The following is a 49444-nucleotide window of genomic DNA, read 5'->3' as shown; positions in this document are numbered from 1 at the left end:
ATCGGCGTTAGCCACGTCGGCCAGGCGCACACCGCGCAGCGCGCCCGCGTTGGGTTTTAACACTTCCACTTCGGTGATCGACGTCTCGCCGCGTTTAATGGGGGTGTCCAGTTTGACCAGGTTATTCATGATATTTATTTCCTATTTGAAGTGGGAATGCATGTCGTTTTATCGTTATTTGTCCGCGATAAACCGGGGAAAATTACAGGCCGATGGCTTGGCGATGTTCGGCCAGTCGATCGACACCGTTAACGATCTCCACCAGGTTCACGGTGTCGATTTCAATCAGCACCTTGCCGCCGATAGTGAGCTTGTAATAGGTGCATTGGGTGGAGACTTTGGTTTCAGTGTCTTCGCCCTGTTTGTAGTCGCCGGAATCAATTTCCTTATGGCGACCGCGTAAGACCACCTCGACGGCGGTCACCTCGCCGGTATCGTCGCGCTGGAACGAACCGACAAAACGCAGTGGCACAGCGTTAACCCCCGCCGCGCCCCATTGAGTCAGCACCAGGTCGTCAATGCCACCCATGGCCCATTCCAGCGACAGCGCATCATCATCCAAGCCCAAATCCACCGGGGCGACGCCGTTCATGCCGCCGCCGCGATAGTTCTCCAGCTTGCGGGTCAGCTTCGGCAGAGTCATGGACGACACCACGCCCATATAACTGATACCGTCATTAAACAGATTGAGTAATTTCAATTTGCGGGGCAAAGCCATAAAAATTCCTTAACTGTTGATGGCAGAAGCAAAGCTCGCCAGGTACTGGTCAGTGATGCGTTGGCGGAAGGTCAAATCTTCCAAAGGAGGCACCGGCGTGTAGTCGTAATCGATCAGCAGTTTGCCCGCTTTGAGGGTGTCTTTATCGTTGGCGGTAGCGTCGTACCAGCAGGAACCATCAATAATGTATCCGGCGGTTTTCAGCTCGCGGAACTTGGCATTCACGCCTTCGATCATGTCGCGAACCAGCGTTGGCGTCATGGGTTTGTCCATCGCCCACAGGTGCGCCTCGGCCATGGTGTCCGCCAATATCTGCGCGGTGCGGGTGTAGTTCTCAAAGGCAAACAACGGGTCGTCGCTACAGGTACGCGAACCCCAGAATTTAAAGCCGTCCTTACGGATCAGCGTGGTAACGCATGCCTGGTTTAACAGGTCGGCATCGGTGCCGGTGGTCTGCAAATCCCAATACACATGGGCAGAAATGCCGGTGACGCCGTTCACGCCGACGTTGGACAGGGTTTTATGCCAGCCGGTATCGGTGTCAATCTTGGCGCGCAGCCCCAGGGCGTAAGCAGTGGCATAGGCGGTATCGCTGGCCGAGGTGGTGGTGTTCCAGGCCAGGAAGTCAGGCCAAATCAGCATCAGTTCGCGCTGGCTAAAGTTCTCGCGGTACTTGATGGCCTCGGACACGGTTTTGCAACCCCAGGCGCTGATATAACCCACCGCCCGCAATTGCTGGCAGACCGACGCCAGCGCGGTGGCCACTTCCAGATTATCCAGCCCCGGCACGCCAAGAATGCGTGGTTTTACGCCAGTCTCGCTTTGCGCCGCCAGTAGCGCGTTAAGGCCGGTATAACGGCCATCGGCATCAACACCGCCGATAATATGAGAGGTGCTCTCGGCTTCGTCCTTGCCTGCGGCCACGCGCACCACCACCGTGACCGGTTTAACTTGGCTGGTAATGGCCATCAGCGAAGAATACAGCGTGCCTTGTTTACCGGCTTTCCCGGCAGCGGTCAGTACATCGGTAATTAATACCGGGGTATTCAGGGGAAAGGTAATAGCGTCGGCATCTTCGGCGGTACATACCAGCCCGACAATAGCCGTGGAAACAGTGGAAATGGTGCGCGTGCCGTCGTTGATTTCCAAGACACGCACGCCATGATGATAATCGCCCATACAGGCTGCTCCTTATTATGACTGGATAAGAGAAGGATGCCGGAGAGTGGAAAAAGAAGCTCGTTATCAGGGATGTATGTTATATAGAACAACAAATACACATAACGCGTGGTAATTCTTCGGCAAACATCAGGGTAAATAAGGAGCCATTAAATGACGGTCACACTGCATTATGACGTTCCCAGCGCGGATGAATACAATGATCTACGCATCGCGGTAGGGTGGGATCTTTCAACACCTGAAATAATCACCTTAGCGTTACAGAACTCCCTATTTACCGTCACCCTGCGCCAGGCCGGCCAACTGGTCGGTATGGCCAGGGTGGTGGGCGATGGTGGTTTAGCGTTTTACGTACAGGATGTGATCGTCCTTGAACATTTGCGTGGCCAAGGCTATGGAAAGTTATTAATGGATGAAGTCATGAAATATTTACATGCCACCGCCAAGCCGGGGTCCGGCATAGGGTTAATGGCGGCTCTCGGTAAAGAAGCGTTTTATGAACCTTTTGGTTTTCACCGCCGCCCAAACACATTAAGGGGTAGCGGTATGTCACAACACCCCAGTAAATGGTGATTGCCAGCGTTGCTATTATCGATATTAAACCCACACCTCAATTATAAAGGGGACAGCGGCCAGGTAATATTGGGAGCGGATGCGGTATTTAGCGTTTGCAACGCTTGGATATATCGCATCCACTCAGTCAGCAATGTCTTATCGGATTCACTAATCATATTCAGCATCAGTTGCGTTTGCCACAGCTGCGTCCGGGCGCTGGCCTCGGTGATAAGGGCGGCGCGCTTGTTGTTAGCCTGGGCGATAGCTGCCGATTGTTCCGCTAGCTTATCGGTTACCCAGGCTTTGCCGTCCCACTTATCGTAATCGGTCGCGGGTGCGATTAAGGTTAACCCGGTATCCAGTTTTCCGGGGGCACTTACCGTCACCGCTTTACCGGTTTTGATGCGGTAGGCGGTTTTACCGCGATGGTCTTCCAGCGCTTCCCAGCCGGTGAAATCCGTCGAGCGGCAAATGGCAACGCCATCCTGTTTACCCGGTGGCGCATCGATACAAGAATTGGCGGGCAGGCCGACGCCGACGGCTAAATATTCGCTGCTGCTGTATATATACTCCCTGGTTGACTCATGATAATTAAATACGTTAAGCGTGCCCGCGTTTAGCGCTATGTTGTGTTCGTCTAATAAGGCAATATCCATTATGCCGCCCTCACAATATAATTGAATGCCACATTGCGTGGCCGAGTTTCAGCACCGGTACGCGGTGAGCTGCCGTTGTATGCCGTGTTTGATACTGCCCCAACCAGATTACCGTCGCCCGATAATGACGATCCCCCATCAGGAACTGCCAGATTGCCGCCGCCCGATCCTATACCGCTTAATCGAATAGGGCCATGTCCGTGCTGCTGTAACACGTCGAGTTGCAGAGAAAGCAGACTTCGGCCAGCATCCACCCCCCTAGCGTCATCAAAACCCCGAATAAATTCACCACGTAGATCCGGTAATATGCCGGTGGGATAAATGGCGGCAAGTAGCGGATAAGTCGTTTTGTTAAATACTGCCCCATTACATTTTAACCAGCCACTTGGCGGCGTTGCCGTCGGCCAGGGTAAGGGGATGCCCACCGGAATAAGATTGTGACTAATACCGATATTTTGCAGAAATAACGCCTTGTCGGGAATATCCGCGCCGTTTTGCTCTTTCGCCAGTTTGCCCGCAATGGCATCCAATACCGTGGTGGAGAAGGTAGGATCATCCCCCAGCGCTGCCGCCAGCTCGTTAAGCGTATCCAACGCGCCAGGCGCGCCATCGAGCAATGCCGTCAATGCCGCCTGCACAAAGGCCGTGGTGGCAATCTGTGTAGTGTTATCGCCCTTGGTGGCCGTCGGGGCTTTCGGTGTGCCGGTGAGGGTCGGGCTGGCCTTCTGGGCATATTGCGGATGGGGATCGGCGGCGGCCAGATGGCGGGCCATCAGCTCATCGGCGTAGGCCTTAACCTCGATCACTTTGTCATCAACGTATTTGCGCGTGGCCAGTACCACCGACGGGTCAATTTTCAGCGTCACCGCCTCGGTATTACTGACAATTAAAATCAAACGCACGGTCTGGGTGCGTCCGCTGCCTTCCTGCAATAGCGGCTTATAGGTGTCCGGGCAGTTTGCGATGGCAATCAGTATGCCGTCGTTATCAAACAGGCCTATTTCCCTTATCCAGAATCCGCCCTCATTTTCGGGAATAATTTGCTCGGCAATGATCTGATTGGTGTTGGCCGCGTCCACCGACAGGGAATTTAACGGGGAGCGACGCTGCTCGCCGATCAGTTGGGTTTGCGCCGGGTCAGGCGTAGGCAAAGTACCGCCGCCATCACCTACCGCCAGATGGGTTAATTTTAATTGGGTGCCTAACGCGGTGGCATTAGCCAGCTTGGCCGCACCTAAATTGGTTAGCAGGGCATAATATTTTGTGGTCATAAACTTACTCGCAGCGTGTCGATAAGATGCACCGCGCCGCCGGTAAACTGCTGGCCGGCCACGGTAAGGGTTTCAGGGAAATAGGGGTACACGGTCAGCTCGTCGCCGTCATAGCTGGCCGCGCTGATTGAGGTGGTGCCAGACACATCCAGGTTGATAGACAGGCCTATTAGATGACGGCTTAACGGTTTGGCATCGTCTATCAGGCGCTCCAGCTCGATATACATCTCATCGGTGATGCCGGTCTCCAGCACGCCGACGTCCAGGCGAAAGGTGCCGGGCGTTTCGTGGGTATGCCACCACTCCACCACCTTAATCAGGTAGCCGAGCGGCTCGACCACACGCCTCAAAGCACCAATGGTGCCTTTGTGTTTATGGACATAAAACGAGGCGGACACCACGGCGCGTTTGGTTGCCTCGCTCCAGCTCTCATCCCAGCGGTCAACCGAATAGGCCCAGGCCAGATACGGCAACAACGCCAGTGGGCAGGTGTTGGGGTTCCATAATTCACGCAACGGCACAGTGAGGTCGCCCAGCCGTGCACAGGCTTCGGCGGCGGCCACTTCCAGGGCGCTAGAGCCGACCGGTAACAGACGGCTACTCATCGGAGCCACCCACCGTTAACCGGTAACCTGTGCAATAAGCGGCTTGGGTTTTGTCCAGCACCACGTCCAGCAACGGGGCGGCCAGCTCTACCCGTTGTACCCCTTCCACATGCAGCGCGGCGTACAATGCCGACAGGCGGATATCCCGGCCTAACCGACGTTGTTCGGTGATAAACGCGGTTAACCGGGCCTCGGCCGCTGCGCGTACCGGCTCAGCTTCCGGGCCGGGGTACAGGTACAGCGTGGCGTCGAGGGTATATGGCACGATGGTGGCGGACTGCACCGTCACCCGATCGGCCACCGGGCGCACATCCTCATCGTTAAGTGCGGTCTCCACCACGGCTAGCAGGTCGGCGGGTGCGCTACCGTCGCCCTCGCGTGACAGCACGGTGATAGTGACGCAGGCCGGGGAGGGACTTAACGCCGACGCATCGGCCACCCGACCGTCGGCGCTTAAGGCGTGATATTCATAAGCGCCGGTCGGCCCGGCCACGCTTAGCCCCTCAAAGGCTTGCGGCGCACGCAGGCGTAAATCGATATCCGCCTCATACACGGCGGCCAGGGGCGGCACCACTGAATCATCGGCGGCCTGTACCGTCAGGCGCGAGACGTTAAAATTGGCCACCACCTGGTCGAGATCGGCCCCGTTGGCATACGCCACCATTACTGCCTGCGCCGCTTCGTTGATCCGTTGGCGCAATAACAGCTCACGGTAGGCGTTCTCTTCCAGCAGTTTAACGATGGGTTCAGATTCCAGCGTTAGGGTGCGGGTAATGGCCGCCTGTTGCTCTTCCGGGTACAGGGAAACCAGGGTGGCCTTGCGCTCGGTGAGTAGGCTTTCGTAGTCCAGCGCCTCAACAACCAGGGGCGCGGGTAATTGGCTTAGGTCGATGGTTGCCATGGGATCAACTCACTGGAATGGATAAGGAAACATCGGCGGCCTGGCTAACCGTTTTACCGGTCAGCTCCACCACCATTTTGCCGTCATAGGTGGACGCAAAAGTGATACCGGTCAGGCTAATACGCGGCTCCCATTGCAGAATGGCGCTATAACACACCGCCATGATCTGCAAACGCAGTGCGGCATTTTGCGGCTGGTCAATCAGTTCGGACAGCAACGAACCATAGGCCCGGCGCATCGGCCGGGAGCCGATAGGCGTTATCAGGATATCGGCCACGCTTTGTTGAATATGCGCCAGGTCGGCCAGGGCGCGACCGCTGTCGCGGTTCATGCCGAGGTAGGTCGTGCTACTCATACCGGGCCACCCGTTTGACTGGAGCCGGACTGCACATCCTTATGTTTATGGGTATGCACCACCACGCCATTGGACGACAGGAAACCGCCGCTATGGGTTAGGTTGCCGGTCATCGTGCCGCCTTGCTTAACGTCGATGGTTTGGGTAATGAGTTTATTAGTGCAGACCACCTCCGGCGTATCCAGGGTAATGCGCGTTGAGGCAGTGCAGGTAATAAGCGGCGAGGTCACCGCCACACTATCGGCAGCGTTAACCGTGGCAGTTTTAATGCCGGTGGCCAGCAGCGCGCCGGTCAGCGGTTCGTACTCGATCACTGCGCCATCGGGGAACGATAGATGCACAGCATCGGCCGAGGCCGACGGCGCCGGAAAGTCATCAGAAAATACGCCGGGCAAAACAAAAGCGGTATCCAGCTCACCGCCCAGCGCCAGCAGGATCACCTGCTCGCCAACCGATGGCGCCCACCAGGTGCGGGTGCGTCCGGCACGGGCGGTCAGCCAGTGCAGCCAGTTAGTGGTGTTGTCGCCGGTATCCACGCGGCACAGACCGTTGTCCAGATCGACAGCGGCGACGGTGCCGATGCGGATTAGGTTGCGAAGGAGGCGTAGCGCATCATTTGATTGAGGGGATCGGTTCATGAATAAATCATGAAGTCTAAAGAGGATTTAGACAAAGCATCGGTGACGTATCGAGCTTGACACAACAATAAAAAAATAAGAAATATCTTATTACATACCCTAGTGTTTTACATTCAAAGTTGTATTATTCCGTTACACAACCAAATCTTTGGATCGTAAATGGAAGAGAAAGCGGAAGAAAAAGAATTTTACACAAATGGCAACGTTAGCATTACTAATGCCAGGTTTCGTGTAGGTTCTACTACATATGCCATGCAAGGCGTAACATCAGTAAAAAAACATAGAATTGCAGCGAACAAAATATGGGCGATATTAATGGTTTTAGCTGGGTTGGGCATGATGTTTTGGGCCGAGCTGAGCGGTAAAGTCGTTGGTTTTGTTATACTTATTTTGGGTGTGATAATATTTAAGATGCTGAAAGATACTTACATTGTCATTCTTAATAGTTCATCAGGCGAAAGCCAAGCGCTCAACAGTAAAGATGAAAAGTATATTGATGACGTAATAAATTCATTGAACGATGCAATTGTGCATCGGGGTTGAAACACAATGAGGTGGTAATATGCCACCTCTTTTTTTTATTTGCTTAATGTTTCCACAATCACTTTATCGATTATTGCGATATCTTGAACGCTTAATCCTAATAACGGACGCTCGTCATAGCGTATATTTTGGTTATGGCGAGATATATTATCCCTCAACCCATAATGATGCACCCGCGCCATCCTTTGTACCCGCCCGGTAAACTCCACCACCGCGCTGTTACTATCGCCTTTGGCTTTCATATAACGATTGGTGCGCAGCTTGCTAAACATCTCCCGTTTTACCCGGCCCTGTTTTTTTCGTAGCGGTTGCACCTTGCGCGGTACGTAGGGCGTGCCATCCGGCGCTTGCTGGCGTTTGATGCGCTGTTGCTGGCTGGTACGCAGCTTTTTAGCGATGGTGACCGCCATGGCCTTGCGGGCCTGCGGACTAAGTGCGGCAATCAGTCCTTCCAGCCGTTGGTCAAACTGTTCTAACTCATTCATATCAGCCGCTTATCCGCTCGTTATTAACATACAGCGCCGCCGGTCGGGTAATGGCCTCGGGTATCGGCGGCTCCGCCACATGGTCAACGTGCAGCGCGCCGTTAAGCTCTTTCACTATTACCCGTTCGGTCAATTGCAGATCAATACTGATATCGCTTAAGGTGTCGCTTAATACATCCACCTTAAAGGTAAAGCCGGTTTGTCGTTTATGTTCGGTGGCCATGATGTCGGGCTGGTTTTCCCTTAGCCAAGCCAGCACTGGCACCATGATCAGGTCGGCGTCCCCGGCGTAGTCGGTGATCACCAGGTTAAGCTGGTACTGATATTCAAACGACAGCGACGGGGCCAGGGTCGAGACTACACGCCCGTTATCGATAAACAGGTGCAGATTATCAGGGTTGTTTTGCAGTAGCGGCACGCTGGCCGTTAATGCCTGGCGCAGTTGCGCGGGTTTGAGCATCATGGTGTTCCTGGCACTGTTTAACTGCGTCCACCTGGAGGCCACAGGTGGCCAAGGCGGATTCGAGTTGGCGGATATCGGCGCTTAAATCGCCGTTAGTTTTCGGCTGACTGCCCGGCATCGGGCAACGGCTCACTCTCGGACAGCCAACGTAAATAATCTGCGGCGCTGGCGAACGTGGGGCGGAGGTGCAGCCGCACAGCAGCGTCAGGCAAAGCAGTGTCATACCAGTCGCGCAGGGTTTGATTTTCATTAAGCAGTCCTTGGATCCGTTGTTCGCGGTTTTGGGCCAGGCGTCCGGCAGCGGTCAGAGATTGGCGCAGGGACAGTTCGGCTTTGGCCAGGTCTAACGCCTCGTGTTGCAGGCGGGCGATCGCCGTATCGCGGCTTTCAATACCCACCGACAGTGTGCCGTTTATACGGGTTTGCTGTTCGAGGTTGTCATTGAGCGTGGCCGTGTACCACAGCAGCCCGGCGATGGCGACCGCCGCCGCCAGAAGTAAAACCATCATCAGGCGCATATCAGGCTCCGCTTAGGCATAAGGCCATTTCCGCTTTGCGGCGGCGTTCGACGCCCGCCGACCGTACCCCGTTAACAAATACCCAGCGGCTTAACTGGTGACAGGCATCAGACCAGCGGGTTTTATTGATAAAAAACGCTAGCGTCGAGCCACAGGCGGCGCGCACGCCGACGTTAAACGCAAATGCCACCACCGCGTCATAGACCGCCTGCGGCATCAGGTTGACCGTCATACAGCGGGTTATGCCGGTTTCCACCCGCTGCACATCAGCCACCAGATTCACCGCTGCCTGGCGTTCGGTGATCGGGCGGGCGGCGTTTACCCCGGCGGTATGACCTACGCCATTAGTCCACACTCCGGCGCTGCACTGGTAGGGTGATAACTGACAGCCTTCAAAATCCGCGATCAGCCTTAACCCGGCCTGGGAGGTATGCAGGGTTTTGGACTGCGGCAGCAGCGCGGCCAGCGTCAGAATAGCGGCGGCCGCGCAACGTTTAACGGTTGAGTTCGTCATACACCTCCCGGCGCAGCCCGTTGCGGGCCAATAGCTGATAACTTTTGCGCCGGTAATACCAGTTGACTAAAAAGGTGCCGACGCCCACCGCTGCGCCGACCATAAACGCCACGTCCTGCGGTGACATGCGCCCCAGCCAGGCCAGGAACACGGCAACGCAATAGGCAAACGCCGAGGTGATCCGCTCCATATTTCAGTCCCATAATTGAAGGCTTTCGATAACCGCCGCGTCGGGGATGTCAGGCAGCTCCAGGGTGGTGCCGTGGGGCAGCATGGCCCCTAGGTCGGCCAGCCGGGGATTGACAGCCAATACCTGCTCGACCACGCCCTGGGTGCGCCCGTAATAACGCCAGCAAATGGCGTCTACCGTATCCCCTTGCAGCGCGTAGATTTGCATTACAGCAGCCCGATAATGCAATGCCGCGTGCCCGCCACGTTGCTGATACTGATACGCGCATCACGCCACAGCTCATCAATGCGGCTTTCCACTTCGTCGGCCTTTTTGCCGCCGTTGGCGCTGGCGTCATAACCGCGATAACGCTCGGCCAGACCGGCGGCGGTGATGGCACTGACCGCGCGGCGGTACTCGGACAGCTTGAGGCTTTCCCCGTCAATCTGGTCGGCGGGGACCTCGGCCAGGGTGGCAAAGCCCAGGGCCATTTGTGCTTTGCGGTACTCCCACAGTTCGGTGTTGACCTCGGCGATAGCGCTTTTGATGGCATGACGCAGGCGCAACGGGGTGATGGTGCCTTCAAAACGCAGAATGTCGCGCATCACCACCGGGTCAACGGCAGGCCAAAAAAAGGTGTTTTGAATTAACGGCTCGGCCTCAATGTTCGGGCGCGGCGCGGGTATCACCAGTGACGACATAAATCCCTCTAAATAGGTGGGCGGTGGACGGCAGGCGTTGAACAGTCCCGAAGGACGTCGCGGCCTGTCGTGCCGCCCGGCGCGGGGCGCGTTCGTTAAGCCGACGGGACGGCAGCATTACGTAATTGCCTGTCCAGTCGCTCGATATCCTTGATAACGCCGCAGCGGCTATGCAGCTGTAACGCCCGTTTTAAATGGTCTAACGCCCGTTCAGCCTTGCCCATATCACGCAACACGTAGCCGATGATTTTGTGCAGCTTGGCGCGCACCTGGTCAGGCATATCCTCGCTGTCGGTTAACTCCAGGGTCGCCAGTAGGTTGTCCACATTCACCGGTTCGCCCGCCGTGTGGGCGCGGATCGCCGCCTCGGCGACGTCCTCGGCCAGCAGGTAAGGCGTGGGCCGGGTGAAGGTATCCGGCGTGGCCAGCTTGTAACGCAGGGCGTAGCGCGCAATCTCCAGCGCGCCGGGGATATCCCCTGCATCCAGTCGCCAAATCATCACGGTCATCAGGATAGTGTCCTGGGCACCGCGTCCCTCGGCCAATACCCCGGCTACCCAGGGCGCATAGTCCGGCAGCATCTGGCGTTTTAGCTCGGCCTTGCGCTCCTGGGAGCGCACCTGTTTGAGTTTGCGTTTGTCCTCGTTAAGCTTGAGCAACATCAGCTCGTAGCCGGTGGCATGACGCAGCGGGTTATCTCCCCGTTGCGCGGCCTCGATGGCGTGCTGGCGCAGTACATGACGGCGGGCAGGGCTTAGCATGGCTTAGGCTCCAGTGCCGGTGGTAGCAGTGGCCGCGGCCAGATCCGCCGCTCTAACCGCTGCCACGGTGGCGGTGGCCAGGGCGTTGTAGTCAAGCACCGTGGCGACCTTGGCCGGTTCCGGCTCCTTTTCTTTTTCCTTCGGGTCGAGCATTTCGATATTTTCAATCAGCCCACCACAGGCGTAATCCTCGATCACAAAGTCCTCGTTAATGGACTCGTAGTTTTCGATGCGATCGCGCTTGGCCACCTCGTCAATCAGGCGGCGGTGGGTATCTTCCTGCCAGTAAATGGACAGGTTATCCAGGCGGGTGATCATCAGCGCGTTAGGCGGGAAGTAGGGCACCCGCACCGCAGGCAGGTTGCCGATGCGTTTCTGGCTCACAATCAGGTCGGCAGCCAGGGTTTCGGTGTTGGGTTGGGTTTGGTTAACCAGGGGGAAGTATTTATCGGCCAGCAGTTGGCGACCACAGATCACCACCAGTTCCGGGTCTTCCTGATACCAGGGGGCGATCAGCTGCGTGGTGTTATCCATCACCAAGGCGTCGAGGTTGGCGTAATCCCAGCCCTCGCCGACGCGGATAGTCGGCGAAATCACCGTACCATCATTCGCGGTCACGGCACTCATCACCCGGGCCGGGGCGTTGTCGCGGTACTTCTGCAGCCAGCCCACCGCCACGTCTTGCAGCAACGGATTGGCCAGGCGGTTGGAGGTTTTGGCGCGGGTCACTCCGTTAAAACCGACCATGATCCGGTCAAGCGCCTGGCGCTTAATAATGGCGTCACGCAGCCGGGCCTGAAAGTCCTGATAACGCGCCCACAGGTCGAGGGTGTTATAACGAATATGGAAATCGTAGTTCACCTGCTGGCAGAAATACCCCTCCGAATCCAGCGTGGCAAAGTCCGCCGTTTCGCGTTCGTCACCGGCGGTGGTGTCGGTGGTGCTGGCAATGGAGCCGGACACGCCGATACCGATTTTTTCGCCCTTCATTTCCGCCACCGGCACGATGTTAATGCGGGTCAGGAATTCCGAGGACTCCTGGGTGCGGGTCATCAGGGTTTGCGTCACTGTGGGTTCGACGCTGAATTTTTTATTCAGGTCGCTGGCCCCGACGCCGTTCAGCTCGGCGACGCGGGTCAAAAAGGTATTAAATTTAAAACGGGTATTGGTTTTCATCGGGTTTCCTAAACAGGGAATACGGGTTAACGATGGTGGTCACATGGCCGGGTTTAGCAGTCGGTCAATACCTCGTCGGGCGCTTCACGACCGCCGGTGGCCAGCGGGCGGCGGGTCTGATACTGGCTATCGGTTGCGGTCAGTTTGTTGGTCAGGGCGGTGACCTGGTTATGGTCGGTGACCATGGCTTGCTCCAGCACAGCGAGACGTTCGGTTAACGTGGTTTCCAAGGTAGAAAGCTTGGTGTCCTGCTCGGCGGCGGTGAGCTGCACATGCTCGGCCACCGCTTCAACTGCCTTAAACACGTCCGCCAGGCGAGCGTCGTCGGTGGTCTGCTTGCCTGTCAGCAGGGTTTTCACGCGGGTAAATAACGACAGGCCCGGCTCGGTGACGTCTTCGAATTCCAGTGATACCTCGACCGCCGCCGTAAACAGGTTGTCCGGTGCGGTTTTGCGTGCCGCCAGCGGGTTATTTTGGGCGCTGGCGCTAAAGGCCAGCATTTCAGTGCCCAGGCTGGCCGGGTCGTCGGTCACCGCCAGACCGACCAGGTAGGCTTTGCCGCTGTTGGCAAAGTTCGGCTGCACTTCCATGGAGGTATAGATTTTCTGGCGCAGTTGGTTAAGCAATACTAGGTCGTCGGTGGGGGAGATTTGGGCAAACAGCGCCCATTTGCCGTTCAGTACCGAATCATCGGCGATCTGTTCGGCCTTTAGCGCTAACACGTCGCCGTAACGGCGAAACGCACCGTCAGGCAACACGCCTTTAAGGTGTTCCAGGTTGAGGCGGCAACCGTAGACGCGGGTGTCAAAGGTCTCGGCCATCTGTTGGATATCGTCGGCGTTAATCATTCGCCCGTCGCAGGTGTCACCCTCGACGCCGATACGGAAAAATTTCGATACTTTTTTGGCCATCGGAAACGGCTTCCTTGGTGGGTTAATCAGGTCAGGGATAGTTTCCGGGGATAGCGGGAGCGCCACAACGCATCAGGGTTGTGGTCAGGCTGGCACAACAGGCAGCACAGGCGCGGGGGCGGGCGAGTCGCGTAGCCTTAGCGCCATGAATACGACACCCACCACTATCATCAGCGATCCGAGGCGCCAGGCGGCACTGCTTTACTGGCAGGGTTTTTCCGTGCGCCAGATTGCCGAAACCTTAAGCCTGAAAGCACCCACCGTGCAGAGCTGGAAACAGCGCGATCAGTGGGAAGCTGTGGCGCCTATTTCACGCATCGAAACCAGCCTGGAAGCGCGCTTAATCCAGCTGATAATGAAAACCCAGAAGGGCGGCAGTGACTATAAGGAGATTGACCTGTTGGGCCGTCAGATCGAGCGCCTGGCGCGGGTCAATCGCTATAGCCAGACCGGCAACGAGGCCGATCTCAATCCTAACGTGGCTAACCGTAATAAGGGCGAGCGTAAGACACCGGAAAAGAACGTATTTAGCGACGCGGCGGTGGAACAGCTGGAAGCGATATTCCATGAAACGTCGTTCGGGTATCAAAAAGGTTGGTATCAGGCAGGGCTACAGCACCGCATCCGCAATATCCTCAAATCCCGCCAGATTGGTGCGACGTTCTATTTTGCCCGCGAGGCGCTGCTCGATGCGCTGACCACCGGGCGCAATCAGATATTCCTGTCGGCCAGTAAAGCCCAGGCCCATGTATTTAAAAACTACATCATCGACTTTGCTCGCATGGTCGAGGTTGACTTGAAAGGCGATCCGATGGTGCTGGGCAACGGGGCACGGCTGTTTTTCCTCGGCACCAACGTGCGCACCGCCCAGAGCTACACCGGCAATCTGTACCTGGATGAATACTTCTGGATCCCCAAGTTTCAGGAACTGCGCAAAGTGGCGTCCGGCATGTCGCTGCATAAGAAGTGGCGCACTACCTATTTTTCCACCCCGTCGAGCCTGGCGCACAGCGCGTACCCGTTCTGGTCGGGCGAGCTGTTTAACAAAGGGCGTGGTAATAAGGCCGATCACGTTCACCTGGATTTAAGCCATAGCCATTTATCCCAGGGCGCTTTGTGCGGCGATGGTCAGTGGCGACAGATTGTCACGGTTGAGGATGCACTGACCGGCGGCTGTAACCTGTTCGACCTGGATCAGCTCTCCCTGGAGTACAGCCCGGCGGAATATCAAAACTTGCTGATGTGTGAGTTTGTGGATGATAAGGCGTCGGTGTTCCCGTTCGCCGAGCTGCAACGCTGCATGGTGGACAGTCTTGAGGAATGGGAGGATTACAACCCTTACGCTACCCGGCCATTTGCCTATCGGCCGGTGTGGATTGGTTATGACCCGTCGCACACTGGCGACAGCGCCGGCTGTGCAGTGATAGCACCGCCGATGGTGCCGGGCGGTCAGTTCCGGGTGCTGGAGCGCCACCAGTGGAAGGGCATGGACTTTGCCGCCCAGGCGCAATCTATCAAAGAGCTGACCGAAAGGTATGTGGTCGAGTATATCGGCATCGACGCCACGTCCATCGGCCAGGGGGTATTCCAACTGGTGCAACAGTTCTTCCCAGCCGCCCGGGAGATCCGCTACACGCCGGAAATCAAAACCGCCATGGTGCTGAAAGCCAAAGACACCATTACCAGCGGTAGGCTCGAATATGACGCCGGGCATACCGATATCACCCAATCTTTTATGGCCATTCGCAAAACCATGACCGCCAGCGGCAATCGTTCGACCTTTGAAGCCAGCCGCAGCGAAGAGGCCAGCCATGCCGATGTGGCCTGGGCCATCATGCATGCGCTGTTAAACGAACCGCTTACCGCCGCCAACGGCGGCCACAGCCCTAATATTCTGGAGTTTTATTAATGAGCCAACGCAAAGGCCGCCGGGCCATCAAGCAATCAACAGCGCAGACAACTACCGCCCCGACCGAGACACAGCAGGCCCAGGCGTTTAGTTTTGGTGAACCGATCCCGGTACTCGACCGGCGAGAAATCCTGGATTACATCGAATGCACCGGCAACGGCCAATGGTACGAGCCGCCGATAAGTTTTGATGGCCTGGCCAGGAGCCTGCGCGCCGCCGTACACCACAGCTCACCGATCTACGTTAAGCGTAATATTCTGGCGTCCACCTATATTCCGCACCCGCTGTTAAGCCAGCAGGAATTTAGCCGTTTTGTGCTGGATTACCTGGTGTTCGGCAATGCGTTTCTGGAGCTACGAAAAAATCAGCTTGGCGAGCCGCTTCGTCTGGAATGCATTCCGGCCAAATATACTCGCCGGGGCGTGGAGCCGGACACCTACTGGTTTGTGCAATACTGGAAAGAGCCGCACCGCTTTGAAACTGGCAGCGTATTTCACCTGATAGAGCCGGATATTAACCAGGAGCTGTATGGCCTTCCCGAGTACCTTAGCGCGTTAAATTCCGCCTGGTTGAATGAGGCAGCCACCTTATTTCGGCGCAAGTATTACCAGAATGGCGCACACGCCGGATATATCCTGTATATGACCGACGCGGCGCAAAGCAGCAGCGATATCGACCAAATGCGCAAAGCCATGAGGGACACCAAAGGATTGGGGAATTTTCGTAATCTGTTTATGTACGCGCCGAACGGCAAGAAAGACGGGATACAGATTTTGCCGCTTAGTGAAGTGGCGACCAAAGATGATTTTTTTAATATCAAGAAATCCAGCCGGGATGATTTACTCAGCGCGCACCGGGTGCCGCCGCAGATGATGGGGATTATTCCTGATAATGCGGGGGGATTTGGGGATGTGGAGAAGGCTGCGGGGGTTTTCGTTAGAAATGAGTTAACGCCATTACAAGAAAGGTTTAAAGAAATTAACACGGTATTTAATAAAATTGTGATAAATTTTAAAGAGTATTCTCTTTCACCACAGAAATGATAGAATGTATAGGGATTTTGGCGTGCGAAGGTGATAAGAATGAGTGATAATATCAAAGAGAGAATTTCTTTCTTTAAAGAAAACTACGAAATGATCTCTGGTGGGCCTCTGGGGCAAGGCAAAAAAATATACATCAAAGCCCGTATTGATGAAGATGGAAATAAAAAATGTAAGTTTTGTGGTAAATCAGAACCCGACATAACTTTTAGTAACGTCTCGCATGCGTTACCGATGTTTCTTGGCAATAGAATTCTTATAGCAGAAAATGAGTGTGATTCTTGTAATGAAATGTTTTCGAATGATCTTGAAAATAATTTTGATAAATATACTAAACCTTATAGAACATTAGCGAAAATTAAAGGCCGGAAAAAAGTTCCAACGTATAGATCCAAAAATAAAGAAACGCGCTTTGAAAATAATGAAAAGGATGGTTTTCATATTACAACTGATGAAGTTAATGAAGCTGTATTTTTAGATCTTAAAAATAAAACATTAACATATAGCTTCGATTTGGAACCATTTGTGCCTACTGCGGTTTATAAGTTTCTTATTAAGATCGCCTTATCAATAATGCCAGATGTTGAAATGAGAAATTTTGCTTCAAGCCTCTCTTGGATAATGGAAAAAAATCATGCAATAAAATTAATTAGCCCGCAAGTTTTGTTATCTATTTTTGTTCCAGGATTTAAACCTAACAATAATTTAGTAATGATGTTGTTAAGAAGAAAAAATAAAATAGAAAACATACCATATTGTTATCTCATTTTGGCTTTTGGTAATGTGGTTTATCAAATAATGGTGCCATCTCTCTTAGATATAAATCAGGGGAAGGAGTTAACTCTAATTTTTTCACGATGTCCTACACCGTTTGAAATTGAATGGCCACTTGGTGAAGTTGATTACAGACAAGAGGATTTGTCGAGTCATGAGGTTTGTTTAGACGGAAAATTATCCATAGCTTTTAAATTTGAAAATGTAAGCGAAATTCCTTTATGAACTATTAGGCATATTTTTAAATAAAAATATTTATTAAAATAAATATTTAAAGGAGATAATTTGCCAGATAATCTCCATAATCTAGATTTCATGAGTATTTTTGAGTCACCATATCCGCACCTTCATTCAACAGGTCATTAATCGAATGCCCTGTAGCCTGTGCCGTCATGGTCAAAGCCTGATGCCGAGCAGGTGTTAGCCGCGTTGTCACCTTACCGCTATAAGATTTGTACGGCGGTATGCCGTCTTTTCTACACTCATCAAGGAAGACAGACAGAGAGATCGATCCCTCTTTTTTCAGTTCTTCCACGCTGTAGGCGTAAAAGTCCGCGCCGCCGTTCAGGCCGATAAATTCACCGCGAAACATTTCGATGTCTGGGTCAAAGATGATAACAGCCGTGTGGCCGTCGATTTTAAGTACATTATTCATGGTTTAATTCCTAAGCTATCCAACCATATCCTGATGGAGTTAACCGCCCCCTTGTCAGTGGTGGGTCTCGGGTGTGGTCGATGAAAGATTTTCTTTTCCCCTTTCAACAACACCGCAATCCTTGAGCCTTCCCGTTCGTGAACTTCCGCGCCGAGGCCGATAAAAAGGGACTCAATATCAGCCCACTTTATCGAACCGTTGACCGGTCGGGCGAACACATCTGACAGCGTTTTCTGGTGTCGTTTGTTCATAAAGTTATAGTATCACAAAATGACACCATGACAAGCGGTTTTCAAGGTTAGTTCTAAGCTTTTGATGGGGCATATTGGTTTTATGCGAATGAAAAATAGGGCATTAAACCGGGCCTCTGTGAGGTGCCATTGCCAACATGCCAAACGGTCGAGGTGAGGGCCGTTAAGGCCATGGCGGGGCGGATATCTTGCTAAAATGGTGGTTCCAGATGCGTTAGCGCGCAAACTTTCCCCCTCCTCGCCTGCCCGCTTTGTAGGTCGTATTTCATGCGCTTGCCCGATCCAAATGGATCCAGACCAGGGCAGGGCTAAGGCACTATCACCGTACCCGCGATCAACATGCAAAATCATGCGCTCTATGCATGCACTGGCGCATATCTGGGATAATACTGGCTATTCGCATGCAATTGTCTACCTGTCCGCATTTTACTTGATTACCAGTTTGCAAATTTGTTGCTCGTTTCCAGCAAAAATCTGAAACAGTACTAGCTAAAGTTGAAGGCCAGTTATGAGCGAGAAGCGGAAGTTCAAAATTGCTCTCACCACTTGTTCGTGGCTTTACGAAGATCGTGCTGTATTAATCAATGGGGAGCAGGTCACCTGCTATTCCCATAGAAGCATGTCAGCTAAGCTGTTTTAAAAGCTGTAGACTGACAGCAAGTGTTTCATGATAATCTATCAGCGTTTTACGATGGATTCATAGGAAAAAGGCCCCATCAGGTTGAACATGAAAGACCTTCTCAAGCGGATAAAAATCAAAAGGATAAAGGTTTTGAAGAAAAAACCATCATGGCCTCGTCCGAAGCACTCTCGCGATGTAATGGCGCTTACTGTAAAGCTAGTTCTTATTCTTCTGAGTATGGTGGGATTGCTCGCCACACTTTACCCACTCATAGATACTAAGCAGATAACCCCCGGCACTGCTTCGATCATATCTATAGTAGGGGTCATCGTATTATTACTTTATGGTTTTTTGGTCTTCTTTGAGATTTACACTCTGGATGGAAAACGTGTCTTTAAGCAATCCGACCCCACATCAATACGAAATTACATGCTTCACTGGATAGCGTATGGCGGTCGAGTAGCAATCTGGACCCGCGACATGAGCTGGGCCAAAGATGACGAGTCCAAAAACCTTCTTTTAGAAAAATCAGAAAGCGGTGAGCTAATTATCTGTCTGCCGACTCATACCACTTTCTCTAAGGAGTTGGAAAAAAAAGGTGCGGAAATCTATGTGTACGGTACGGAATTGCTCAGTGATCCAAGCGCACGCTTTACCATTGCCTACTACGGCCGAGATGGGAGCAAAGTAGCTATTGGTCGAGCCAGAGCAGACAAGCATATAATCGAGGAGTTTGACTCTGGCTCCCATCCGGCTTTTAATTTGGCTTATGAACTTGTGCAAGTCGCTAAAAATGCCTCCCATAAAAAGAATGGAAACCAGATATGAATTCGAAGTTCTCTTACATTGAGAGTATCTCCTCTCAAGAGCTAGCTAGTGAGTGGGACGGCTTGGCTACTGAGAGGCATCGTCAAATATACGCGGGCTTAGATATTACATTCACCCATGTGATGGCGCCATTAGTTGAGTCGCTGGTTGGCCAAAATCTTGATGCAACTCTGATAGATATTGGCTCAGGTACAGGAGAGCTTACCGGGCGCCTTGCTATGCGCTTCAAGAGGGTTGTATGTATTGAGCCATCAGCCCGAAGTTTGGAAGTTGCAAAATCAATCCTATCAACTTTCTCAAATGTTTTTTTCATCAATTCAGACTTTGAAGATTGCGGGGGGCAGTTCTTTCACGATGCTGACGAGAAAAACATTTTCTTGGCAGCCATGATGCTGTCGGCAGATCCTCAACTTGATAAGTTTGCTCAAACATTATCCAGGGCCGCACGCAGAGGGGATGAGTTTGTTGCAACTATTCCTCATCCGTGCTTCTGGCCTAGATACTGGGGGTATGAAAAAGAATCTTGGTTCTCTTATAAAAAAGAACTAATGATTAAGGCTCCGTTCAAAATATCATTATCTGGCTCAGAGCTTAAAACCACACACATCCATCGGCCGATAGAGACATACATTTCGACCTTTTCTAAATATGGCTTCCAATTACTTAATATGTCGGAGCCTATACCCAATCAAAAAATTCAATCCTTATATCCCCAGAAATGGGATTTTCCTCGCTTCCTCGCTTTCAAGTGGGTTAAAGGCTGATCTATCCCATTCGAAAATGCCAGTCAGAGTGACCTGCTCCCCGCTGATTAACACAGACTGATGTTAGCAACGTCCGCTTTTGGCACAGGCTGTGTGAAAACGATTTTGAGCACAAAGATCGCCAATAAAATAGCTGGAAACTGCGCTTTTACGTAAAATTTGGCTCAGCGAAGCCATTGCTTTATTCTATATTTTGCGTAGATGCGCGTACTTCATTTTTTGGTCAGAGTTTTCACACAGCCTGGGCACATAGTTGACACACAAACCAGGTATCGTAAGGAACAGTAAAGACTTCAGGATATGGAAAAATTTTTTGTAGGCGACGATCGAGTAATTGGCAAACGCTGATCAACTAAAATGCGAAAGGGGTGTCAGTTAAGATGCCATTACGCAAATGCTAAAGCAATGTATGCCGTGAGTGATTAAAAACGGCCAGCGGGCGATTTAGGCGGGGGAGTAGGGGCCGATCAGTGCAGCCCCTAAGGATGCTAAAAAGTCAGTGTAGTTTTTGCCTGGCCTCCTGTTGGTTTCGCTCGATTTGCCGCTGCGCCAACTCGGCTATCAACCCTATCGCTAGCTGTATTTCGTCAGGATCGCAGCGCATAAGTAAGATAGCCTCCGCAAGAAACTGGATTCGCGAAAGAGCAATGTGTGTTCCCGGTATTGAATTCAAGTGTTCCCTCTTTTATGTGTTACTGTTTATATATACAGTAATGGAAAATACGACTTCGCGTCAACTAGTTAGCGCGCTAATTTGCCTGTTCGGTTACTTCTCGTTCGTCAAAAGCCCATTCGTTAGTCATTGGTAAATAATGAGTTACTCCGTCGATCGTTAATTTTGCCCCGCGCACCAGTGCTTCCAACTCCCATGGCATAAGGGTGATCCCCTGGTTAAGAAATTCAGCTTTAACCACCGGCAATCGCTGCCGTTGTTCGTCGGTCATACGCGCTGAGGGTGCTGGTTCCCTTATACGTTGCGGATCATAACCGCGCTGTGTTCGTTGCGGTTTCGGTTGGTCTTGTTTAAGGAACCGTGCCAGCGATCTGACTATCTCATCATCTTGGAAGTCGATAACCCCTAGGTGAGGTTCATCCGGCTGCGTTACGGCCTGTTTGGGTGGGTTAGCGGGCCTATTCGCGCCCGCGTTTCGAACACCCCACCCACAGTTATTGACAGGACTCCGAGGCGCGGCAGAGCCGCTTTTTAAGGTCAAAACATTAACGTCAACGGCGCGGGCGACAATGCGCCATTCGGTTAACCGGGTTTCATGGATATGAGTTTCCCCCAGATGCGGCGCAAAAATGCCGACCACCTTTTGCACCTCTTCGTCGTATTCGTTGAGTTCGTCGCCGGTCTTGCGCGCCACCCTCACGGTTTGTGAATCCCGTGCCACGTTGGCGCCGCCCTGTGCCTGCATATAGGCGGCAAAGTCTCCGACGTCAGCCGCCGCCCGTACCGCTTCCACCTGTTCATCAAAGCTGTCGGCCAGGCTGATATGCCGGATAAGACGACACTCACGGTAAGCGCCCATGGTGGGTATGCCGATCGGGTGAAACTGTGGGATACGCCAGGTGGAGGCCCAGGCGGTAACAGCGGCGGCAATACTCTGGAGCGGCTTGCCGGACTCATGATCGATATCGCCCTCAAGGGCGTAGCCGTCGATATTCTTGGCGATGTATTTTGCGATGTAACCGGCGGCACCGCCTTTGTTAAGGTGCTTGCAGTCAAAACGGTTCTTGGCCGCACCGCGCTCCTGGCCATCTTCTTTCATGGCATAACGACGCATGATCTCGATCACCGCCTGGCGCTGCGCCCGTTGGGTAAACAGCATCATATGCCAGTGCGGCGTGCCGTCGTGATGCGGCTCGACCACGCGCATGCCGTAGACCTTGATGTCCTGGTCTTTAAACGCGGTGCGGATTTTGCTCCACAGCCCCACCAGGTAGCGCTGGCCATCTTTAGGGGTGAAAGCCTGTATGTCCCATGAGCGGTTAAACTGCGCGGTTTTCTGGTCACCTTTACCCTTGGTGCGGGTGGGATGATATTTCGACGGCGTGGTGATGGTCAGGAACAAACCGACGTCACCCTGCTCGGCAGCGTAACGCTCGATTCCGGCGATGGTGCTCATCAGCTCCATGCGGCGTATTTCCGGGTTAGAAATGCTGGCCATTACCTTATCGATTAAGTCGAAACGCTCGCCGGTCTGGACGTTTTCCAGCTCACGGCTTTTGAGGTATTCCAGGTTAGCCAGGCGGCGGGCATGTACCTCGCGCACCGCCTGTTTGCTGGCATAGGGCGCTATGTTCAGATTCACCTGGCCAATGGCAATCAGTAGCGCTTCGCGCCAGCGGGTGCGCTGGGCTTTTAGCTGGCGCTCCCACCATTCATCGTTAACCAACCGGCTTACGCTGGAGAATGCTTTACGCAGGGTCAGTTTGCCCTTGCGGTAGGCTTGCCAGTGCAGCGGCGTGACGTTAAGCGCATGGGTCATACCGGCCACTTGGCCAAAGATCTGCGCCTGCACCTGGTCATCAAACAGCACGGTTTTATCGCCGTCATGTTCGGCGATCGCGGCATCGCTCAGTAGCTCGTAGGTTTCCCGTAATTGCCCGGCCAGACGCCCGGCAAACTTGCGCAGCGATTTATCGGTCATATCCGGCAGGTGGCGGTAACTGTCTGCCTCGTTGATTAAATGGGTGGAATAGGCTTCATTCATGCCGTTGCGACTCATCACCGCCTCGATACGCGGCAACAGCCGTTGATGCACAGTGAGCATCAGGAATTTATTGGCGGCAATCAGTCCCTGGTTTTTCAGCAGGTAGTCATAACGGCCTTCCAGATACGGCTGTAAAAAGCGCGGAGTCCTACGGATGCGAAATAAAACCGCTTGCCCCTGAATATGCTGTTCACGGGTAAGCGTTCTTTTATCCACGGCGATGGCCGGGCGTGGCGCGTTCCAGGGATACGGACCAAACGATGGCTGTTGGTCAGTCCCTGGTGTGGGTGAAGGGGCAGCGCGGCCCCGGCTGGCAGGCGTCATAACGTGGGGAGATTAAAAGCGCGCTGGCAGAGTTCCGCCAGTCGCTGCATTTCAGCGATTAACGCCGGGATATCGGCCAGCCCAGCGCGCCGGGTAGCGTGGTTAACCAGATCGCTTATCAACTCGACGGGAGTCTGGTAGAGGGCCAGCACCGTTAGGCGCGGCTCCCCGGCAAGGCCGAGGGTGATGTGATGCAGCACATAATCATCCTTAAACCGGGTGATGGCATAACGGCCGTCGATTTCGAGTCTCATCGGTTACCGCCCTGGCCGGTAGTGGCGGTTATGTGCCTCACGGATTTGTTGGCAGGTGACGCAGCACTGCACCCCCGGTAATGCGATGCGCCTAGCCTCCGGGATCGGGGCGTTGCAGTCTTCGCAGACAAAGGCGGAAGCACCAATAGTTTTAGGGCGGGCATTCTCTATTAGAACCTTGAGAATGTCGTCTTGCCGGGTCTGCGCCAAATCAATAATGTCAGCCATTAGAGCGTCTCCAGTGCTTCATTTTGGATACGCTCAGCCTCTTGCTGTAAAATCTCGGTAACGCCGCGCCATTTCATTTTATGTTTGAAAATAAAATCAGCCATCCGCTCTAGGCGTGCGGACATCAAGGCTGCCTGATTACGCCTTTCATCCATGCGGGCGGCATTCAACGCCATAACAAACGACGTATAGTCACTATCAATATCAGGAATATCGCTACCGATTTTAGTTGTCAGTATTTCTTTATTAATCATGGAATTTCTCCGTTTTGGGCAAAAGAATGCCCGGTACAATCAAGTACCTGTTGTTTTAAAATTAATTAGTTTTGGCTATAAGCTTCGGGTTTGATGGCGGTAAGGATGGTCGGCGCATCATCAAAAAGGGCGATCAGCTCACGGATGGCCGCCAGCAACGTTTTGCGCCATGGGCACTCGGTATCATCAATGCGCCATAACGGTTGATTAAATTCCGATGCCGTTAATCCGGCGTGCATAAATAAGCTTTTGCGTTCGCTAATGGTCAAGCGTTGCAGATAGACGATATTACCGACTTCATGCCTGCGGTATTTGGCAAAGGCTTTGCGTAACTCGTCCAGGGCATTGACCAGGCATTCCCGATCGGCGTCGTTCATTTCATGCAGGAACATCACCGCATGGCGTTTTTTCAGGCCCGCGTGAAAGCAGACGGTTGCCCGGTAGCGTTCCGGCAGGGCATTATAAAAATCGCAGGTTTCTTGCCAGCGGGAACCGGCAAAAAATTTACCAATCAGGGCGCGCAGATTAACCGGCAAAGTCTGCATATGCGACGCGGTAAAAGCATAGTGATTCATAGATTGCCCCCTATTTTATGTATCCATTTCTTGAAAACGCCACCGGTGCGCGGCTGTGCAACGGGAGAACGGCACGGGTTCCAACGTTTGCCACCAGGCAACTCAACCCAGCCATGGCCGAAATGCCGCGAGGGGCTTTGTTGTTTAAGCAGTGCGGCAAGAGAAATGGTCATTAGCTCAGTCCCAACGAGGCACCGATACCGCTCAGCGCGTCGACGGTTTGTGCCAGGGCCGGGTTGGATTGGACACGCGCATGCATCGTCAGGCCGACCAGGGATAAATAACGGATGCCGGAATTAACGCTTTCCAGCAAAGCGCTTTTACGCGATGGCGTCATGCGTTCGGTTGATACGGTTTCTGCCGCCACCGAGCCGATCGCCGCCGTTGCCCGCATCACATAGGCCGGAATATTCTCGGCGGCAGCTTCGTTAATCGGCACAGCAGGCATGCAGTTAAGCTGCGCCAGTAGGCCATCGATTAATGTCGCGTCTTCTGTGGCGTCGGTGATCTCCAGCAGTTCGCGGCAAGTCAGTTGATGCGGTTGATCCGGATTGAGCTTATTGCGCAGCACCTGGGGATTCATGCCGATACGTTCAGCGATATGCGTCAGTTCACCTTTGTGCGCATTTGCAAACAATCGGCATGCATTTTCGAGATTTTTATGTTTAGAAACTTGATAATCAAACATGGTTGCACTCCTTAGAAACTTGAATAATCAAGTTAGGCTTTGATGTAGCGGCACTTGATAGCCTGTTGGCGGTTCTTCTCGCGCCAGGCTTCCAGGTTGATAAGGGCGTTGCCGTGTTTTTCCATCATGACAATGCTTTTTTCGCCAGTTATCTCGCATTTGCGAATTCTGCGAACGGTAGCTGTAGGCGTCGGGGCCAGTAGCACGACGCCATTAGCGATCCACTTTTCAAGCACTGAGTGGCTAATACCGTTGATTGCCGCGAAATCTTTTTTAGAAATAGTAGGTGAGGCCATCTTTAACGACATATGGTCAGCGACGGCCAGGTCTACGGCTTCGGCAACGAATTTGCCAAGTATCGGGGTTAATGAATCAACCAAGGAATTGATGATCTCGTTTTTGAAAAGTTGCCGTGAGCTTTGTCTTGGCATTGCATTCTCTAAATCCATAAAGCAATATCTCCCAGGTGTAGTTTGTGTTCTATGGTGTTACATGTGGTGTGTAGGCACTATAGATCACGCTGTGTGTGTTTGTAAATACTCATGGAGTGTATTTATTGGATATTAATAATTTTGATGGTAATGCTTCGCTGGTATTGGAACGGATCATGTCCAGCTACGGAGTCACTACTCAAAAGGCGCTTAGCGAAGCCACCGACATCCCGACAAACACTGTCAGCAACTGGGTTCAGCGCAATAGCGTCCCGAGCAATGTCATTCTGAAATGCTCCGTAGATACTGGTGCGGACGCAAGGTGGCTGGTTACCGGTGAACTTGCAAAAGCAAACTCCAGCCAGCCGAGTAGGGTGCTGAAAGGCAAACCGCTCTACGACAAGATCCTGGCTTCCGGCGGTAAAGCCGTCCTGCGCCGTATTCTGGATGCCTACGGGTTCGATACTCAAAAAGAGCTCGGAGACTTATTAAACATTTCATCCGGTACGATCAGTACCTGGGTGAGGCGTAACTTTTTCCCGGGTGATGTGGTAATAGCCTGTGCGCTTGATACCGGTGTATCGCTGGAATGGCTGTCTACTGGAGCAGGGGCCATGCAAGATCTGCCCGCAGATATAAAGAATTCGGTTTCAGGGGCGATAACGTTAGAGTGTTTGCAACTGGTCGCTGGCAAACTTGAACCGCAAGGACAGTGCATTGTCGATAATCGGTTTTTACCCAAAGACATAAGCGCCGATTCGTTACGCTATATCTATTCAGGGAATAGGGCGTGGTTAATCAGTTTTGATAGTCTTGAACTATCAAACGGGACATGGCTGCTAGATATTGATGGCACACTAGACGTTTACAGTGTGTCGAGGCGGCCAGGAAACCGTTTACGTATTACGGGTAAAGATGGTGAGTTCGAGTGTTCCGTTGATGAGGTTAAAGCAAGGGGGGTAGTGGCCGGTTGCATAAAGCAACTTTTATAAGGATATTTATGGCCAGTAGAAATTTTATTTATATTAATGCTAAGCGTATTGTGAAGGTTTTTTCTTTATTGCAGGTTAGTGATTCAGAACTACACATTCAGGGAATATGCAGCCAGTCAAATACGCTAAAAACGTTTCGGAAAGACCGCATTATCGAGGAGTTTGATACCCTTGATGATGCGTTATTACGTTACGAGACTCTCAATAAATCGCAGTATGATCATTATGTTACCTCCCCAAAAAAGAAGCCATCCTTGCTTGAGGTTTGTTTCACTGGCTTCAAGAAAAACGATAAAGACCGTCTTATAACCCTTGCGGAAGAAAATAAGCTACTGGTGAGAAGCTCAGTAACGCAAAACCTGCAATTCCTATGTTGTGGATATAATGCTGGGCCAACTAAGGTGACCGCTGCTCGGATGAAAGGGGTCATCATTCTAAGTGAGGATGAATTTAGCACTATGCTTGATACGGGTGAATTACCAGAAAGTTAATTTATATATTCATTTCAGGTTAAAACGTGTGTTTAAAATTATTTTTTTGGGGGTAAAATAAAATGGATGATGGCTTAATTAAATATATATTCCAAGGTGTTACTATAATTATTTCGATAATTGGTTTAATTAAAGCTTGGGTTTATACAACTGATAAAATTTTTGATAAAAGACAAAAGATGAGTAAGTTTATTTTTGAACTTTACGAAATTTCAGGAGAAGATTATCTAAAAAAATTATCTCTTGAATATGGATATGCGGCTATTACTAAGGATTCGACTTTAACCACTGAACAACGGAAATGTCTGATTAGCTCACCAAATTCCATGAAAGATATTGATTGCTATAGGATATGTAGTGGTTTAATAACAACCCGTACTTCCCCGTTGTCGTTTGGATGGAAATATAAAAGATATAATAATATAGTCTATAAGGTTAGTCTTTGCGTAATTTGCGGTTTTTTTTATTTCCTAGGTTCGTCCATGGTAATACTTCCTATAACTTATCATTTATTGCCTTCGTTTGTTTTATCAAAAATAAGCCCACTTGCCTTGGATATTAAATTGTTAATTATATTATATTTTATATTAACTGGTTTGTTTTTGGCTTTGATTAGTCTAAATAAAGCGGCTAAAATATTGACCGCAAATGGCTTGATAAAACGGTATGCTAGTTAATATAATTCTTTGAATAATAAAAAATCGTTACATGTAATCGGTCTGCAATTTTTTTCACTAAATATTAACTTTTACTAAACAAGCTACACTTCAATCAAAGCTGTAATCTCTGACGATTCATAGCATAGTAAAAATGAAGTGTAGCATATTGTAGTCAATAAGAACATCATATCTCTTTAACCACATGATTACAAGAGAATTTATTTTATAAAAATAGTATTCGGTCAACTGTTAATAAAATGCATTCAAACTATGGCATTTTTTATCTGCACTATATAATTAACCAAGTTAGCAATGAAAAACTACTCGGCATAGTTATCTATATTCTCTTCCAATAATTCATTCATGTAATTAGATAGCAAACGTAAAGCAAAGGTAGTTTCCTCTATATTGGCTTGATCCATAGCAGCAAAAAGAGTCAGTTTTACCAGATAAAGTGATTCGTTTAATTCAATGCCATTCATCAATAAAAATACGGAAGTCGCCTGAAAGGCAGTTCTTTTATTTGCATCGTTAAATGCATGCGCTTTAGCGATGCCGACCAGATACATGGCGGCTAATTTAAAGACGTCATCGCAATTTTCATAATAATGTAATGTTTCGACGCGGTTTAACGCCCCGGCAAGTTTATTGATATCCGGTCGTCCTGATTGTGGCAGCGTCAAAAACTGGATTTCAATCACTTGTTCTTGCGTCAGAAAATCAAAATCCATTATTTATCACCCAAGATCTTTATGGTATTAGCATGCCGGGTTCTTGTGGTCTCAAGGGCATCCTTAAACGATAATTTTCTACTGCCTTTCACTTGGATTGAATTAGACAAAAGATCAGTACCTTCACTTCGGCCAGAAGTCGCATCATTAGCAGAAGGTTTAACAGTTTTCTGCCCTGCCTGCTTGACGGATAATTCCCCGCCATCGCGTAAATAGGCCAGCCAGTAGGGAAGGTTTTGCTGAAATTCTTCATAGGATATTGATTTCATAGGCACCTCCTTTATCGTATACCGCAATGATAGCATACAGCCTATCAAGTGAAAATGCGGCTATGGGGTAGGGTACTGGAACATAATTTTATATTCTTATTAAATATATATTTATCAATAAGATAAAATGGTTATACGTTACCGTCACCCTTACTAAGGGGGTGTGTGTCGGCGTGTACCCAAGGCTTAGCCTAAGCTGTGTTAATAAACTGAGCCAAAGATATTGGCGGTGACATCAAGTGAGCCTATCCATTTCGATGCTGTTAACCGCGATATTTGATCGCCAATTTGCCTATTTGCCGATTTACCGTTGAGTGCAGGAAAGGCGACCCTCATCACGCGTGTCGCCATTTTGTAGCCACTTTTTAATTTAATTATTTTAACTTGTTGTTTTTATAGCATTTTTATAACTATGAATAGTATTCGGTCTTTTTTTATGAGGGTAGAGCAATCAACTACTTACCTAATAAATCAGTCACTTATGTCCACCGTGTTCTACCCTGTTCTACCCAATATGACGCTATGTGACTTTTTATAGTCATTCAAACCGGCCAATGGGTTGAAGTGGATTGCGTCCTCCAGATGGTCGGGTGCGAAGTGCGCATAGGGCATGGTAATGCGGATGTCGGAATGGCCGAGAATACGTTGCAGCACGATAATGTTGCCTCTGTGCATCATAAAATGGCTGGCAAAGGTATGGCGTAATACATGGGTCATTTGCCCTTCGGATAATTATCCATTTCGCTGCTGTTAACGGCGATATTTGACCGCCTATTTGCTGATTTGCCGTTGAGTGTAGGGAGGGAGTCTATTATCATGAGTTATTGTAGCCATCCAAATCGGCCAGCAGGTTGAGATGAATCGCTAAACTCAGACCGGCAACGAAGCCGATCTTAACCTTACTGTAGCGATGTTAAACGTAATATCTTGGCCGCTACCTACATATTACATTCGCTGTGAATATATTTGGTCATATATGCAGCACAAATAATAGTTAAGCCATTAAAATATAAAATGGCCAAATAAATAACAGTTATCTTTTTATCTAATCTTTAGTCTAGTAGATAGGTCCTCCTGATGATGATAATTTGGTGAAAATCACCATGCTATAGGAGTTATTTATGTCTATCGAGAATACGAGTCAATTTATACCAGAAATAAAAATACCCAACTCAATTGTTAGGCTATTAGATCAGCTTGTTGTTCCTTTTGGGATAAGAGATAAAGAATCACGTATAATCTATGCAAATCAGCCACTTACTGATATTTATTGTATGAAATCACCAACGTCAATTATTGGAAAGCTTGACTGTGAGATTGAATGTAAGATTTTAGAACCGGAAGGTGTTGTAGCGGAATTTGATAAACAATATAAGCACACTTGGCAAACGGAAAAATCATATTCAACACTTGAATTACACCCAAACGCATTAGATTACCCCTATATATTTCGTAAGATGCCATTTTTCGATGATAATGGGGAATGCATAGGCATGTTTGGTTATAATGAAATTATCAATATTTATACATTAAATGACTATGTCAAAGGAAAAATGCCAGGTTCATTGTTGCTCACCAAACCAGATGATTTTTTTACCGAACGCCAATGTGAAATAATATTTTACCGATTACAAGGGCTAAAGGCAAAAGAAGTTGCTAATAGGCTAAATCTTGCCACTAATACCTTTAACAACTATATGCAGACGCTTTACGATAAGGTTGGTGCGAATAACCTTGATGAGTTCATCGAATTTTGCGAGAAGCGGAACTATCATCGGTATCTGCCTAAGCGATTTTTGACCAGTGAAGCCATAACCTTTAGCAGCTCGATAATGTAGATATTTTTCAGTTCACTGGCCTATTGTGACCTGGTTTTGGCAATATGAGATTTGCCAGGCACACTGTTCTGCGAGGCAAATTACTGCTATGAGCTTTCGGCTGCACTGGCAACAAGGCAAAGGGAAACTTTCAGGTAGACAGAACTCGCAGGCCGCTCAGCGGGTTAAGCCAAGTGGTAAGCCAGAAGGCCTATGATCATCCAAAAGACGCTGCACAGTAAAAATAGGGTAATCCATGTTTTACGCTTCAAGTCATGGTTTTCGAGATGGCTACTCATAACGTTACCCGATAAATCAATATGTCATACTTGTTTATCGGAACATGCATCGAAACCTTTAGCAAAATGATCGTGATATGTTCTGGTACACAAAAAGGCTAACGCGGGAAAAATACAATACTGAGCAAACGGATAATTAATAGGCCATTATTCTTGCCGCAGGTTACAGTGAAAAGACGATAATAAAAAAACCCGCTGGTTGGCGGGTTAAAGGTTATGACATGGAGCGTTCTTATTCTGTGACGCGGTAAGTATGCAAGAGTAGTGTTACCGGAATATGACAGGTATGAAAAAAAGTGCCGTGAATGAGTTTACATTATTCACGTTAAACTATCAAAAAAGCAGAGATATTCACATCTGCATTAGGTGTGAAGTTACAGCAGATTTTTCTAATGGCACTTGGGTTTTTAATCATTAACTTTAGGTTTTATATTTACAATAATTCTGGTGTTTTACAATATTACGCTGAAATTAATGGCGGGTATAAATACCTACATATCATCTTCCACATGAGTCTAGATATAAATGTGACATCTTTATCGTCCTACATCATGATTAATACTGCTAAAATAAACGGCGTTAAACAAACCGCCATTGTCACTACGTTGCATAACAACTCTTATCTGCGCTGACGAGGTAATTTTTTCTTTTTTACTTCATTCATATGTTTAGCTATTGCAACGAGTGCAATAACCAATAGTATGATAATGCTGATAACCCACAACATAAGAGTTTCCATATAAAAATTTATAATTCCTTCTTTTATAAAGCATTTTTAATTTTAATACAATGCATGAGTGATTTTTTAGGAATTTACCTGTTGAGGAAATGTTATGAAAACTAATCATTAATTTATAGTTATTTTATTTACAAAATATTGTCTAACTCTTATGTTTTCCTTTGCAATATATTTTAGAAATTGTCATTCTACTGTCATATACCCGTTAGTGGCGTTATTTTTCATAAAAATCCAAACGTTGTTGCCATGTTTCGTTGGCATGATGAGTGTGCTTATGGTGTTCATCACGATGTGGTGTGAATGGGGTCGGGTAAATAAAGTGGTCGAGCATCACATGTGCTAGCCGCTTGATTTTATAGCTTGGGTAATGACATGATTTCCCGCTGCTAGGGGTACAAGTGGGAGACTTGGGGGTTACAAGAGCATGATGATAGGAATGCCAATTATCAATAACCTAGCTAAAAGCTGAATAACAACCTTAGGCCATTATTCAGTTTAAGATAATTATTTCTATATTTAAAATGTTCGAGTCGGCAACAAAAAAATTAATGAGGGAGTGCCGGCAAACGCGCAATATTGGATTTTATCACTGTAGCCGAATGATCAAACTGGCCTAGCTCCAATTCGTTTAAATTCAGTTCAATAATCTGATCGACGCCACGTTGGGTTAATATCGCCGGAACGCCGATGGCCAGGTTCTGCTTGCCATATTCACCATCCAACACACAGCTGACGGTCAGCGCCCGGTGACTGCTGGTAAACAGGTCGCGACAGATTTCGGTAATGGTTTCGCCAACCCCATATTCGGTACAGCCTTTTTGTGCATAGATTTCAAGACCTAATCGACGAGTGTGTTCACCCAATGCCGTTAAATCGAGTTCAGGTCCTTTTTTTGACCGGCTGTAATCATTAAGTGTCATACCGTAGACTGACGAGTGCGACCAGACGGGAAACTGCGTATCGCCGTGCTCACCGATAATAAAGGCATCGACGCTTTGTGGCGCGATGTCCAAATGTTCAGCCAGGATGCGCCGTAATCGGATAGTATCCAGCCATACACCGGTGCCCAATACTTGATGGCGGGGCAGGCCGGAAAGTTGCCATACCTGATAGGTGATAATGTCGCACGGGTTAGTGGCGACTAAAAATATCCCGTTGAAGCCATTTTGCATCATTTCCGGCACAATGTTGCCAACGATGCGTGCGGTGCCGTCCAGTTCATCTAACCGGTTCTGGCCGGGTTTCATGGCGCCTGCGGACACGGTAATCACCGCAATATCCACATCGGCACAATCGGTCGCCGGCCGGGTGCTGATAATGATATGACCGGACATAAAGGCCGCTGCATCGGCGAGATCTTTACGATGCCCTTCCACCAATGATGAATTAAGGTCCACCAGAATTATTTCTTGGCATATTTTTTGGTTTAGTAGCGCATAAGCTGCTGATGAACCAACATTGCCCGCGCCGATGATCATCACTTTACGTGGTTTCATTCCGCATCCTTTTATAAAGAGGAGAATCGAAAAATTTGTCCCAATGCTGAATCGCATCATGGTATGTATTAGGTATAGCAGTACTGTGAATTATTACCTAAAAAACCCAATGCTACTGATCAATCGCTAAATGGCCTGATGGTTGGAAAATAAGGATTGCATCGGTCAATAAAAACGCCTGGCGCATGGCCAGGTCGTTAGAATGTGGATGGGGCGGTTTATCTTTTATTGATCTCGGCCATTTGCAGATATAGCGGATCTGAACTGCGCGGAAATGATGCGCTCGCTTGCCTGTAGTGCGTAAGGCGCTCTCTGAAGTATTCACGCAACGCCTCTGGCTGCTCTTGCTCGACGTGAACCGCGACAACCGGCATGTTCAGCCGTTCCTTATAGGCAACGCCAGACGCGGCAATATCCACGTTGATTTTGTCTTTCTCGATTTGCGGCACATCGCCTAGATTGTAACTCATAAGGTCCTCCAGATATTTTACAGAGTATAACGCGTCAGGCTATGCAATGTTGAGTATTAATACTAATAAAAATCGCCGTTTAAATCGATTTGGTAATACATAAAAATAAATTAAAAATATAAAAAAATCTATAAATTCAATGTAATAGATTACAATGTCGTTTGGTTCTCCACAAAATTATCCTCCAATGATACCTGTGTTTTCATACAGATGTTGTGGGTAACGAACGTGGTCTTGTCGTGGGTATCTTCGTTACAAAAGCTGCTAGCTAAATCACTCCCAATCACCCCAATCACCCAATCAGCCAAATCAACGGTAGCGATAGAGATATACCTTAATAGCTTTCGGGTTGCGAGAAGGTGGCAAACGATAAAGCCTGATGAGCTGATGAGCTGATGAGCTGATGAGCTTACTCAAAAAAATGATTCGGGTGAAAGAGTGCAGCCAACGCACCTGCAGCTTGAAAGATGACGGGTATCGATAAGGTTGCAGAGCAGAATAATCATTATGTTATTTATATTATACCAAGCTTCTTTTGGGTGGAAATGGCCGTAATTGTTATCTGCATCTTAGGCATAGTAATACATCGATTATTGAAGGATGAATTCGTTGTTGTTTGGAATAGTGCATTTGGGGCGAGTCAGGCCTTGAAAAGGATGGTTGAAAAATTTATTGATGACGTCATTAATTCATTAAATGGCGTTATTGTTCATCGTGGATGAATTCAGTGCTGCATTTTTCAGAGTATAGCGACGCAGGCGATGGGTAAAATTCATGCCAATGTCTTTATTTTGAGAAAAAAGCCAGTCAGAAATTGATGTGGGTTAAGCATTTCCATATTAAAGGGTAAAACCGCGCTTTATGTTTAGCGCGATGGGACAGGCTGTTCTATAGCTAAAGGGCACCAATTTGATGCTTACCGTAAGGGTTATATTATGCCGACAATTACGCCGCCAAAAGAGGGTGATTTTATTAACTTCACTCAAGATTTTGAATTGGACTATGTTCTTGGTCATCACATGGCTCGTGATGAAAGTCAGGCTAACCGAGCCTTGCTGGTTCAGATCGGGGATGATTACAAAAAAGATAAAAAAGTCGACCGTGCAAAACATGAAAAGCCGTTCTACGACTATGTCAGAAAGCATGCGTTATTTGCCAAAATGATTTGATGATGGGCAATAATGGCAATGTGAAGCCCGCCACCGGCGGGCTTTGCTCTTTTTTAGCGTCCAAACTTTATCATTGAGCTTAATGTTTTAAACCCGATCATAAAACACATATCCCGGTTTCACATCCCATATGATCCACAAACCAGATGATCAGCCTAGCCAAAATATCATCAAAGAAGCAAAAATACAGTAGCCGCCAAACAGGTGCCACCGGTCTTGTTCCAGCCAGCGTGACAACCACCGCAGCGCTACCAGTCCAGCAATAAAGCTAAACACCATTCCCAATAGGCTGGGCGCCAGCATAGGCAACAGGCTACTTGGTGCTAAGGCTGGTGTGACGCCGGTGCTGTGGAACAATCTGAATCCCTCTTTAGCAATAACCGCCGGGGTAAGGACCACCGCCAAGGCAAAGCTGAATTCTTCAACCCGTTTGCGTGTCACGCCTAATGCCAGTCCGGTAGAAATGGTTGCACCCGAACGGGAAAAACCACGAAAGGGTAGGCAAAGTCCTTGCACCAAACCGATCACCATGGCTCGGGCGCTGGACAGTTGGCCCTGTTCATTTTCCCCCTCGTGAAAACGGGATGAAAAAATAATCAGAATACCGGCTGCAGCCAACCCCGAGGCGATAACCGTGGTATTGCCAAACAAACTCTCAATCTCAAAATTGGCGGCGTTATGGCCATAAACATGTTTAATGATGCTTTGCAGTGATAAGCCCACAACACCGGTGACGGCTGTGGCCAGAATGATGTAAAACGCATTTTGCCGGAAGGTTTTGGCGGAACTGAAATAGGTGGTGCGCCAGGTTTGCCAAAAGTAGATTATCACCGCAAACATGGTGCCGGTATGCAGCATCACCAGCAATAAGGTCATGTTGGGTGCGGTGGGATCCAGTCCCATCAGCTTTTCGGCGATGATCACATGGGCTGAACTCGATACGGGCAACAATTCAGCCAAACCCTGTACGATGGCGAGGATGACAATTTGTATAAAAGACATAGTTCACTCTTCAAAAAAGCGGCGTGCGACCGCGCCACCGTAGATGGAAAAAGTAAAGGAATAGTTACGATAGTTCATACAATTTAATAGACGGGGAGTGTATAGAATCTTTTGCCGTATTGCCGTGAAATCTATGTTACCGATCGTTTCGATTATGTGATCAGGCTCACTGTGAGCCGCCATGACGGCGAACCGCGCGAGGAAAATTAAGATATATCTCATGATATTACCGAGCACTTATGCCGCGACGACAGCCAGGAATAGGCACCACCGCAGCCCCGATGGAGAGCCACGCGCACGGGATCACGCATGTCGCGCAATACACCCGTGTCTGTGCCACTGCTACAAGGTATTAATCATCGCCAGTTGTCAGTAACGTTTTTTTATGCAAACGGCGGGATTGTCCCGCCGTATCGGCTGGTTATTACTCCAGTCGCATTATCCAGGCATCATGCTCAGTATCATACTGTTGACGAAAAAGACGGTGCTCTTTGCCGTCAAGAAACGCTGGAATGCTGGTGCCTTCATCCCAGCCATCCAGTTGTTTGCATAAATCGGGGTCGGATTGACAAGGAATACTGAGGATATTAATAATGGTACGATCCGTGCCGCAACGCAGTTCAGCGTCATTAACTTCAAAACTTCCTATTTTGACAATAGTCTTGGTCATAATAAGTCCTTTCATGAATCTTGCCAGGATGCATCCCCGGGATAGGTCATTAACCAGTGCATTAAGCGAGATAAGGCCGTTAATCTGTTTACTTACCCTGCCAGCATAGCCGCAAAGGCCGCAACTAAAGCATAGCCAAGATCACACGAAAGACTAAAAATTGACCCGATGACCGAAAACAGTGATGCACCGGGTCTACATGGAAAACAATGACGTTCATTGATTAATGTTGCTCAATCGCAGTACCCCAGTTATGCCACTCTTTTTGCTCTTCTGCATTAAGCAAAAAATGCTTGCCGGGGTGAGCTCTAGGGGCTAATGGCGTGGTCGGCGGGGTGGCAAAAGCAATGCCACCACGGATAAATTGCTGGAAGGTACCGCTTTTAATCACGCCGCCCGTCAGGCCAAACTTCAGGTCATATCCCGACGCCAGCCAGAACACGGAATTATTGCGCACTAAGTACTGGTATTGTTTACTGATGCGCAGCGTGACATACACTCTGTCCGCCAGCGATCCTAATGACAGTCCGGTGACGGTGCCGACTTCGATACCGCGGTAGAGGACTGGCGTTCCCACTTGCAGTGAGCCGGCTTCGGGTGTATCCACCACGACGCTCAGACCGTCAAGATAGCGTGAATCGGTGATCGTGGCTTCCTGTAGTTCAAAGTTACGGGTGCTCGCCCCTCGTCCGGGTTCTACGTTGATATAGGGCTGAAGTAGCGTTTCAAGATGATTAACCCCGGCGGCGGAAATTTCGGGTGTCACGACCGAAAAATGGGTACCAACCCGGGCAAAAGCCTGCACAAATTCAGGGTAGAGCACGGCTTGTGCCAATACTTCACTGCGTTCGGTGGATAATTGAAGTGTTTCTAACTGGCCGATATTGATGCCCAAATAGCGTATTGGCATTCCGGGTGTGAGCTTGCTTGCGTCGAAGGTGCGCAGTACGATCTGACTGCCTACTGCGCGCGCTGCATTTTCTGAGGCATACAGCTTACGTGTCACCCCCTTGGCTGTTATTGCACCGTCCATATTATCAAAACTAATGGCCCCTTTGAGCGCACGGTCTAAAGGCGATGCCTGTACGGAAATGCCGTTGCCGTTGATTTGTACCCTAGCGCCGCCTTCTGCCCAAAAAATACTATCAGGGGTAAGCAAATGTCGATATTGCGGATGGATATAGATATCTACATCAAAACGCTGCGCAGTAGGACGGACATCAATGATCTCTCCCACCTGAAATTTTCGGTATAAGACAATCGAACCGGTTTGAATATCCGGCAGGCTATCGGCGCTTAGCGTGAGCGTCGGTGTGGGTTTATCTCCTAGAATGCCTTGATCAGCCATTTCCCGATTACCGTATAACGGGTAATGATCGAGTGGATCGCCTTGGGTACCGGGCACCATGATAATACCGCCGTTCAGCCATTCTTGAGCACTGGTGCCGAGCACCCGCAGACCGTCTAACCCAAATTTAACGTCGATCCGGCTGTTAACGATAAATTTGCTGTTCCTATGTAAAAAATGCGCATAGTCCGGCTTGATGGCCACTTGAAGCGTGACGCCCTTGTCATTGAGTTGTCGGCTGACGACCTTTCCAATAGCAATGCCATGCAATGTCAGCGGTTGACCACTGTCGATGCCGTAACTTTGCGGAGCAAAAAGGGTAAACGTGCGAGCCCCCGGCTCTTGCAACAGCATATGATTGCTATCGAGTAGCGTAAAATGTTGCTCAGGGGGGCCGTCACCAGGAATCAATTCTAGTGTGGTGCCGCCTACCAGGCCGCTAAGATCGGTATTGCTCAGTGATAACTGAGGCGTATTCATTTCTATTCGGGTGCCGGTGCGCATCAGATCGGCAATGGACGGGTTAATGGTCAACTCACCGGTGACTTTTTTATCTTTATCCAACGCTAAGTCAGTCAACGTACCGACTTCCAGTCCCTGATATAACAGCGGGGTATGTCCTGCGCTAAGATGATCGGCCGAGGGTAAATCGAGCGTGATAATTACCCCGCGTTTACTGTGGGCCAGGTCCGGGTAGAGTACAAAATTATCATCTGAATGAGCCGGTTCGCCGTTGACCGGCGAGTCGAAAGCAATGGCACCATTCACTAATGCGGCCAGGCTTTCCATCTCCACTTTTGCGCCTTTCAGATCCACGCTGGCCTTAAATCCTGACACATTCCAGAATCGGCTTTGTTTTTTCACCAAATCGGTAAAACGACGGTCGATGAGTACGTCAATGGTTACGTTGCCTTTCTCCCGGGAAATATCATAATCATAAACCTTGCCCACCGGCAGTTTGCGGTAATAGACCAGTGAGCCGGTATTGAGCGACCCCAGATTGTCGGCATGAAGATGGACCAGTAATTCACTGGTGTTCACGCGGTATTTAGGTTGGGTATCGAGCGCGACAAAATGTTTTTGCGGGTCGCCTTTGCCCGGCATCATCCCGATGTAGTTGCCGCCCACCAGCGCGTCAAGACCAGAGATGCCGGCCAGCGATGCCTTCGGGGTAACCAGCCAGAATTGTGTGCCTTCTCGTAGCGCATCACGCATGTCATTCTTGATACTGACCTCGACCTGAATACTTTTTAGATCGTCACTGAGCTTAATGTGCTGAACAGTGCCGACGTCCACGCCCTGGTATCGAACCGGTGTCCTGCCGGCGACAATACCGTCAGCGGACATGAAATCGATAGTCACCGTTGAGCCACGTTCCTGCACAGTGCTATAGACCAGCCAGCCGGCAATCAATAACGCTATCAGCGGCAGTAACCAAAAAGGCGAGATGCGGCGTTTGTTTTTAACCGTTGCGTTAGTCGGCGTAGTCGGCGTTTGTTGCATATGCATCCCATATCAGACGGCTGTCCAACCAATTGACAGCAAGTATTGTCAGAATAACGGCGGCCCCAAAATAGAAGGCTGCCGGTCCCATAGTAAAGGCCAGCAACTGGTCTCTGTCCACTAGCGACATCGTAATAGAGATAACAAACAGATCCAGCATTGACCACCTACCGATCCAACCGACAAACCGTAGTAAGCGGATTCGGGTTTTAAGACCATGCCGGACCTCAAAGTGAATACTGATCAACAGGGTCAGTAACACGACAATCTTAATAAACGGCACCAGAATACTGGCGATAAACACCACCATCGCCACTGCGATATTATCGGCCGCCAGCGAGCCGATACCTGCTAAAATCGTACTGCCGCTACGAACACCGTTAATATAGATGATGGAAATGGGTAATAGGTTAGCCGGTAACATCAGCACCATCGCCGCGATGAGCGCCGCCCAGCATTTTTGTAGGCTCTGACGACGTCGATAGCGCAGGGGAACATGGCATCGTGGGCAGCGACCGCGTCGATCGCCAACTGAGGTATAATGACAGCCCAGGCATATCCTCAGCGCAGCGGTATTTGAACGCCGATAGACGGGATAGAGCGGGGTATGTTGGCCGGGATAGCATTTTTCCCACAGTTGGCCGATATTTAAATGTGTCAACGTTATTACGCTGCATACCGTCAAGGCAATAAATGCTGGCAAAGCCATACCCGTATTCACATCGGCGTAATCTTTTACCTTGATTGCGGCCACCGCCATGCCAATCAGGTAAATATCCAGCATTAACCACTCTTTGAGACGCTCGAGCATCAACAGTACCGGTCTAAGGTTCATTCCCAGGCGCTGGCCGAAAAAAAGATACAACAATGATGCGACCAAGGTACAGGGCGCACCGATAGTGCAAAAAGCGACCATGCTGGCCGTGATGACGTCACCCTGCATGGCCATTTGCCAAATGCCGTGAACCAATGTGGCGTTGATGACGGTACCCAGCAACCGAATGCTGATGAGCGGCTCGGCGTAAGCGAAGGGCATCAGCATGAGCATGGTTGCCGCCATTGCTGCCAGCTTATTCATGGGCCATTCATTGCCGCTGGCGACTCGGGCCTGGCAACGGGGACAAAATGCATCCTGATTTTTAGCCACATCCGGCAGTATAAAGAGCCAGTCGCATTGAGGACAACGGTGATAACGACCTGCGGGTATGGCAGATATAATGTGCAGTATTTTCATATTCCGTGATACTGGGCTCGCTCGTACTCACGCCTGCTGGCTTCACTGATATTCATTGGACAGCCACTGGCCCAATCCGTAACACCTCGGACGGGTTGCGCAAACATACCTGCTGAGACTGGCTTTGTGAAGTAATATAGGGTTAACCTTGTGGACTTGGGCATTTATTGCCTAATGCAGATAGACTGGCTATCGGCTGATATCTATCAGACTAGCTCACTTATTGGTTTTAATATGAAAAAACAACAATGCTATGCTGAATTACGACAAAACTTGACGGCGCTACTCGATGGCGAAAGTCATTTTATTGCAGCAATGGCAAATTGTAGCGCATTGCTTTACCAACACCTCGACGGAATCAATTGGGCCGGATTTTATCTCCGTCATGGTGATACACTGGTGTTGGGGCCGTTTCAGGGCAAGGTCGCTTGCGTTCGCATACCCGTGGGGAAAGGTGTGTGTGGCATGGCGGTGGAAGAAAACCGGATACAAAGGGTGAATGATGTTCACGCATTCCCCGGACATATTGCCTGTGATGCGTCCACTAATGCTGAAATAGTGCTGCCGATTTCCCTTGATGGCCGTGTTGTGGCGGTGCTGGATATCGATAGCACGATTTACCACCGCTTTGATCAGGACGACGAGGATGGCCTGAAAGCCTTGGTGGAAAGGCTTTGCCAACTTTTAAATCAGACCGATCTGCGAAGTTTTATCAATAATACTTTATATTGATAGACGGATAACGTGGCATTTGCCGATGGCGTCATTATAATGACGCCTGTTCATGCCTGCGCTGGTTGGCAAACCCGTTGTAATCAGGAAAATTCATGGAAAATCAACCCAAGTTGAACAGTAATAAAGAAGTCATCGCCTTTTTGGCCGAGCGGTTCCCACTTTGTTTCGCCGCCGAGGGCGAAGCCCGACCTTTGAAGATCGGAATTTTTGCCGATCTTGTCGCGCGAATCCAGGGGGAGGAGAGCCTGAGTAAAACGCAGTTGCGCTCAGCATTACGTCTGTATACATCGAGCTGGCGCTATCTGTACGGCATCAAGCTTGGTGCTCAGCGTGTTGATCTTGACGGCAACCCCTGCGGTGAGTTGGAAGTGCAGCATGTTGAACATGCGCGCAAGCAGTTAGAAGAAGCTAAGGCCCGGGTTCAGCAGCAACGCGCTGCCCAGCAGGCTAAAAAACGTGAAAACGGTGAAGCGCCTGCGCCTAGGCGTCCGGTTGCGGCGGTTCCATCCGAGGCCAGCGCCTCTGATAAGAACAATGCAGGCGAAACCGCAACGCCTCGCAAACCGCGGCAGGTTAACCGTCCCAGAGGCGATCGTCCGGCCCGGCCGGTGAAAACCCCGGCTCCGGCGCGCCAGGTACCCGTTACTGATATTTCAAAATTGCATATCGGCCAGGCAATTAAAGTCAAAGTGGGAAAAGACCCCATGGAAGCGACAGTAGTGGAAATCGCCAAGGAAGGGGTACGTGTGCAGCTCACTTCCGGAATGGCTTTGATAGTACGCGCAGAACACCTGCAGTTCTGATACGGAGGCCGTCCAGGGCATGAACAAATTTGTCAGAGTAACTGCACTTGCAGGGTTGTTGTTGGTGGGAGCGGCGTCGGCCAGTGACGTTAAAATCACCCGGGCCGATCAGATTCCACAACTGCGTGAAGAAGCGCAACAAGAGACAGTCAGTGAACGCGTCACCGCGCGTTTTACCCGATCTCATTATCGCCAGTTTGATCTGGATGATGCGTTTTCGGCAAAAATCTTTGATCGTTATCTCAATATGCTGGATTACAACCACAGCGTATTGCTGGCCTCGGACGTTGCACAATATGTGGATAAAAAAAACCAGCTGGATGACGAACTGAAAAACGGCAAGCTGGATATTCCGTTTGCGTTGTACAACCTGACGCAGAAAAGGCGTTTCGAGCGATATGAGTATGCCCTTGCCCAATTGGTGAAACCCATGGATTTCACCAGCAACGACACCATCGATCTCGACCGCAGCAAGGCGCCCTGGCCGAAAAATGAGGCTGAACTTAACAATCTTTGGGATGCTAAGGTCAAATATGACGCACTTAACCTCAAACTCACCGGCAAAAATGATAAAGAAATCCGCGAGATTCTGACCAAACGTTACCAGTTTGCCATACGTCGCCTGGCGCAAAGCAACAGTGAAGACGTATTTCAACTTATCATGAATGCGTTTGCCCATGAAATCGACCCGCATACCAATTACCTTTCTCCGCGCAATACCGAGCAGTTTAATACCGAGATGAGTCTGTCTCTGGAAGGGATTGGCGCGGTGTTGCAGATGGACGATGATTATACGGTCATCAATTCTCTGGTCCCGGGCGGTCCGGCGGCCAAGAGTAAATCCATTACCGTGGGCGACCGGGTGGTCGGCGTAGGTCAGACCGGTAAGCCGATGGTCGATGTGATAGGTTGGCGCCTTGATGATGTGGTTTCGCTGATTAAAGGGCCGAAGGGCAGTAAGGTGCGTTTAGAGATTCTGCCAGCCGGCAAGGGTACCAAAACCCGGATTGTCACGGTCACCCGCGAGCGTATTCGCTTAGAGGATCGTGCGGTCAAATTGACCATCAAGGACGTGGCCGGCCAGAAGGTGGGCGTGCTGGATATTCCTGGATTCTACGTCGGGTTAACCGATGACGTAAAAGTGCAGTTGCAAAAGCTACAGAAACAAAATGTCAGTAGCGTTATCATCGACCTGCGTGCCAATGGCGGTGGCGCGTTAACCGAAGCGGTGTCGTTATCCGGACTCTTTATTCCCAGTGGCCCGGTGGTCCAGGTTCGCGATAATAACGGCAAAATCCGCGAAGACAGTGATAATGACGGTATTGTTTATTACAAAGGGCCGCTGGTGGTACTGGTAGATCGCTTTAGCGCCTCGGCATCGGAAATTTTTGCCGCCGCCATGCAAGATTATGGCCGGGCTCTTATCGTCGGTGAACCAACCTTTGGTAAAGGGACAGTACAGCAGTACCGTTCTTTGAATCGGATATATGATCAAATGCTGAGACCGGATTGGCCGGCGCTGGGCTCTATTCAATATACCATTCAGAAATTTTACCGGATCAATGGTGGCAGTACACAACGTAAAGGGGTTGTCCCCGATATCATCATGCCGACCGGTGACGAGACTATCGAAACCGGAGAAAAGTTTGAGGATAACGCATTGCCTTGGGATAGCATCAATGCGGCCACTTACACCAAAACCGATAATTTGAAACCGTTCTTGCCTGAGCTGCTAAACGCGCATCAGGCGCGGATTGCCAAGGATCCGGAATTTCAATATATCGCCCAAGATATTGCACGTTTGCATGCCATGAAGGATAAGAAGAACCTGGTCTCTCTTAATCTGGTCCAGCGCGAGAAAGAGAGTCATGAGGACGATGCCATCCGTTTGCAACGCATCAATGAGCGTTTAAAACGTCAGGGTAAGAATTCTATCAAGTCCCTTGATGTTATCCCTAAGGATTATCATGAGCCTGATCCTTATCTGGATGAGACGGTGCATATCGCCCTTGATCTGGCAAAAGCAGAACATGATCAGCCAGCATCTCAGCCGGTAGCGGTTAAATAAATTCCACAGTCATTATCAAAAATAAAGGCGCCTCCAGGGGCGCCTTTTTTGTGGGCAACAGTGTCATCGGCCAAAAAAGATTAACAAAATGTAAAGTTATGTCTTTTTAGGCACTTAATGGCAAGTAAAACATTGAAAATGCCGTGCAAGCCCATACGATCTAGATAACGCATTGGGCGTTAATTTTTTGAGGAACCATACCTTTTATGATGCGCATTGCTCTTTTTCTCCTTACCAACCTGGCCGTCATGCTGGTCTTCGGGCTGGTATTGAGCCTGACGGGAATACAGTCTTCCAGCGTGACCGGATTAATGGTCATGGCCGGCCTGTTCGGCTTCGGTGGATCATTTGTTTCACTGCTGATGTCGAAATGGATGGCGCTGCGTTCGGTCGGTGGGCAGATTATCGAACAGCCGCGTAATGAAACCGAACGCTGGCTTTTGGAAACCGTGCGCCAGCAGTCCGCACAGGCGGGCATTGCCATGCCGCAGGTCGCGATTTACCAGGCGCCTGACATCAATGCTTTTGCCACCGGCGCACGTCGTGACGCCTCGTTAGTGGCGGTCAGTAGCGGGCTGCTTGACTCCATGAGCCGTGACGAAGCCCAAGCCGTTATCGCCCATGAAATAAGCCATGTGGCCAACGGCGATATGGTCACCATGACGCTAATTCAAGGGGTGGTGAACACCTTTGTGATCTTTATTTCCCGAATCCTGGCACAACTGGCCTCGGGCTTCTTGTCATCCAATCGCGATGAATCAGACAACAGCGGCGGCAATCCAATGATTTATTTTGCCGTATCGATGGTACTTGAACTGGTATTTGGCATGTTGGCCAGCACCATTACGCTGTGGTTTTCCCGCCATCGTGAATTCCATGCCGACGCCGGTTCGGCAAGGCTGGTAGGCAAGGAAAAAATGATTGCCGCCTTGCAGCGCTTGAAAACCAGCTACGAACCGCAAGAAGAGAGCAGCATGCTGGCGTTTTGCATTAACGGCAAATCCAAGGGTTTCGGGGAGTTATTCATGTCCCATCCACCGCTGGATAAACGTATTGAGGCGCTGCGTGCAGGTACCTATCTACAATAAGTATCGGCAAGTCATTCGGCCGGGTGTCCCGGCACGCTAGCGCTGGTGGGTTGTCTGGGTAATACGCAGTGAACTTACCAGCGCCGCTGCGGTGGCAAAGATCCCGGCTAACACCAGTGATGCATGGGTACCATGGGTGCCAAACAAATTTAACATCAGCGCCACCAGTGCAGCTCCAGACGTCTGACCGAATAGCCTGGCGGTGCCAAGCATACCGCTGGCACCGCCGCTACGATTCCGGGGCGCGGAGGTGATGATGGTGTGGTTGTTGGGGGACTGAAACAGGCCAAACCCCGCCCCACATAGCATCATGCGCCAAATGATGTCACCGTCCCCTGGTGATGCGGGTAACCAGGCCAGCAAGAACAGCCCCATAGCGAAGACACCCAGGCCGATAGCCCCCAACAACCCTGAATTCACCCGTCCTATCAGCCTACCCGCCAGTAGTGCCAGCAACATGGTGGCTAATGGCCAAGGGGTAAGCAACAAGCCGGTCGCCACTTCATCACGACCCAATACACTTTGCAGGTAAAAGGGCAGGGAGACCATCGCCAGCATTTGGGCGCAGAACGAAAAGATCGAGGTACACAAGGAGAGGGAGAATAAAGGGATCCGCAATAAATCTACGGGTAGCAGCGGCCAGGTCTGTGAAAGTTGGTGTCTAACGAATATTACGCCAACGATAGCCGCCAAAATCAGTTCGGCCACGATCCATTGCCCGGCGATCCGTTGTGAGAACCCGCCAAGTGCCGAAAGCAACAGTCCGAAGGTCAAGGCGTTCATCACGGCGCTGAACGTATTAAACCGCTGTCCGGTATTTTTCTGTGGGTTAATCGGCAAGAACCGATGGCCCAGATACAGCGCCAGCAGACCGATAGGGACATTGATGGCGAATAGCCATTCCCAAGAGGCGACCGCCAGCACACCTGCAGCTACCGTAGGGCCGGCGGCGGTGGAAACTGCTACCACCAGGGTATTTATCGCCATGCCGCGTCCCAACAGCCGGGTGGGATAGATAATACGTATTAACGCGGTATTGATACTCATGACCGCCGCCGCACCCAGCCCTTGAATGACCCGAGCGCTAATCAGCATCCATAGGCTGTCGGACAGGGCGCACATCAGCGACATCAAACTGAATACCGCCAGTCCACATTGGTAAACGCGCCGATAACCGTAAATATCCCCCAAGGTGGCGAAGGATAACAACGTCATAATAATAGCTAACTGGTAGGCGTTGATCACCCAGATTGAGGTTGCCGGGCTAGCATTAAGTTCGCGGGCTATGGTAGGCAAGGCTACGTTGGCGATAGCGCCGTCCAGGACTGCAATACTGATGCTCAGAACAAGCGTTGCAATAGCGTAGTAGCGTTGCGGGGTTGGAATGCCATCAGCATAATGTTGGATCATGAATATTCAATGTACCGTTAAAAGCTATATCCTAGCATTAATCCAGAATCTTATAGCTTTAAGCTAAACGAATGGATGTAATAAATTCTCTTTCTCAGGTGAAAGCCCATTGGCACGTTAATGATGATTGCGTTGAATGTCAGCTTACCTTTATACTAAAAATGACGTTCTACTTTTTTTAAAACAACACATTTCAATTCTTGCTCAGATAAGGGATGTGGCTCAATGAGCATAGTCGATATGACTGCGGCTTGAAAAAACGGGTAAATTAGGATTTTTTCACTATGGCAATGACAGATCTAGATAAGCAACCCGACTCCGTATCGTCGGTATTGAAGGTTTTCGGCATCCTACAAGCCCTGGGCGATGAGCGGGAAATTGGCATTACCGAGTTGTCACAACGGGTCATGATGTCCAAGAGTACAGTATACCGCTTTCTCCAAACGATGAAATCGCTCGGGTATGTCGCCCAGGAAGGCGAATCGGAAAAATATACCCTGACCTTGAAATTATTTGAGCTTGGCGCCAAGGCGTTACAGAATGTGGATCTGATCCGCATTGCCGATATCCAAATGCGGATTCTTTCTAATTTAACCCGCGAGACGATTCATTTGGGTTCGTTAGACGAAGACAGTATCGTTTATATCCATAAAATTGATTCAATGTATAACCTACGGATGTATTCCAGGGTAGGGCGCCGTAATCCTCTTTACAGTACCGCTATTGGCAAAGTCTTGCTGGCTTGGCGCGATCGCGATGAAGCACGGGAAATCCTTGCCGACGTAGTGTTCAAGCGCAGCACATCCCATACTGCAGCCGATGCTGCGGCTCTGCTACCCGAGCTGGATTTAGTACGCGAACAGGGATTCGGTGAGGATAATGAAGAGCAGGAAGAGGGGCTGCGTTGTATAGCAGTACCGATATTCGACCGTTTTGGTGTGGTCATCGCCGGCTTGAGTATCTCATTTCCGACGATTCGGTTCTTCGAGGAAAGTAAAAGCGGCTACGTCAGAATGCTGCATGATGCAGCCCGCACTATTTCACGGCAAATCGGCTACCAGCTTTATCCATTTTGACGCATCGCTTGTGAGTCAGGGTGATGTCGTTTGCTTGGCGGTTTCCCCTGACATCGGCGTTGGCCGTTGCTCTCGCGGCGTGCCAACGGGTTCTTGGTCCCGGTTGAAAGCGATTATAATAATTACGGTCTCATCATGTCATAAAATATGTTCTACTTTTGAATTATTATTCTGATAATTAAGCACCTTTGGTTATCTTTTGTTTAAGTTGGGCTGACTAGAATGGTGTTTGAGGCGCGCAACGGAGCAAGAGTTTTGAAGAGAAATACTACGATATCGATTTTCGTCATCTTAGTGCTTTGTCTGATACTCTGGCTGTCGGCACTGAACAGTTTTTGCGATCAGGGCGGTGATTTTTTCATTGGTGTATGTTTTGTCACCCAGTGGATGCCTTGGTAAAGGCCATTTTCCCGTTGCGCAGGACAAATCCAGCCCTAGAGTGATAAGATATCGGCTAGTTTTATCAGTGGCAAGGTCACTTTATGAACGATTTTGGATTGGATACATTGAATGTCGCCTCACTGGCGCTTTGCTTTATCGCCGTCATTATATTCTTGGCGATCTGGTATTTTTTAAACCGGGCAAGCGTAAGGGCAAACGAACAAATTGTGCTGCTTAACGAATTGCTGGAGCAGCAAAAAATGCAAACCGAACTTCTGCAGCGACTGGGGCAAGTACAAGTACAAGGACCGAGCGTAGATACTGACCAAAACGTGACTGTCACAACTGATAGCGAGCCTGTCATGTTTAAAGATTTTATCGCCGAGCGCTGATTCTTCCCTCATAATACGCCATCCCGCCAAGCGCGGCGGTGGCAGCCATCACATAATCAACCCTGCGTATTTTTTGGTGCACTCCTTGGCATATTGCCGGGTTCTTGGTGTAGTTATAGGAATAGTAACGCTGTGTTTTGGCGTGGTGACACCCCCAACGGCAGCAGAGGATAGCCGATGACCAAAAAAAATCCCTGGTACGATGCGTCGAAACCTCACCACACGCCAGAAGGATTTCGCAATGTTGAATCTGGTGAGCGTGGCGTCGGCGATTATAAAAAATGGCAGGATGAACGTAAACGATTAGGGCTGCCCAAACCACCCCAAGCCGGTTATCCGGCTTTTATCGAGCGCTGGTGTGAACCGGTTGATTTCAGCGGTACTGGCGACACTATTTGGTGGTTGGGCCATGCTTGTCTGCTGATCCGGATCGCCGGACGTTATATCTTAATCGACCCGGCGTTAGGTCCCAGAGCCTCACCGTTGTCTTTTTTTGGCCCGAAGCGCAAAACACCTCCACCGGTGTCGATTGCCGACCTGCCGCTCATCTCAGGGGTTATTTATTCCCACAATCATTATGATCATTTAGATAAGGGCACGTTGACGTGTTTGCTCAAGCGGTTCCCGGCCCTGCCGGTTATCGCGCCGTTGGGTATGGGGCATTGGCTGAAAAAACGCGGAGTCAGACATGTGACCGAGTGTGATTGGTGGGATAGCCTTGATTTGCGTGGCATTCGCGTCCATTGCGTCCCAGCGCGCCACTGGAGCATGCGTTCATATGGGGATCGAAATCGCAGCTTGTGGTGTGGTTGGGTGGTAGAAACCAAAACGTGGCGTTTTTATTTCGTTGGTGATAGCGGTTATTCCGCCGGATTAGCGGAAATAGGCAAACGGCTCGGGCCTTTCGACGTTGCGGCGTTGCCCATTGGTGCTTATGCACCAGAATGGTTCATGGGCGCGAGCCATATGAGCCCCGCTGGCGCGGTACAACTCTACCAGCAGCTAAACTGCCCGCAGGTCATCCCTATTCACTGGGGGGTATTCGAACTGGCTGATGAGGCTCTAGACGAACCCCCATTGGAACTGCAGCGCGCGTTATCCGCCGCCGGGATCGTTGAGCACCGTTTCCATCCAATGAAAATTGGCGGAAAAATGACCCTATCGTGATG

Annotated in this window: 60 protein-coding genes and 2 pseudogenes; 21 read left to right on the top strand and 41 right to left on the bottom strand. The window is 49.9% G+C overall.

Going from position 1 to position 49444, the window contains the following annotated elements:
* The 3 genes and pseudogenes from SJI19_RS03215 to SJI19_RS03205 all read right to left on the bottom strand — a co-directional run.
* Positions 1-129 (bottom strand): annotated as a pseudogene (locus SJI19_RS03215) (phage tail assembly protein); the annotation flags it as partial.
* 73 nt (positions 130-202) lie between these two features.
* The gene (locus SJI19_RS03210; RefSeq protein ID WP_323476817.1) at positions 203-718 is read right to left on the bottom strand and encodes a phage major tail tube protein; all 516 of its coding nucleotides are present in this window, start codon (positions 716-718) and stop codon (positions 203-205) included.
* A 9-nt stretch (positions 719-727) separates the two neighbouring features.
* Positions 728-1897, bottom strand: a complete 1170-nt coding sequence (locus tag SJI19_RS03205; RefSeq protein ID WP_323476816.1) for a phage tail sheath protein — start codon at positions 1895-1897, stop codon at positions 728-730.
* A 153-nt stretch (positions 1898-2050) separates the two neighbouring features.
* Between SJI19_RS03205 and SJI19_RS03200 the strand changes: the two genes are divergently transcribed.
* Entirely contained in the window at positions 2051-2470 is a 420-nt protein-coding gene (locus tag SJI19_RS03200; protein ID WP_323476815.1) for a GNAT family N-acetyltransferase, read from the top strand.
* A gap of 41 nt (positions 2471-2511) precedes the next feature.
* On the opposite strand, the gene SJI19_RS03195 is transcribed toward SJI19_RS03200, so the two are convergent.
* The 6 genes from SJI19_RS03195 to SJI19_RS03170 are packed head-to-tail and all read right to left on the bottom strand — an operon-like array spanning position 2512 to position 6878.
* Positions 2512-3108: a tail fiber assembly protein gene (locus SJI19_RS03195; RefSeq protein WP_323476814.1), complete on the bottom strand. Its 597-nt coding sequence runs from the start codon at positions 3106-3108 to the stop codon at positions 2512-2514.
* Positions 3108-4379: a phage tail protein gene (locus SJI19_RS03190; protein ID WP_323476813.1), complete on the bottom strand. Its 1272-nt coding sequence runs from the start codon at positions 4377-4379 to the stop codon at positions 3108-3110. The genes SJI19_RS03195 and SJI19_RS03190 overlap by 1 nt, the downstream gene beginning before the upstream one ends.
* On the bottom strand, positions 4376-4984 hold the full coding sequence (locus SJI19_RS03185) for a phage tail protein I (RefSeq protein ID WP_323476812.1): 609 nt from the start codon (positions 4982-4984) through the stop codon (positions 4376-4378). Before SJI19_RS03185 ends, SJI19_RS03190 begins: the two co-directional genes overlap by 4 nt.
* On the bottom strand, positions 4977-5885 hold the full coding sequence (locus SJI19_RS03180) for a baseplate assembly protein (protein WP_323476811.1): 909 nt from the start codon (positions 5883-5885) through the stop codon (positions 4977-4979). Before SJI19_RS03180 ends, SJI19_RS03185 begins: the two co-directional genes overlap by 8 nt.
* A 4-nt stretch (positions 5886-5889) precedes the next feature.
* Positions 5890-6240 carry a GPW/gp25 family protein gene (locus SJI19_RS03175; protein ID WP_323476810.1) on the bottom strand — a complete coding sequence of 117 codons (351 nt, stop codon included), beginning with the start codon at positions 6238-6240 and terminating at the stop codon, positions 5890-5892.
* Positions 6237-6878: a phage baseplate assembly protein V gene (locus SJI19_RS03170; RefSeq protein ID WP_323476809.1), complete on the bottom strand. Its 642-nt coding sequence runs from the start codon at positions 6876-6878 to the stop codon at positions 6237-6239. Before SJI19_RS03170 ends, SJI19_RS03175 begins: the two co-directional genes overlap by 4 nt.
* A gap of 159 nt (positions 6879-7037) precedes the next feature.
* On the opposite strand from SJI19_RS03170, the gene SJI19_RS03165 reads away from it, so the two are divergent.
* Complete coding sequence (locus SJI19_RS03165; protein WP_323476808.1) at positions 7038-7421, top strand: DUF6232 family protein; 384 nt, start codon at positions 7038-7040, stop codon at positions 7419-7421.
* Between the two features lie 35 nt (positions 7422-7456).
* Here the strand turns inward: SJI19_RS03165 and SJI19_RS03160 are convergent, their stop codons facing one another.
* The 11 genes from SJI19_RS03160 to SJI19_RS03110 all read right to left on the bottom strand — a co-directional run bounded on the left by SJI19_RS03160 (position 7457) and on the right by SJI19_RS03110 (position 13119).
* The gene (locus SJI19_RS03160; protein ID WP_323476807.1) at positions 7457-7906 is read right to left on the bottom strand and encodes a phage virion morphogenesis protein; all 450 of its coding nucleotides are present in this window, start codon (positions 7904-7906) and stop codon (positions 7457-7459) included.
* Position 7907: 1 nt separating this feature from the next.
* Positions 7908-8366 carry a phage tail protein gene (locus tag SJI19_RS03155; protein WP_323476830.1) on the bottom strand — a complete coding sequence of 153 codons (459 nt, stop codon included), beginning with the start codon at positions 8364-8366 and terminating at the stop codon, positions 7908-7910.
* Positions 8299-8568: an Rz1-like lysis system protein LysC gene (gene lysC, locus SJI19_RS03150; protein WP_323476829.1), complete on the bottom strand. Its 270-nt coding sequence runs from the start codon at positions 8566-8568 to the stop codon at positions 8299-8301. The genes SJI19_RS03155 and lysC overlap by 68 nt, the downstream gene beginning before the upstream one ends.
* The gene (gene lysB / locus SJI19_RS03145) at positions 8462-8887 is read right to left on the bottom strand and encodes an Rz-like lysis system protein LysB (protein WP_323476806.1); all 426 of its coding nucleotides are present in this window, start codon (positions 8885-8887) and stop codon (positions 8462-8464) included. The genes lysC and lysB overlap by 107 nt, the downstream gene beginning before the upstream one ends.
* Before the next feature lies 1 nt (position 8888).
* Complete coding sequence (locus SJI19_RS03140; RefSeq protein ID WP_323476805.1) at positions 8889-9401, bottom strand: lysozyme; 513 nt, start codon at positions 9399-9401, stop codon at positions 8889-8891.
* Complete coding sequence (locus SJI19_RS03135) at positions 9382-9591, bottom strand: HP1 family phage holin (RefSeq protein ID WP_323476804.1); 210 nt, start codon at positions 9589-9591, stop codon at positions 9382-9384. Before SJI19_RS03135 ends, SJI19_RS03140 begins: the two co-directional genes overlap by 20 nt.
* Before the next feature lie 3 nt (positions 9592-9594).
* Positions 9595-9798: a tail protein X gene (locus SJI19_RS03130; RefSeq protein WP_323476803.1), complete on the bottom strand. Its 204-nt coding sequence runs from the start codon at positions 9796-9798 to the stop codon at positions 9595-9597.
* Positions 9798-10271: a head completion/stabilization protein gene (locus SJI19_RS03125; protein WP_323476802.1), complete on the bottom strand. Its 474-nt coding sequence runs from the start codon at positions 10269-10271 to the stop codon at positions 9798-9800. The genes SJI19_RS03130 and SJI19_RS03125 overlap by 1 nt, the downstream gene beginning before the upstream one ends.
* Before the next feature lie 95 nt (positions 10272-10366).
* Positions 10367-11032: a terminase endonuclease subunit gene (locus tag SJI19_RS03120; protein ID WP_323476801.1), complete on the bottom strand. Its 666-nt coding sequence runs from the start codon at positions 11030-11032 to the stop codon at positions 10367-10369.
* 3 nt (positions 11033-11035) lie between these two features.
* Entirely contained in the window at positions 11036-12208 is a 1173-nt protein-coding gene (locus SJI19_RS03115; protein ID WP_323476800.1) for a phage major capsid protein, P2 family, read from the bottom strand.
* Between the two features lie 53 nt (positions 12209-12261).
* A complete protein-coding gene (locus SJI19_RS03110; protein ID WP_323476799.1) occupies positions 12262-13119 on the bottom strand; it encodes a GPO family capsid scaffolding protein in 858 nt (285 codons plus the stop codon).
* A 145-nt stretch (positions 13120-13264) separates the two neighbouring features.
* Here SJI19_RS03110 and SJI19_RS03105 point away from each other — a divergent pair, with 145 nt between their 5' ends.
* The 3 genes from SJI19_RS03105 to SJI19_RS03095 are packed head-to-tail and all read left to right on the top strand — an operon-like array spanning position 13265 to position 17067.
* The gene (locus tag SJI19_RS03105) at positions 13265-15028 is read left to right on the top strand and encodes a terminase ATPase subunit family protein (RefSeq protein ID WP_323476798.1); all 1764 of its coding nucleotides are present in this window, start codon (positions 13265-13267) and stop codon (positions 15026-15028) included.
* Entirely contained in the window at positions 15028-16071 is a 1044-nt protein-coding gene (locus SJI19_RS03100) for a phage portal protein (RefSeq protein ID WP_323476797.1), read from the top strand. The genes SJI19_RS03105 and SJI19_RS03100 overlap by 1 nt, the downstream gene beginning before the upstream one ends.
* A gap of 39 nt (positions 16072-16110) precedes the next feature.
* Complete coding sequence (locus SJI19_RS03095) at positions 16111-17067, top strand: HNH endonuclease (RefSeq protein ID WP_323476796.1); 957 nt, start codon at positions 16111-16113, stop codon at positions 17065-17067.
* An 88-nt stretch (positions 17068-17155) separates the two neighbouring features.
* On the opposite strand, the gene SJI19_RS03090 is transcribed toward SJI19_RS03095, so the two are convergent.
* Together SJI19_RS03090 and SJI19_RS03085 are read right to left on the bottom strand one after the other, a co-directional pair.
* Positions 17156-17497 carry a type II toxin-antitoxin system HicB family antitoxin gene (locus tag SJI19_RS03090; protein ID WP_323476795.1) on the bottom strand — a complete coding sequence of 114 codons (342 nt, stop codon included), beginning with the start codon at positions 17495-17497 and terminating at the stop codon, positions 17156-17158.
* Positions 17494-17748, bottom strand: a complete 255-nt coding sequence (locus SJI19_RS03085) for a type II toxin-antitoxin system HicA family toxin (RefSeq protein ID WP_323476794.1) — start codon at positions 17746-17748, stop codon at positions 17494-17496. Before SJI19_RS03085 ends, SJI19_RS03090 begins: the two co-directional genes overlap by 4 nt.
* A 727-nt stretch (positions 17749-18475) precedes the next feature.
* Between SJI19_RS03085 and SJI19_RS03080 the strand changes: the two genes are divergently transcribed.
* Positions 18476-19198, top strand: a complete 723-nt coding sequence (locus tag SJI19_RS03080; protein WP_323476793.1) for a hypothetical protein — start codon at positions 18476-18478, stop codon at positions 19196-19198.
* A complete protein-coding gene (locus SJI19_RS03075) occupies positions 19195-19962 on the top strand; it encodes a class I SAM-dependent methyltransferase (RefSeq protein WP_323476792.1) in 768 nt (255 codons plus the stop codon). Before SJI19_RS03080 ends, SJI19_RS03075 begins: the two co-directional genes overlap by 4 nt.
* Before the next feature lie 749 nt (positions 19963-20711).
* Here the strand turns inward: SJI19_RS03075 and SJI19_RS03070 are convergent.
* The 8 genes from SJI19_RS03070 to SJI19_RS03035 form a co-directional block, all read right to left on the bottom strand.
* Positions 20712-23003 (bottom strand): replication endonuclease, encoded by a 2292-nt coding sequence (locus SJI19_RS03070; RefSeq protein ID WP_323476791.1) that lies wholly within the window; start codon positions 23001-23003, stop codon positions 20712-20714.
* The gene (locus SJI19_RS03065; protein WP_323476790.1) at positions 23000-23257 is read right to left on the bottom strand and encodes a DUF5405 family protein; all 258 of its coding nucleotides are present in this window, start codon (positions 23255-23257) and stop codon (positions 23000-23002) included. Before SJI19_RS03065 ends, SJI19_RS03070 begins: the two co-directional genes overlap by 4 nt.
* Positions 23258-23260: 3 nt before the next feature.
* On the bottom strand, positions 23261-23485 hold the full coding sequence (locus tag SJI19_RS03060) for a TraR/DksA family transcriptional regulator (RefSeq protein ID WP_323476789.1): 225 nt from the start codon (positions 23483-23485) through the stop codon (positions 23261-23263).
* Positions 23485-23739: a DUF2732 family protein gene (locus tag SJI19_RS03055; protein ID WP_323476788.1), complete on the bottom strand. Its 255-nt coding sequence runs from the start codon at positions 23737-23739 to the stop codon at positions 23485-23487. Before SJI19_RS03055 ends, SJI19_RS03060 begins: the two co-directional genes overlap by 1 nt.
* A 65-nt stretch (positions 23740-23804) precedes the next feature.
* Positions 23805-24314, bottom strand: a complete 510-nt coding sequence (locus SJI19_RS03050; RefSeq protein WP_323476787.1) for a replication protein B — start codon at positions 24312-24314, stop codon at positions 23805-23807.
* Positions 24311-24487: a phage filamentation protein Fil family protein gene (locus SJI19_RS03045; protein ID WP_323476786.1), complete on the bottom strand. Its 177-nt coding sequence runs from the start codon at positions 24485-24487 to the stop codon at positions 24311-24313. Before SJI19_RS03045 ends, SJI19_RS03050 begins: the two co-directional genes overlap by 4 nt.
* Positions 24487-25002 carry a phage regulatory CII family protein gene (locus tag SJI19_RS03040; protein ID WP_323476785.1) on the bottom strand — a complete coding sequence of 172 codons (516 nt, stop codon included), beginning with the start codon at positions 25000-25002 and terminating at the stop codon, positions 24487-24489. The genes SJI19_RS03045 and SJI19_RS03040 overlap by 1 nt, the downstream gene beginning before the upstream one ends.
* Positions 25003-25034: 32 nt before the next feature.
* Positions 25035-25451, bottom strand: a complete 417-nt coding sequence (locus tag SJI19_RS03035) for a hypothetical protein (RefSeq protein WP_323476784.1) — start codon at positions 25449-25451, stop codon at positions 25035-25037.
* 107 nt (positions 25452-25558) lie between these two features.
* On the opposite strand from SJI19_RS03035, the gene SJI19_RS03030 reads away from it, so the two are divergent.
* From SJI19_RS03030 to SJI19_RS03020, 3 genes are all read left to right on the top strand, one after another.
* The gene (locus SJI19_RS03030; protein WP_323476783.1) at positions 25559-26425 is read left to right on the top strand and encodes a helix-turn-helix domain-containing protein; all 867 of its coding nucleotides are present in this window, start codon (positions 25559-25561) and stop codon (positions 26423-26425) included.
* 8 nt (positions 26426-26433) lie between these two features.
* Positions 26434-26916 (top strand): BRCT domain-containing protein, encoded by a 483-nt coding sequence (locus tag SJI19_RS03025; RefSeq protein ID WP_323476782.1) that lies wholly within the window; start codon positions 26434-26436, stop codon positions 26914-26916.
* Positions 26917-26978: 62 nt separating this feature from the next.
* Positions 26979-27593 (top strand): hypothetical protein, encoded by a 615-nt coding sequence (locus tag SJI19_RS03020; RefSeq protein ID WP_323476781.1) that lies wholly within the window; start codon positions 26979-26981, stop codon positions 27591-27593.
* 302 nt (positions 27594-27895) lie between these two features.
* Here SJI19_RS03020 and SJI19_RS03015 read toward each other — a convergent pair whose 3' ends face one another.
* The 3 genes and pseudogenes from SJI19_RS03015 to SJI19_RS03005 form a co-directional block, all read right to left on the bottom strand.
* Positions 27896-28306, bottom strand: coding sequence for a type II toxin-antitoxin system death-on-curing family toxin (locus tag SJI19_RS03015; RefSeq protein WP_323476780.1), 411 nt, complete (start codon positions 28304-28306; stop codon positions 27896-27898).
* The gene (locus tag SJI19_RS03010) at positions 28306-28575 is read right to left on the bottom strand and encodes a hypothetical protein (RefSeq protein WP_323476779.1); all 270 of its coding nucleotides are present in this window, start codon (positions 28573-28575) and stop codon (positions 28306-28308) included. The genes SJI19_RS03015 and SJI19_RS03010 overlap by 1 nt, the downstream gene beginning before the upstream one ends.
* A 495-nt stretch (positions 28576-29070) precedes the next feature.
* Positions 29071-29307: pseudogene (locus tag SJI19_RS03005) on the bottom strand (tyrosine-type recombinase/integrase); the annotation flags it as partial.
* Between the two features lie 389 nt (positions 29308-29696).
* Between SJI19_RS03005 and SJI19_RS03000 the strand changes: the two are divergent.
* On the top strand, positions 29697-30413 hold the full coding sequence (locus SJI19_RS03000) for a PAS domain-containing protein (RefSeq protein WP_323476778.1): 717 nt from the start codon (positions 29697-29699) through the stop codon (positions 30411-30413).
* Positions 30414-30577: 164 nt separating this feature from the next.
* Here the strand turns inward: SJI19_RS03000 and SJI19_RS24770 are convergent, their stop codons facing one another.
* From SJI19_RS24770 to SJI19_RS02990, 3 genes are all read right to left on the bottom strand, one after another.
* Complete coding sequence (locus tag SJI19_RS24770; RefSeq protein ID WP_416347489.1) at positions 30578-30691, bottom strand: YmiA family putative membrane protein; 114 nt, start codon at positions 30689-30691, stop codon at positions 30578-30580.
* A 1284-nt stretch (positions 30692-31975) separates the two neighbouring features.
* On the bottom strand, positions 31976-32926 hold the full coding sequence (locus SJI19_RS02995; RefSeq protein WP_323476777.1) for an L-lactate dehydrogenase: 951 nt from the start codon (positions 32924-32926) through the stop codon (positions 31976-31978).
* Between the two features lie 218 nt (positions 32927-33144).
* Positions 33145-33396: a DNA polymerase III subunit theta gene (locus SJI19_RS02990; RefSeq protein WP_323476776.1), complete on the bottom strand. Its 252-nt coding sequence runs from the start codon at positions 33394-33396 to the stop codon at positions 33145-33147.
* Positions 33397-33863: 467 nt separating this feature from the next.
* On the opposite strand from SJI19_RS02990, the gene SJI19_RS02985 reads away from it, so the two are divergent.
* Complete coding sequence (locus SJI19_RS02985) at positions 33864-34118, top strand: hypothetical protein (RefSeq protein WP_323476775.1); 255 nt, start codon at positions 33864-33866, stop codon at positions 34116-34118.
* Between the two features lie 213 nt (positions 34119-34331).
* On the top strand, positions 34332-34565 hold the full coding sequence (locus SJI19_RS02980; protein WP_323476774.1) for a hypothetical protein: 234 nt from the start codon (positions 34332-34334) through the stop codon (positions 34563-34565).
* 150 nt (positions 34566-34715) lie between these two features.
* Here SJI19_RS02980 and SJI19_RS02975 read toward each other — a convergent pair whose 3' ends face one another.
* The 4 genes from SJI19_RS02975 to yebS form a co-directional block, all read right to left on the bottom strand.
* Entirely contained in the window at positions 34716-35567 is an 852-nt protein-coding gene (locus SJI19_RS02975) for an undecaprenyl-diphosphate phosphatase (protein ID WP_323476773.1), read from the bottom strand.
* A 424-nt stretch (positions 35568-35991) separates the two neighbouring features.
* On the bottom strand, positions 35992-36237 hold the full coding sequence (locus SJI19_RS02970; RefSeq protein WP_323476772.1) for a DUF1480 family protein: 246 nt from the start codon (positions 36235-36237) through the stop codon (positions 35992-35994).
* Between the two features lie 223 nt (positions 36238-36460).
* Positions 36461-39088, bottom strand: a complete 2628-nt coding sequence (locus SJI19_RS02965) for a PqiB family protein (RefSeq protein WP_323476771.1) — start codon at positions 39086-39088, stop codon at positions 36461-36463.
* Positions 39060-40322 carry a membrane integrity lipid transport subunit YebS gene (gene yebS / locus SJI19_RS02960; RefSeq protein WP_323476770.1) on the bottom strand — a complete coding sequence of 421 codons (1263 nt, stop codon included), beginning with the start codon at positions 40320-40322 and terminating at the stop codon, positions 39060-39062. The genes SJI19_RS02965 and yebS overlap by 29 nt, the downstream gene beginning before the upstream one ends.
* A 234-nt stretch (positions 40323-40556) precedes the next feature.
* Between yebS and SJI19_RS02955 the strand changes: the two genes are divergently transcribed.
* The 4 genes from SJI19_RS02955 (at position 40557) to htpX (ending at position 45016) form a co-directional block, all read left to right on the top strand.
* Positions 40557-41054, top strand: coding sequence for a GAF domain-containing protein (locus tag SJI19_RS02955; protein ID WP_323476769.1), 498 nt, complete (start codon positions 40557-40559; stop codon positions 41052-41054).
* A gap of 95 nt (positions 41055-41149) precedes the next feature.
* Complete coding sequence (proQ, locus tag SJI19_RS02950) at positions 41150-41860, top strand: RNA chaperone ProQ (protein ID WP_323476768.1); 711 nt, start codon at positions 41150-41152, stop codon at positions 41858-41860.
* A gap of 19 nt (positions 41861-41879) precedes the next feature.
* Complete coding sequence (gene prc, locus SJI19_RS02945) at positions 41880-43928, top strand: carboxy terminal-processing peptidase (protein ID WP_323476767.1); 2049 nt, start codon at positions 41880-41882, stop codon at positions 43926-43928.
* 206 nt (positions 43929-44134) lie between these two features.
* On the top strand, positions 44135-45016 hold the full coding sequence (htpX, locus tag SJI19_RS02940; protein ID WP_323476766.1) for a protease HtpX: 882 nt from the start codon (positions 44135-44137) through the stop codon (positions 45014-45016).
* A 36-nt stretch (positions 45017-45052) separates the two neighbouring features.
* Here htpX and SJI19_RS02935 read toward each other — a convergent pair whose 3' ends face one another.
* A complete protein-coding gene (locus tag SJI19_RS02935; protein WP_323476765.1) occupies positions 45053-46426 on the bottom strand; it encodes an MFS transporter in 1374 nt (457 codons plus the stop codon).
* A 284-nt stretch (positions 46427-46710) separates the two neighbouring features.
* Between SJI19_RS02935 and kdgR the strand changes: the two genes are divergently transcribed.
* The 4 genes from kdgR to SJI19_RS02915 all read left to right on the top strand — a co-directional run bounded on the left by kdgR (position 46711) and on the right by SJI19_RS02915 (position 49442).
* Positions 46711-47502 (top strand): DNA-binding transcriptional regulator KdgR, encoded by a 792-nt coding sequence (gene kdgR / locus SJI19_RS02930; RefSeq protein WP_323476764.1) that lies wholly within the window; start codon positions 46711-46713, stop codon positions 47500-47502.
* Positions 47503-47724: 222 nt separating this feature from the next.
* Positions 47725-47901 (top strand): PhoP/PhoQ regulator MgrB, encoded by a 177-nt coding sequence (locus tag SJI19_RS02925; protein WP_323476763.1) that lies wholly within the window; start codon positions 47725-47727, stop codon positions 47899-47901.
* 83 nt (positions 47902-47984) lie between these two features.
* Positions 47985-48275 carry a YebO family protein gene (locus tag SJI19_RS02920; RefSeq protein ID WP_323476762.1) on the top strand — a complete coding sequence of 97 codons (291 nt, stop codon included), beginning with the start codon at positions 47985-47987 and terminating at the stop codon, positions 48273-48275.
* 177 nt (positions 48276-48452) lie between these two features.
* Entirely contained in the window at positions 48453-49442 is a 990-nt protein-coding gene (locus SJI19_RS02915; RefSeq protein ID WP_323476761.1) for an MBL fold metallo-hydrolase, read from the top strand.
* Positions 49443-49444 lie beyond the last annotated feature (2 nt).

This window comes from Acerihabitans sp. TG2, from assembly GCF_035013185.1.
Taxonomy (GTDB): domain Bacteria; phylum Pseudomonadota; class Gammaproteobacteria; order Enterobacterales; family Enterobacteriaceae; genus Acerihabitans.
Note: the sequence above shows the minus strand (reverse complement) of the source record. Positions and strands in the feature narration are given on the sequence as shown.

Bases quoted from the DNA above. Each gene is read 5' to 3' on its own strand.
- SJI19_RS03210 (WP_323476817.1), bottom strand. From the start codon at position 718: ATGGCTTTGCCCCGCAAATTGAAATTACTCAATCTGTTTAATGACGGT.
- SJI19_RS03205 (WP_323476816.1), bottom strand. From the start codon at position 1,897: ATGGGCGATTATCATCATGGCGTGCGTGTCTTGGAAATCAACGACGGC.
- SJI19_RS03200 (WP_323476815.1), top strand. From the start codon at position 2,051: ATGACGGTCACACTGCATTATGACGTTCCCAGCGCGGATGAATACAAT.
- SJI19_RS03195 (WP_323476814.1), bottom strand. From the start codon at position 3,108: ATGGATATTGCCTTATTAGACGAACACAACATAGCGCTAAACGCGGGC.
- SJI19_RS03190 (WP_323476813.1), bottom strand. From the start codon at position 4,379: ATGACCACAAAATATTATGCCCTGCTAACCAATTTAGGTGCGGCCAAG.
- SJI19_RS03185 (WP_323476812.1), bottom strand. From the start codon at position 4,984: ATGAGTAGCCGTCTGTTACCGGTCGGCTCTAGCGCCCTGGAAGTGGCC.
- SJI19_RS03180 (WP_323476811.1), bottom strand. From the start codon at position 5,885: ATGGCAACCATCGACCTAAGCCAATTACCCGCGCCCCTGGTTGTTGAG.
- SJI19_RS03175 (WP_323476810.1), bottom strand. From the start codon at position 6,240: ATGAGTAGCACGACCTACCTCGGCATGAACCGCGACAGCGGTCGCGCC.
- SJI19_RS03170 (WP_323476809.1), bottom strand. From the start codon at position 6,878: ATGAACCGATCCCCTCAATCAAATGATGCGCTACGCCTCCTTCGCAAC.
- SJI19_RS03165 (WP_323476808.1), top strand. From the start codon at position 7,038: ATGGAAGAGAAAGCGGAAGAAAAAGAATTTTACACAAATGGCAACGTT.
- SJI19_RS03160 (WP_323476807.1), bottom strand. From the start codon at position 7,906: ATGAATGAGTTAGAACAGTTTGACCAACGGCTGGAAGGACTGATTGCC.
- SJI19_RS03155 (WP_323476830.1), bottom strand. From the start codon at position 8,366: ATGCTCAAACCCGCGCAACTGCGCCAGGCATTAACGGCCAGCGTGCCG.
- lysB (WP_323476806.1), bottom strand. From the start codon at position 8,887: ATGCGCCTGATGATGGTTTTACTTCTGGCGGCGGCGGTCGCCATCGCC.
- SJI19_RS03140 (WP_323476805.1), bottom strand. From the start codon at position 9,401: ATGACGAACTCAACCGTTAAACGTTGCGCGGCCGCCGCTATTCTGACG.
- SJI19_RS03135 (WP_323476804.1), bottom strand. From the start codon at position 9,591: ATGGAGCGGATCACCTCGGCGTTTGCCTATTGCGTTGCCGTGTTCCTG.
- SJI19_RS03130 (WP_323476803.1), bottom strand. From the start codon at position 9,798: ATGCAAATCTACGCGCTGCAAGGGGATACGGTAGACGCCATTTGCTGG.
- SJI19_RS03125 (WP_323476802.1), bottom strand. From the start codon at position 10,271: ATGTCGTCACTGGTGATACCCGCGCCGCGCCCGAACATTGAGGCCGAG.
- SJI19_RS03120 (WP_323476801.1), bottom strand. From the start codon at position 11,032: ATGCTAAGCCCTGCCCGCCGTCATGTACTGCGCCAGCACGCCATCGAG.
- SJI19_RS03115 (WP_323476800.1), bottom strand. From the start codon at position 12,208: ATGAAAACCAATACCCGTTTTAAATTTAATACCTTTTTGACCCGCGTC.
- SJI19_RS03110 (WP_323476799.1), bottom strand. From the start codon at position 13,119: ATGGCCAAAAAAGTATCGAAATTTTTCCGTATCGGCGTCGAGGGTGAC.
- SJI19_RS03105 (WP_323476798.1), top strand. From the start codon at position 13,265: ATGAATACGACACCCACCACTATCATCAGCGATCCGAGGCGCCAGGCG.
- SJI19_RS03100 (WP_323476797.1), top strand. From the start codon at position 15,028: ATGAGCCAACGCAAAGGCCGCCGGGCCATCAAGCAATCAACAGCGCAG.
- SJI19_RS03095 (WP_323476796.1), top strand. From the start codon at position 16,111: ATGAGTGATAATATCAAAGAGAGAATTTCTTTCTTTAAAGAAAACTAC.
- SJI19_RS03090 (WP_323476795.1), bottom strand. From the start codon at position 17,497: ATGAATAATGTACTTAAAATCGACGGCCACACGGCTGTTATCATCTTT.
- SJI19_RS03085 (WP_323476794.1), bottom strand. From the start codon at position 17,748: ATGAACAAACGACACCAGAAAACGCTGTCAGATGTGTTCGCCCGACCG.
- SJI19_RS03080 (WP_323476793.1), top strand. From the start codon at position 18,476: ATGAAAGACCTTCTCAAGCGGATAAAAATCAAAAGGATAAAGGTTTTG.
- SJI19_RS03075 (WP_323476792.1), top strand. From the start codon at position 19,195: ATGAATTCGAAGTTCTCTTACATTGAGAGTATCTCCTCTCAAGAGCTA.
- SJI19_RS03070 (WP_323476791.1), bottom strand. From the start codon at position 23,003: ATGACGCCTGCCAGCCGGGGCCGCGCTGCCCCTTCACCCACACCAGGG.
- SJI19_RS03065 (WP_323476790.1), bottom strand. From the start codon at position 23,257: ATGAGACTCGAAATCGACGGCCGTTATGCCATCACCCGGTTTAAGGAT.
- SJI19_RS03060 (WP_323476789.1), bottom strand. From the start codon at position 23,485: ATGGCTGACATTATTGATTTGGCGCAGACCCGGCAAGACGACATTCTC.
- SJI19_RS03055 (WP_323476788.1), bottom strand. From the start codon at position 23,739: ATGATTAATAAAGAAATACTGACAACTAAAATCGGTAGCGATATTCCT.
- SJI19_RS03050 (WP_323476787.1), bottom strand. From the start codon at position 24,314: ATGAATCACTATGCTTTTACCGCGTCGCATATGCAGACTTTGCCGGTT.
- SJI19_RS03045 (WP_323476786.1), bottom strand. From the start codon at position 24,487: ATGACCATTTCTCTTGCCGCACTGCTTAAACAACAAAGCCCCTCGCGG.
- SJI19_RS03040 (WP_323476785.1), bottom strand. From the start codon at position 25,002: ATGTTTGATTATCAAGTTTCTAAACATAAAAATCTCGAAAATGCATGC.
- SJI19_RS03035 (WP_323476784.1), bottom strand. From the start codon at position 25,451: ATGGATTTAGAGAATGCAATGCCAAGACAAAGCTCACGGCAACTTTTC.
- SJI19_RS03025 (WP_323476782.1), top strand. From the start codon at position 26,434: ATGGCCAGTAGAAATTTTATTTATATTAATGCTAAGCGTATTGTGAAG.
- SJI19_RS03020 (WP_323476781.1), top strand. From the start codon at position 26,979: ATGGATGATGGCTTAATTAAATATATATTCCAAGGTGTTACTATAATT.
- SJI19_RS03015 (WP_323476780.1), bottom strand. From the start codon at position 28,306: ATGGATTTTGATTTTCTGACGCAAGAACAAGTGATTGAAATCCAGTTT.
- SJI19_RS03010 (WP_323476779.1), bottom strand. From the start codon at position 28,575: ATGAAATCAATATCCTATGAAGAATTTCAGCAAAACCTTCCCTACTGG.
- SJI19_RS03000 (WP_323476778.1), top strand. From the start codon at position 29,697: ATGTCTATCGAGAATACGAGTCAATTTATACCAGAAATAAAAATACCC.
- SJI19_RS24770 (WP_416347489.1), bottom strand. From the start codon at position 30,691: ATGAGTAGCCATCTCGAAAACCATGACTTGAAGCGTAAAACATGGATT.
- SJI19_RS02995 (WP_323476777.1), bottom strand. From the start codon at position 32,926: ATGAAACCACGTAAAGTGATGATCATCGGCGCGGGCAATGTTGGTTCA.
- SJI19_RS02990 (WP_323476776.1), bottom strand. From the start codon at position 33,396: ATGAGTTACAATCTAGGCGATGTGCCGCAAATCGAGAAAGACAAAATC.
- SJI19_RS02985 (WP_323476775.1), top strand. From the start codon at position 33,864: ATGACGGGTATCGATAAGGTTGCAGAGCAGAATAATCATTATGTTATT.
- SJI19_RS02980 (WP_323476774.1), top strand. From the start codon at position 34,332: ATGCCGACAATTACGCCGCCAAAAGAGGGTGATTTTATTAACTTCACT.
- SJI19_RS02975 (WP_323476773.1), bottom strand. From the start codon at position 35,567: ATGTCTTTTATACAAATTGTCATCCTCGCCATCGTACAGGGTTTGGCT.
- SJI19_RS02970 (WP_323476772.1), bottom strand. From the start codon at position 36,237: ATGACCAAGACTATTGTCAAAATAGGAAGTTTTGAAGTTAATGACGCT.
- SJI19_RS02965 (WP_323476771.1), bottom strand. From the start codon at position 39,088: ATGCAACAAACGCCGACTACGCCGACTAACGCAACGGTTAAAAACAAA.
- yebS (WP_323476770.1), bottom strand. From the start codon at position 40,322: ATGAAAATACTGCACATTATATCTGCCATACCCGCAGGTCGTTATCAC.
- SJI19_RS02955 (WP_323476769.1), top strand. From the start codon at position 40,557: ATGAAAAAACAACAATGCTATGCTGAATTACGACAAAACTTGACGGCG.
- proQ (WP_323476768.1), top strand. From the start codon at position 41,150: ATGGAAAATCAACCCAAGTTGAACAGTAATAAAGAAGTCATCGCCTTT.
- prc (WP_323476767.1), top strand. From the start codon at position 41,880: ATGAACAAATTTGTCAGAGTAACTGCACTTGCAGGGTTGTTGTTGGTG.
- htpX (WP_323476766.1), top strand. From the start codon at position 44,135: ATGATGCGCATTGCTCTTTTTCTCCTTACCAACCTGGCCGTCATGCTG.
- SJI19_RS02935 (WP_323476765.1), bottom strand. From the start codon at position 46,426: ATGATCCAACATTATGCTGATGGCATTCCAACCCCGCAACGCTACTAC.
- kdgR (WP_323476764.1), top strand. From the start codon at position 46,711: ATGGCAATGACAGATCTAGATAAGCAACCCGACTCCGTATCGTCGGTA.
- SJI19_RS02925 (WP_323476763.1), top strand. From the start codon at position 47,725: ATGGTGTTTGAGGCGCGCAACGGAGCAAGAGTTTTGAAGAGAAATACT.
- SJI19_RS02920 (WP_323476762.1), top strand. From the start codon at position 47,985: ATGAACGATTTTGGATTGGATACATTGAATGTCGCCTCACTGGCGCTT.
- SJI19_RS02915 (WP_323476761.1), top strand. From the start codon at position 48,453: ATGACCAAAAAAAATCCCTGGTACGATGCGTCGAAACCTCACCACACG.